This window comes from Geomonas sp. (genome assembly GCF_056994735.1).
The window spans coordinates 1-41,669 of record NZ_JBXKJL010000430.1; the positions used below are offsets into that span (position 1 = coordinate 1).

Annotated in this window: 29 protein-coding genes; all 29 read right to left on the reverse strand. The window is 62.0% G+C overall.

Annotation, left to right across the window (positions count from 1 at the left end; all coding sequences use genetic code 11):
* On the reverse strand, nt 1–1,088 hold a 1,088-nt coding region (aroC, locus tag AC11W3_RS18755; RefSeq protein WP_484093532.1), incomplete at its 3' end, for a chorismate synthase.
* 84 nt (nt 1,089–1,172) lie between these two features.
* On the reverse strand, nt 1,173–1,481 hold the full coding sequence (locus AC11W3_RS18760; protein WP_484088495.1) for a disulfide isomerase DsbC N-terminal domain-containing protein: 309 nt from the start codon (nt 1,479–1,481) through the stop codon (nt 1,173–1,175).
* Between the two features lie 38 nt (nt 1,482–1,519).
* Nucleotides 1,520–7,039 (reverse strand): beta strand repeat-containing protein, encoded by a 5,520-nt coding sequence (locus tag AC11W3_RS18765; RefSeq protein WP_484088494.1) that lies wholly within the window; start codon nt 7,037–7,039, stop codon nt 1,520–1,522.
* A 137-nt stretch (nt 7,040–7,176) separates the two neighbouring features.
* Nucleotides 7,177–7,800 carry a hypothetical protein gene (locus AC11W3_RS18770; protein ID WP_484088493.1) on the reverse strand — a complete coding sequence of 208 codons (624 nt, stop codon included), beginning with the start codon at nt 7,798–7,800 and terminating at the stop codon, nt 7,177–7,179.
* Between the two features lie 9 nt (nt 7,801–7,809).
* Nucleotides 7,810–10,728, reverse strand: coding sequence for a type IV pilus secretin PilQ (locus tag AC11W3_RS18775; RefSeq protein WP_484088492.1), 2,919 nt, complete (start codon nt 10,726–10,728; stop codon nt 7,810–7,812).
* A 12-nt stretch (nt 10,729–10,740) separates the two neighbouring features.
* A complete protein-coding gene (locus AC11W3_RS18780) occupies nt 10,741–11,283 on the reverse strand; it encodes a pilus assembly protein PilP (protein ID WP_484088491.1) in 543 nt (180 codons plus the stop codon).
* Nucleotides 11,264–11,863 (reverse strand): type IV pilus inner membrane component PilO, encoded by a 600-nt coding sequence (locus AC11W3_RS18785; protein ID WP_484088490.1) that lies wholly within the window; start codon nt 11,861–11,863, stop codon nt 11,264–11,266. The genes AC11W3_RS18780 and AC11W3_RS18785 overlap by 20 nt, the downstream gene beginning before the upstream one ends.
* 102 nt (nt 11,864–11,965) lie before the next feature.
* Nucleotides 11,966–12,514 (reverse strand): PilN domain-containing protein, encoded by a 549-nt coding sequence (locus AC11W3_RS18790; RefSeq protein WP_484088489.1) that lies wholly within the window; start codon nt 12,512–12,514, stop codon nt 11,966–11,968.
* Nucleotides 12,511–13,563, reverse strand: coding sequence for a type IV pilus biogenesis protein PilM (pilM, locus tag AC11W3_RS18795; protein ID WP_484093533.1), 1,053 nt, complete (start codon nt 13,561–13,563; stop codon nt 12,511–12,513). Before pilM ends, AC11W3_RS18790 begins: the two co-directional genes overlap by 4 nt.
* A gap of 16 nt (nt 13,564–13,579) precedes the next feature.
* Nucleotides 13,580–13,777 (reverse strand): helix-turn-helix transcriptional regulator, encoded by a 198-nt coding sequence (locus tag AC11W3_RS18800; protein ID WP_484092257.1) that lies wholly within the window; start codon nt 13,775–13,777, stop codon nt 13,580–13,582.
* Between the two features lie 395 nt (nt 13,778–14,172).
* The gene (locus tag AC11W3_RS18805; RefSeq protein ID WP_484092256.1) at nt 14,173–14,802 is read right to left on the reverse strand and encodes a pilus assembly PilX N-terminal domain-containing protein; all 630 of its coding nucleotides are present in this window, start codon (nt 14,800–14,802) and stop codon (nt 14,173–14,175) included.
* Nucleotides 14,803–14,818: 16 nt separating this feature from the next.
* A complete protein-coding gene (locus AC11W3_RS18810) occupies nt 14,819–16,051 on the reverse strand; it encodes a pilus assembly FimT family protein (protein ID WP_484092255.1) in 1,233 nt (410 codons plus the stop codon).
* 4 nt (nt 16,052–16,055) lie between these two features.
* Nucleotides 16,056–16,427 (reverse strand): type IV pilus modification PilV family protein, encoded by a 372-nt coding sequence (locus tag AC11W3_RS18815; protein WP_484092254.1) that lies wholly within the window; start codon nt 16,425–16,427, stop codon nt 16,056–16,058.
* Nucleotides 16,408–16,968 carry a pilus assembly FimT family protein gene (locus tag AC11W3_RS18820; protein WP_484092253.1) on the reverse strand — a complete coding sequence of 187 codons (561 nt, stop codon included), beginning with the start codon at nt 16,966–16,968 and terminating at the stop codon, nt 16,408–16,410. The genes AC11W3_RS18815 and AC11W3_RS18820 overlap by 20 nt, the downstream gene beginning before the upstream one ends.
* 298 nt (nt 16,969–17,266) lie before the next feature.
* Entirely contained in the window at nt 17,267–17,737 is a 471-nt protein-coding gene (locus tag AC11W3_RS18825; RefSeq protein WP_484092252.1) for a hypothetical protein, read from the reverse strand.
* Nucleotides 17,738–17,744: 7 nt separating this feature from the next.
* Nucleotides 17,745–18,428, reverse strand: a complete 684-nt coding sequence (locus AC11W3_RS18830) for a hypothetical protein (protein ID WP_484092251.1) — start codon at nt 18,426–18,428, stop codon at nt 17,745–17,747.
* Nucleotides 18,429–18,463: 35 nt separating this feature from the next.
* A complete protein-coding gene (locus tag AC11W3_RS18835; RefSeq protein WP_484092250.1) occupies nt 18,464–19,780 on the reverse strand; it encodes a prepilin-type N-terminal cleavage/methylation domain-containing protein in 1,317 nt (438 codons plus the stop codon).
* Nucleotides 19,781–19,827: 47 nt separating this feature from the next.
* Nucleotides 19,828–20,226 (reverse strand): type IV pilus modification PilV family protein, encoded by a 399-nt coding sequence (locus AC11W3_RS18840; RefSeq protein ID WP_484092249.1) that lies wholly within the window; start codon nt 20,224–20,226, stop codon nt 19,828–19,830.
* Entirely contained in the window at nt 20,213–20,749 is a 537-nt protein-coding gene (locus tag AC11W3_RS18845) for a pilus assembly FimT family protein (RefSeq protein WP_484092248.1), read from the reverse strand. Before AC11W3_RS18845 ends, AC11W3_RS18840 begins: the two co-directional genes overlap by 14 nt.
* Nucleotide 20,750: 1 nt before the next feature.
* Complete coding sequence (locus AC11W3_RS18850; RefSeq protein ID WP_484093534.1) at nt 20,751–28,208, reverse strand: hypothetical protein; 7,458 nt, start codon at nt 28,206–28,208, stop codon at nt 20,751–20,753.
* A 25-nt stretch (nt 28,209–28,233) separates the two neighbouring features.
* Nucleotides 28,234–28,986 carry a DsbC family protein gene (locus tag AC11W3_RS18855; RefSeq protein ID WP_484092246.1) on the reverse strand — a complete coding sequence of 251 codons (753 nt, stop codon included), beginning with the start codon at nt 28,984–28,986 and terminating at the stop codon, nt 28,234–28,236.
* A 27-nt stretch (nt 28,987–29,013) separates the two neighbouring features.
* Entirely contained in the window at nt 29,014–29,778 is a 765-nt protein-coding gene (locus AC11W3_RS18860) for a DsbC family protein (protein WP_484093535.1), read from the reverse strand.
* 212 nt (nt 29,779–29,990) lie between these two features.
* Complete coding sequence (locus tag AC11W3_RS18865; protein WP_484092260.1) at nt 29,991–30,767, reverse strand: prepilin peptidase; 777 nt, start codon at nt 30,765–30,767, stop codon at nt 29,991–29,993.
* 442 nt (nt 30,768–31,209) lie between these two features.
* Nucleotides 31,210–33,873, reverse strand: a complete 2,664-nt coding sequence (locus AC11W3_RS18870; RefSeq protein WP_484093536.1) for a valine--tRNA ligase — start codon at nt 33,871–33,873, stop codon at nt 31,210–31,212.
* A 185-nt stretch (nt 33,874–34,058) separates the two neighbouring features.
* The gene (locus AC11W3_RS18875; protein WP_484093537.1) at nt 34,059–35,333 is read right to left on the reverse strand and encodes a response regulator; all 1,275 of its coding nucleotides are present in this window, start codon (nt 35,331–35,333) and stop codon (nt 34,059–34,061) included.
* Nucleotides 35,334–35,541: 208 nt separating this feature from the next.
* On the reverse strand, nt 35,542–36,684 hold the full coding sequence (locus tag AC11W3_RS18880; protein WP_484092242.1) for a serine hydrolase domain-containing protein: 1,143 nt from the start codon (nt 36,682–36,684) through the stop codon (nt 35,542–35,544).
* 134 nt (nt 36,685–36,818) lie between these two features.
* Nucleotides 36,819–37,226 carry a DUF2914 domain-containing protein gene (locus AC11W3_RS18885; protein WP_484092241.1) on the reverse strand — a complete coding sequence of 136 codons (408 nt, stop codon included), beginning with the start codon at nt 37,224–37,226 and terminating at the stop codon, nt 36,819–36,821.
* 152 nt (nt 37,227–37,378) lie between these two features.
* Nucleotides 37,379–38,560, reverse strand: a complete 1,182-nt coding sequence (gene argJ / locus AC11W3_RS18890; protein WP_484092240.1) for a bifunctional glutamate N-acetyltransferase/amino-acid acetyltransferase ArgJ — start codon at nt 38,558–38,560, stop codon at nt 37,379–37,381.
* Between the two features lie 146 nt (nt 38,561–38,706).
* A complete protein-coding gene (secA, locus tag AC11W3_RS18895) occupies nt 38,707–41,574 on the reverse strand; it encodes a preprotein translocase subunit SecA (protein WP_484093538.1) in 2,868 nt (955 codons plus the stop codon).
* Nucleotides 41,575–41,669: the final 95 nt, after the last annotated feature.

Here is a 41,669-nt window from a genome sequence, read left to right on the forward strand (position 1 = left end):
ACCTCGATGGCGACTACCGCCTCGGCCACCACGGAGGCGGCCGGAACGGCGCAGACGTCGGAGCGCTCCACGGTAGCCTTGTAGGCTTCCTTGGTGACGATATCGACCGACTGCAGGGGCTGGTAGAGAGTCGGGATCGGCTTCATGGCCCCGGAGATCACGATCTCCTCGCCGTTGGTTATCCCACCTTCCAGCCCGCCTGCGTTGTTGCTCTTCCGGTAGAAGCCACTCTTTTCACCTGCGGCGATGCGGTCGGCATCGAAGAAGATCTCGTCGTGGATCTGGGAGCCGGGCCTTCTGGCGGTCTCGTAACCGGCGCCGACCTCGACGCCCTTGAAGGCTTGGATGCTCATCACTGCACAGGCGAGTCGGGCGTCGAGGCGCCGGTCCCACTGCACGTGGCTCCCCAGCCCTGCCGGCAGGCCGCTCACCCGCACCTCCACCACGCCACCGAGCGTATCGCCGTCAGCCTTGGCGCGATCGATGGCAGCGATCATCTCGACTTCTGCCTCGGCGTCATAGGTGTAGACCGGGGAGGCGGCGATGACGTGCTGCAGCTCCTCTACTCCCAGCTCGGGACGCCTGGCCTTCACGCCCCCCAGTTCCAGCACGCAACCGGTGACGGCGATGCCGAAGCGGGAAAGGAAGGCTTTGGCGACCCCGCCGACGGCGACCCGAACGGCGGTCTCGCGGGCGCTGGAGCGCTCCAGGATGTTCCTCACGTCGCGCTGGTTGTACTTGATGGCGCCGGGAAGATCGGCATGACCGGGACGCGCACGGGTCACGTGGATGCTCTCGTCGCGGTACTCCTCGTAGGGGGACATCCGCTTTTCCCAGTTGACCCAGTCCGAGTTCTCCACCACCAGCGTGATGGGAGAGCCCATGGTCTCCCCCCAGCGCACGCCGGAGAGGATCCGCACCCGGTCGGTCTCGATCTGCATCCTGCCGCCCCGGCCGTATCCGCCTTGCCTGCGGGCCAGATCGTCATTGATTGCTTCTTCGCTGAGATTGAGACCGGAAGGTATACCCTCCACGATCGCCGTCAGCTGCGGGCCGTGTGATTCGCCCGCGGTAAGATACCTCAACATGCCTATTCTCCTACAAGAAAGCCAGGCGTCCCCTGGCTTCCTCTCGACTATTACAGGATTTGCGTTGCAGTCAACCTGTCAGGGTTACTGTTTCGGAAGGAACTTCTTCTGAGTCTCGGCAGTGAGATTGATCTTCTTGTCCAGGGACATGAGACTCCCCGAGAAGACATACTGGGCCTTCTTGTCGACATAGACCACGATCGGCTGCTTGTTTACCCGCAGCACTACCTCATAAAGGCCAGGTACGTCCTTCAGCTCGGAGACCTGCTCCACATCGAAGTTCACCGGCACGATCCTCTTGACTGATTCCTTCACCTGTTCCTTGGTAGGGGCACTGGAACAGGCAACTAACGATAAAGATACTACTGTCACTGCGAGAAGCTTCTTGAACATCTGTTACTCCATGTTGTTAACGTCAGCCTTCCCTGCGCCTAGCGCAGGGTGTGGGAACGGGAAGAGACGCGGATTCCCTTGAGACTGCGGAAAAAGGCGATAAGGGCCAGCAGCGGCAGCGCCAGCAGGCTCAGCGGATACTTGACCGCGAAGATCAGCGGAGTGAGCGCCCAGCGGGTCAGCAGCCTCAGGAACTCGTGCTCCCTGATGAAGTCTGCGACAGGCGGACTGTAGTGATAGTAGAACTTGACGAAGGCGGTACCCGGGCGGCTCTGGAGGAGCACGTTGTCCCTGAAGTGCCTGAGCACCATGACCTGCGGGTCGAGATAGCTGCCGTAGGCGGCGGTGGCGATGAAGCAGCCGCTCTTGCCACCGGAGGAGGGTACCGGGGTGTTCGTGGTCGTGCCGCCGGTGCTGCCGCCTGTGGTGGTGGTTTTGGTCGCGACCACGATCGGATCCTGGATGCTTCCCGCCGTGGGATCGGAATCCATGGTGTCGTTGTCGGTCATGGAGAAGGTGACCTTATTTCCAACTGTTTTCACCGGGGTGATCTCGGTCCAGACGTTATTGGTCACCCGGTAGAAGACCGCGTCAGTCGGGAGGGTGACGAAGTCGACGTTCACGTCCACCGTCCCTGCGGGCTGAACCTGGTCGAGCCGCACGGAGATGGCCTGCGAGATGGTGACGTCGGCCGGCTTGGTAGAGGTCAGCACCGCCGAGGTCGGGCTCAGCGTGTAGGAGGATATGGCGCTGTTCAGGGTGGTGCCGGCGCTCCCCGGGGCGATCGAGGCGAGCGCGGTGGCACCGGTACCGGCGAGGTTGAGGCTCGCGGTCTCGCCGCTCTGGAACTTGACGGTAAATGTCCCGGAGTAGGCCTTGGCCTGCGGCGGCAGGAAGGAGATCGACACCAGCAGTGTCGAGCCGCCGTTAATGGTGTAGTTGGGGTTCACGATGCCGCTAAAGGACGCATCGGTGAAGCTTGAACCGCTTATTACCATCGGGGAGTTGCCGGCGTTTTTGATCAGCACGTTCTTGGTGACAGTGACGTATCCCCCGGCCAGGACGTTTCCGAAGTCCTGCGAGGTGATCTCGACAGGAGTCTGGGCATTGTCGGTAAAGACGATGGTTCCGGCGTTCGAGGTGTTGCTGCCTACGGTGGAGTTGAAGTGCTGGGTGGCGCTCCTCCCGGTCGGCGTCCCCTGGAGGTCTTCCACGACCTTGAGGTCGAAGGTGTAGGGGCCGGCCGTGGTCGGTGTCCCGGCTATGGTCCCCACGACAGTGTCGAGACCAAGCCCTTTCGGCAGGGCTCCGCCGATGAGGCTCCAGGTGTAGTTGTAGGTACTCGGGTCGCCGCTGTTCTTAAGCGTCACGTCTACCGGAGTTCCGACGGTGAGGACTCCCAGCGTCGTGGTGGTTATCGACAGCGCCGACGCGGTCGCCACCTTGATCGAGAGGTCCTGTGTGGTCTTGGCCCCGACCGCATCGACCACCTGAATGGTGAAGCCATAGCTCTGGGCGGCGCCGGTCGGAATGCCGCTGATGGTCCCGGTCAGCGAGTCGAGCAGGAGGCCGGGGGGAAGCCCGGTGCTGCTCGTTATGCTCCAGGTATAGGGACCTGTCCCGCCTGACATGGAGAGCTGCTGCAAGTACAGGTTGTAGGTGGAGGCGTCGGGGAGAGTGCTGGTCAGGATCGCCACTGCCGGGCTGATGGTCACGGCATAGGACTTGGTCGCCTTGGAGGCGTTGCTGTCCGTGGCCGCTATGGTGAAGGTGTAGGAGCCGGCGGCAGTCGGTGTACCGGTAATTTTTCCGGTAGCGGCATCGAGGGTCAGGCCGGGGATGGGGCTGGTGGTGCCGGCGCCGGAACCCGCGGAGATGGACCAGGTGACACTCGGTTTACCGCCGCTGAACGCCAGTTGCTGGCTATAGCCGGCCGTTCCCTGGGTCCAGTTGGACAGGGCCGTGGTGGTGATGCTGAGCGGGTTCACCACCGTGATGGTGTACGTCTTGGCCTTCACGGCCCCGGAAGTGTCGCTGACCTGCAGCGAGAAGGAGTAGGTGCCGGTCGTGGTGGGAGTTCCGCTCACCAGCCCGGTGTAAGGATTGAGGCCCAGACCTCCCGGCAGCCCCCCGGCGGTGATGGCCCAGGAGTACGGCGATTTGCCGCCGGTGGCTTGGAACTGGTAGCTGTAGCCGGTCCCGGTGGTGGCGTCCACAGGGCTGCCGGTTCCGGTGGTGGGGTTCGAAATATCGAGCGCTGCATTGATCTGGATACTGAGGACCTTGGTGGTCGAGGCGCCGGTGGTGTCGGTGACCTTGACCGTGAAACCGAAGGGTCCGGTGTCGGGAGAGACTGCGGTGGAGAACCCGGAGATGGTGCCGGTGCTGGAGTCGAGGTTCAGCCCCGGCGGCAGCGTCCCGGTCACTGACCAGGTGTAGGAGGGCGTCCCGCCCAGCATGGAGAGCGGCTGTGAGTAGTTGCTGCCGACCACGCTGGAGGGGAGGCTCGAAGTCGTTATGGTCATTGCCGGGTTGATCACCAGCGAGAAGGTCTTGGTGGCGACGAAGGTCTTGCCGGTACCGGAGTCGGTGTAGGTCGCGGAAACGGTGAGCGAGTTGGTGCCTGCCAAAAACGGGCCCTGGCTGGTAGTGCTCTCATCCGTGATAACACCTGTCGAGGTAACCTGCAGTCCCTGCGGTGCGGAGCCAACGACGGCCCAGGAGACGCCCGAGGAGAGGGGGGTTCCATCCGCCCCGGCGGCGGTAAGCTGCTGGCTGTAGCCGCGCTGCAGCTGGGTCCAGGGCTTAAGCGACGTCGTGGTGATGCTGATCGAGGTGACGTTGATGGTGAACTGCTTGGTCGCCTTGGTCCCGGCGCCGTCCGTCACAGAAACCCAGAAGGAGTAGGAAGGGAGGGCCGAGGAGTTGACCGTTCCGCTGATTTTGCCGGTAGCCGGGTCGAGGGAGAGTCCCGGCGGGAGGACGCCGGAGGTGACAGACCAGGAACCGTAGGGGACCACGCCGCCGTTGGCGCTCAGGGTGGCGCCGGGGTAGACGGCGCCTGCCGCTGCGTCGGGGAGCGTGGTATTGGCGATGGAGAGCGGCAGCGTGCCGACGCCGGCTCCGGAGAGGTAGACCACCGATTTCCCGCCGTCGGAGTTGAAGACCATCTGGTAGCCCTTGGTCGGGTCCGAGAAGGAACCTGCGCCGGTCGGTGCGAAACGGACCGTCATGTCGGCGCTGGTCCCGGGGGCGACCGTGTACGGCTTCGGCGTGGTGAAGGAATACGGCGAGGTCGGGTCGGAGATCGAGCTGATGGTCAAAAGCGAGTTACCGTCGTTGCGGATCTTGAAGGAGATGTCCTTGTACGGGGTGCTGCTGGTGACGTCGACATTGCCGAAGTCGATGGAACCGCTGTATATCGGGTTGCCGGAAGTATCGGTGATGACCAGCTGCGGCAGGGTGGAGAACTCGAGGAGCTGGCCGTAGATGTCGGCGTTATTGTTGAGCCTGCCGTCCTTCCAGACCACCAGGAACTTCCTGAAGTAGACGTCGCCGAAGGCGATGGCCGGGGCGATCTGGTTGGCGGAATTGACGGTGATGATGGTGTTGCCGCCGGACAACTGACCCTGCGGGTCGATGAACTGACCGTAGATGTCCATGTTGGAGATGTTCGCGGTCTGGTTGCGGGCATCCTCCCAGGCCACCAGGAACCTCTGGTTCACGTTGTCGAAGGCGGCGACCGGGGAGCTCTGATCGCCTGCGACAGTGGAGACGTTGATCTGGCTGCCGTACTTCTGGAAGCTGGTCACGTCCAGGAGCTGGGCGTAGATGTCCTTGCCGGTGGTACCGGCATTGACGTTGTCCTCCCACGCGATCAGGAGCCTGTTCGTGTTCGGATCGACAGCCAGCGACGGAGAGGTGGCCTCTGACCCGAAGGTGTAATCGTTGACCAGCCCGAGTCCGGTATCGCGGCGGAGCTTGATCTTGGTATTGGCATCCGCGTCGCGGGTCGCAAAGAGGGAGGAGTAGCGGCAGGCCGAGGAGCCGGAGATCTTGCTGTAGTTCACGGTCATGGTCACGGTCTGGTTGATGCCGCCCCAGGCCAGGTAGGTCTCGCCGCTGCTGGCGTTGAAGGCCAGCTTCGGTTTGGATTCGGAGGTCTGCACGCTCCAGTCGCTGATAATGGCGCCACCGGTGTCCTTCAGGCCCGTCATGTTGACGATGCCTGAGAAGGATTTCTTCCTTCCGAGGCCACCGGTGGAGGGGTCGATGTCGACGGTCCTTATGATGTTATCATCGGCGTTCGGGTGCGGGACATAGTTGACCATGATGTAGTTGCTGCAGCCGGTCCCTTGCAGCTGCAAGGTGTGATTGGTATCAAGGTCACTGGTATCCATCCACCCCACCACGAATTTCTGGGTGACGGGGTTGTAGAGTACGTCAGGATCGATCTGGCCGGTATGGGCCGTGATGCCGTAGCGGAGCCCGCCTCCGGAATAACCGATGATCGGGCTGGTCAGGGTGAGGGTAGTCGCGTTCACCACTGACGCGATCTGGTAGTAGCTGCCCATGACCTCGATCATGTCGCCTGGCAACGCACCGGACGCGGTGAAATCGGTGCCGGTACCGGTCACGACATTCGACGGGGTAGCGGACCCATAGGAGAGATAGGAAAGACCGGCCACGGATACGGGGAGGCTATTGACCAGGGGGAAGATATAGGAAGAGGTCAAGGTTAGATGGGTGTTGTCCTGGACCGAATCGACTGCGTACTGGACGGAGTCGATAAAGAAGACCTGCCCCGCCGCGACCCCGCTGGTCAGGAAGCTGGTGCCGGAGCCGACCACGATGGTCGGTGCGCTTGTGGAGACTGAGACCGTGCCGTTGTAGACCGCGGGGGTGTAGTCGCCTGTGACCGAGACCGTTCCGGGCAAGCTGGCCGCCACGTGCTCGGTGATGGGAAAGTTGCTGGGGGTCGCGGAGGCCCCTCCGCTCTTGGTCAGATAGGAGCCGTCAGCGGCCAGGAACTGCCCGTAGATCTGGCTGTAGCCGTTGCGGGAGTCGGTCCAGACCACCAGGTACTTGCTTTTGGTCGGGTCGGTGGTGTTCGGGAAGAAGGCGACCTTGGGCTGGCGCTGGTCGAGGTGCTGCCCCGTGGTATAGGTGGTGTCGGAGATCTGGAAGTCGGTCTTGACGAAAGTTGTCTGCGTCCCGGTCTTGGCCGTCGTCGTCGTGGTGTTGTCGAAGCGCGGCTTGCCGTCGACGTAGGTGTTCTTCCCTTGGACTATGTTGCCGAAGATGGAGGTATGGCCGTCAGTGGGCCTGGAGTCGGTCCACACGGTCAGGTACCGGTGGTTGATGGTATCGTAGGCAACAGCGGGCTGCGACTGGTCGTTGGTGTCGCTGGTCAGCTGCAGGTCCTGATCGAGCACCTTGGCGGCCGTCCTCTTCGCCGTCGTTGCGCCGCTCTTTCCGTCACGCTGTCCGGAGCAACTGAAAAGCACGGCCAGGGCCAGCAGTAGCATGATCCAGCTTATCTTCCTTTGAAAATTCATCTGACACCCCTCCAGTTCAGTCTCAATCCAATGCAAATCAATCAAATAACTGCCAAGGCTGTTGCTACAAAGACTGCCCCGGAGCTGTGGCTCCCGGGCAGTCCGGAAAAGCTGGTCCCACAGAAGAAGTGGCCGTGCTAGATGAGGTCTGTGAAGTTGACCAGCAGGAAACCGGGAGCGGTAATGGTGGCGACCCGGTTGGTGTTGACCTCAAGCGCCTCGAACGAGACCGTTGCGCGATAGCTCAGGATAGCATTGGTGCACGAGGTGGTGAGGCCGATTTCGTTGGCGATGAAGGCCTTCAGCTCTCTGGTGAGGAATGTGACCGACACCGCGGTGCTTCCCGGGGTAATCAGCTGCCCCGCCGAGGGGTTCTGGGTCTGGAAGTTGACGGGGAGCGCCGGCGTGTCGCTGTTGGCCGGGGTCAGTACCACGGTGATCTTGTCGATGATCAGGTTCGACGCGGTGGTCGGGTTGGTCTGCCCGGTGTTCGGCGTGCTGTAGGGGGTGCTGGTTATGGTGTAGGCCACGTCGTCGGGCTTAATGGTCGGAGTAGCACCCGCCTCGCAGGCGGTGAGGGCTGTGCCGGTGGAACTGGTCCAGCTCGAAACGAGGTCCGCATCGAATGGCCCGGTGGGTGCGCTGGCCGTGGCTTGGACGGTGGCGAACTCACCGGTTCCGCCCGCTTTGGAACCGCAGGAGGTGAGCGCAGCGAGGACCAGGGCAAAGAGAACAAACCTGGCGAGCAACTTTTTCAGCATACTATCTCCTTAAATAACGACCTTCGGCGTGATGAAGATCAGCAATTCGGTTTTGGTCTTCGACTTGTTGTTGGACTTGAACAGCCAGCCCAGGAGCGGTATGTCGGAAAGGAACGGAATGCCGCTGTCGGACTCGGTGTCGCTGTCCACGTAAATCCCGCCGATGACCGTGGTCTCGCCGTTGCCCACAACGAGCTCGGTGGTCGCTTCCTTCTTGTTGATCGGCGGGGGAGATCCGGTACCGGGGGAGTTGTTGCTGGCCTTGATCTTCATGCTGACCGCCCCGTCCGCGGTGATGTGCGGGGTGACCTCCAGGGTCAGGGCCGCCTCGACGAACTCGGTCTTGGTCCCCTCGGCGGAGGTGGTCTGGTACGGAATCGACTGCCCCTGGGAGATCTTGGCAGCCTTGTTGTTCAGGGTCACCACCTTCGGAGTGGAGATGATCTTGATCTGGCCGATGGTGGCCGAGGCCGCCAGGCGCATGTCGAGCTGGACGTTGCTGCTCAGCTTGCCGAAGGACATGCCGAGGCCCATGCCGCCGGAACCGGTGGCCCCGGGGCCGGCGCTGGAGACCACGCCGCCGAAGGTGGAGTCGACCGTGTTGATGCCGGCAAACGAGGCGGAGCCGTCCTTGTAGTGCAGGCCCCACTGGACACCGAGGTCGCGGGAGAAGGTGGAGGTGGCCTCCACGATGCGGGCCTCGATCATCACCTGTCTCTCAGGGGCGTCCAGCGTCCTCAGGAGCTGCTTCATGTCGTCCAGCGCGGGCTGCACGTCCTTGACGATGACCCTGCTGGTCCTCTCGTCGCGGGTGATGGTCCCGCGCTCGCTCTTCAGGGCGGCGAACTGGGTGGCCACGTCGGAGACCGAGGCGTAGTTGACCTCGAAGACCGCGGTGCGAAGTTCCATGCTGCGCTCCGCCGCCCTCTTGGCCGCCTGCTCCTCCTCGGCCTGGGTCTGGATCTTGGCGCGCGGCTTGATCTGGACGATGTTACCCTCGCGAGTCATCCCCAGCCCCTTGGAGTCAAGGATCACGTCGAGTGCCTGGTCCCAGGGGACGTTGACCAGCTTCAAACTGATGGTCCCGGTCACGTCGTCGGAGATCAGGAAGTTCAGGTTGCTCACCTCGGCGATCAGCTGGAAGATCTTCCTGATGTCGGCATCGGAGAATTCCAGCGTCACCCTTCTCCCCTTGTAGACCTTCTTCGCCGGGCGGCTGAGCGCGTCGCCGGTGCGGGGCATCTCGGTCATCTCTTCGGTCTTCACCGGCTTGGCCAGCTCTTCGGCCACCTTCTGTGCCGGGGTCGGCGCCGGGGCCGCCGCGGGCGCCTTGCTCACCAGGACCGGGGCGGACGGGAGCTTGGGAGCGGCGATCGGGCCGGGATTGACCACGTCAAGCACCACCAGGTCGCCCCTGCGGCTCATGGTGAAGGGCTGGTTGCCGCGCACCCTCACCAGCACCTTGGCCACCGGTGCACCTTTCACCTTGACCTGGTAGGGGGTCACCGAGACCACCGGGGAGCCGAACTTGGAGGTGTCGAGCACGCGCTGCAGTCGCTTGGGAACCTGGCAGTTCCTGACCGACAGCGAGATCCCCTGCGGCCCCTTGCTCGGCTGGGAAGGTTCGCAGGTGCCGTAGAGCTTCATGGTGATGCGGGATACCCCGTCGACCACGTTGAAATCGATCGCCTCCAGCGAGCCCTTGGTCCTCGGTGCGGGCGGCACCTCGGCAACCACCGCGGCAGGCTGCGGGACGGCAGGGATGGCCGCGGCCGGAGCAGCGGGCGGTGCCGGAACTGCCGCCTCCTCTGCGGCGGCCGGCGGTGCCGGGACGGCGGCAGGCTCGGCAGCCTTGGCGACCGGTGCGGCCGGCGCCGGGGCCTCAGGTGCGGTCGGGGCGGCGGGAGAGATTCCCGCCGTGGGGCGACGCAGTCCTGCCGATGCCTGGACCGGCGCCTTGGCGGCGCCTTCCCTCGTGAGCCGGATCTTCAAACCCAGATCGGTCTTGACCACCTCGTACGGCGGGAGTTTCCCGCCTTCGGAATCGAGCACCACCCTGAGCTTGTCCGGCGTGGTGCCCACCCGGGCGTTGGCCACGCCGAAGGCGCCGATCGGATAGACCTTCTTGTCGAGGGCGCTCTTCGTGCCGAAGATGTCCAGCACGATGCGGTCGGGCTTGGTGAGCTTGAAGGAGTTGAAGGTCTGCACCACCCCGCCCTCGATGGAGAGCTCCACCCCGTCGGAGGCGGTCAGCACGCCGTTGAGCCTGGGGGAGGTGATGGCCGCATCCTTGTGGCCTGCCGCCTTGGCCGCGGCGGGCGCCGCCGGAGCAGGCTGGCTGTTATGTTCGACTGCCGGGGCGGCGACAAGGGCACTGGCCTCCGGCTGGGATACCGCGGGTTTGGCCGGCTCGGGAGCCAGATTTTTCTCCTCGATCCTGGTCTCGGCCAGCGGCACCTCCGTGGTCTCGGGCTGCTTGGCCTCCGGCGCCACGGTGATGATCAGCTTGCTGCGGTCAGAGGGATCGGTGGCCACGGCGAAATCGGCATCCCTGGTGAGGGAGATCTCCACCCTGGTGAGGACACCGCCTCCGATCGGCTGACGCAGCAGGTCGATACGGCGGATGTTGCCCCTGTTGACCTCGATCGGGCTGGCCACCGCGCCGGGCTCGGTCTGCGAGATGTCGACCACGATCTTGGCTGGCTCCCCGGCCTTGTAGGAGGTGTAGGTAAGGGGCTTGTCGCTGGAGACATCGATACGGGTGGCATCGGCGGAGACGGTGACGGAACGCAGAGTGGCAAAGGCCGAGGCCTCGGTGTGGGCAGGCTCGTTTACCGCAGACATCCGTTTGACGCAGCCGCTGGAGGCTGTCAGCAAAGCGATGAGTGCCATTGCATGACAAAGCATTCTGCAGGGGTACATTCTCATCTATAACGCTCCTTACCTTTTCTTGGCCAGGGTAAGCACGGTCGTTCTCTGCTTCATCCTGCCGCTCCCTTCCTTGAATCTCTCCACGACCTCGACGCTCGAAGCGGTGATCTTCACGATCCGGCCGTTGAGGTTACCTATCTGCATCCCCACCTGGACCACGTAGCCCTTCCCGTTGGGATCGACCACCAGGGCCCTGTTCTCGTTCATGCCGGCGATGATCCCCACCACCTTGAACTTGCTGACCTCGAAGCTCTGGAGAGGGATGCCCTCCCTGGCAGGGACGCCGGCCCCCTGCGCCGTGGCGGCGGGCGGCGGCGGGGCGGCCGGGGCGTACGGCTTGAACGGATCGTTACGCTTGCTGAAATCCAGCTTCCCGCCGGGCTGCGCCACGCTGGAGAGCTGCTTTTGCACCGGCGGCGTGGCGGGCTTCGCCGGCTGTGCAGGCTTCTTCGCCTCGGGGGGAGGAGGGGGCGCCTCCTTCTTCGAGCACCCGGCCACAGCCGCTCCCACGAGCAGGAGGGCGATCAATCTGCTATTTAGGTTTCTTCTCATTCTTGATCTCGGATTTGTCGAGGAAGCGGAAGGTGGTGGCCAGGCAAGTAACCTTGAGCACCGTGCGCCCGTTGACGTTTTTGATGTCGGCCACGCTCACGTTGTTGATGTTGACGATCCTGGGAAGACTGCCGACGGCGGTGAAGAAGTCGGCCACGTTGTAGAAGGTTCCGGAGACGGCGATGTCGACCGGTACCTCCGCATAGAAATCCTTGATCACCTCGGGCTTGGGCCGGAAGAGCAGGAAGTCGAGACCGGCGCTTTTGCCTGCGGAGGAGATGCTGGTCAGGAGCGAGGGGATCTCCTTCTGGTTGGGGAGTTCCGTCAGGGCGTGGTCGAGATCGAGTTTCAGCTGCTCGTATTCGGCCTTGAAGCGCGGGAGGTTGTTGGCGATGCGCTTGCTCTCGTCAATCTGCCTGTGCAGGTCCTCGAGCTGGGTCTGCAACCCATTGAGCTCGTTCATGCGCGGCCGGTAAAGCGAGTAGAAGATGGCGGCACCTTCAACGATCAGCACCAGCATGAGCAGGGCTACCTTCTGCTTGGTGGGAAGCTTCAGTATTTTTTCTACTTGAGGGTCCATGCTCCGGCCTTACTTTCGGTTAGATTGTGATTCGCGGCGTTTCCATTCACCATTCACCATTCACCATTCACCATTCACCATTCACCATTCACCATTCACGCTCTAAGGCTTCTGCTCCTTGATCTGGAACCCCAGGTCGAAGCGCTTTGCCTTCACCCCGCCGCTGTCAGTCTGTTCGGAGACCAGAAGTTCCACGTTGGAGAAGGAACCGGTGGCCTGCAGGTTCTTCATGAAAAGGGCGATCAGCTCCTCGGTCAGGGCGTAGCCCGACACCGAGACGCCGGTGCCGCTCTCGCTGTACTTGGTCAGCCAGACCTTTTCCGGCACCGAGTCCGAGAGGGCGGCGAGCCTTGCCGCGGGGCCGGTCTTGCCGCGCCGCAGCTTGTCCAGGACGTCGAGCTTCTTCTTCACGTCGGCCTGCAGCTTCTTGATGTTGTCGATGGTCCCGATCTTGGTCTTGAGCGCCTTCAGGTCACCTTCAGCCGTCTGGATCTGGGTCTTGGTGGAGCTGATCTGGGCCAGCACCATGCCGTAGAGGCTGAGACCGACGATCAGCACGCCGACCACCGAGATGACGGTGATGGAGAGCTGCTGCCGGACCGTTTCCTTTTTCTTCGATGCCCTAACCGGGAGGAGGTTTATCTTGATCATTTATCGCCAAACCTCCTCGTGGCCAGCCCGACCGCGATCGCCAGCATGGGCGAGATCTCCTCGAGATGGTGCGGGTCGATCTCCTTCTCGGTCACCGCCACCTTAAGGAAGGGGTTCAATATCTCGACCGGCAGCGACAGCCTCTGCTGCACGGAGTCGACCAGCATCGGAGTCTTGGCCGCGCCGCCGCTCAGGTAGACCTTGGCGATCCGTCCCTCGCCCGCGGTCGAGTTGTAGAAGTCGAGCGAGCGACGCATCTCCAGGGCTATGGTTTCGTTCACCCGCTGCAGGATGTCGGTCAACCGCTCGTCCCCGGAGGTGGCGGCGCCGAGCTTCTTCTCCTCGGCGCTTTCGCTGTTCAGGCCGAACTGCTTCTGGATCTCCTCGGTGTAAAGGTTCCCGCCCATCTGGACGTCGCGGGTGAAGAGCGAGACGCCGTCGCGGACCACGTTCAGGTTCATGATGCTGGCGCCGATGTTGACCAGGGCCACCACCTCGCTGGCCCCGGGGCTGTAGTTGGTCTCGAAGGCGTTTTGCACCGCGAAGGAGTCGACGTCGACCACCACCAGCTTCAGGCCGGCCTCCGCGAAGACGGCCAGGTAGTCGTTGATGATGTCCTTCTTGCTCGCCACCAGCAGCACGTTCATCTTGGAGGGGTCCTGCTCGTCGGGCGACAGTATCTGGAAGTCGACGTTCACGTCGTTTATGTCGAAGGGGATGTACTGCTCGGCCTCCCAGTGGATCTGGTCTTCCAGTTCCTCCACCGGCATGACCGGGAGTGAGATCTTTCTGATGATGACGGCGTTGCCGGAAATGGAACAGGCGGCTTCCTTGGCCTTTATCTGGAGGGTAGCCAGCAGGTTCTTGACAGTCTCCACGATGGAAGAGCTGTCCATGAGAGTGTTGTCGACGATGGCCTCGGCCGGAAGGGGGAGCATCCCGACTTTCAGGAGCTGGTATCCCCCCTTCTGCTCACGAAGCTGGACTAGCTTCACAGAGCTCGATCCAATGTCGACACCGATTATCTCCTTCTTCTTGTTGAAAAGCATGGGCTTGGTCCTGTGCTTAGTCCTGAAAAACTTTGGCCTTCTCGGAGAGCGAGAACCCCAGGGCAAGAAGGATCTTGCGCTTGGTCTCCATCCTGCAGTCCTCGCCGCGCTCGATACGGTCTATGGTGATGGGCGAAACACCGGCCATTCGCGCCAGCTCGGCTTTGCTCATCAGACGCTCTTCACGCAATTTTTTGACACTGTTCATGATCATAAGGGACCCGCTCGACGGTCTGCACGAATTTTAACAAACATTTGCAGCAATTCAGGCAAAATGTCAAGCTATTATTGTAAATTATATATAATTACAGGTCACTATGATGCAAAAAGTGCCGACAGGCAACGAATCCGTGCCGCGGAGGGGACCGACGAGGCCGACGGGGCACTGAGAAAGAAGCGGACGGAACAGGCACAGCCCTCCCCTTTTGCCCCTCAAAGCCAGTCCTGATCATCTTTGCCAGAAGTAGGAATTGTGACGCTGTACTACGAGCAGCCATTCTGGCGCTGTGGAACCTCACAAGGTTTTCAGTGTAACAGCGGAGAGATTTTTTGCTATTGGTGACCACAATTTTTTAAGAGTCTAATAGCCGTGCGATAATGCACGGTCTCTCAGTAAGCATAGAGCACTGACAGCCGTGCCTTCTCCTGAGCCTCCCGTTCATCATCCGTCACCCTCACCCCCTGCACTGTCATGCTGTACAGGTTCGGGATGTGTCTGGGGTGGATGACCTGGTCCCTTCCGGCCACGGCATTGCCGACTTCCAGGTAGTCGAGCCCGCTCCTGTCGGTGTTCCCCGGTATGGTATCGACAATCTTGGTCGATACCTGGAAAGCGCCGGTTCCGGGACGGAGACTCTTCAGCCGAAAGATGGCATCCGGCGCATCAGCAGGGTCGGCCGAGGCTTGCCGGGCGGTGCAGGAGGTCCACTCCGCCGTGGACAGGAAGATCTTCTGGCGCAGGCAGTTGTACTGCGGCAGGAAGAGGTCGATGTCCTTGAACTTGTCCTGCAGCTGTGCCTGGGGTATCGACTCGAACACCCTGGGGAGTATTTCGTAGCTGAAGATGTCAAGGCCGCCGTGGGCCGCGGCCAGGGAGTTGTGATAACGCCTCTGGCTGGAGGATATCTTGTCCCCCGCCATAACCGAATAGAGAACGGCGGAGGCGATCACCAGGCACAGCACGCTCAGCATCAGTGCCGTCACCAGTGCCGCTCCCTTCTCATTGCCGAGGACGCGCATGGCATTCCCCCTGCTGTCACAGGTTCTTGGGCTCAACTACTATGATAAAGACCTTCCAGTGGTAGTTACGCCAGTCACTGCCGAACTTCGATGCCATGGCTGACTCGCTCCACTCGCTGCCGTAAAGCGTGCCGCCGATCTTCTCTCCCACGCGAAGCGGCATTTGCTCCGAAGGGTAAAGATAGCCAGGGTCCTTCTTTCCCTGCTGGGCCAGGATGTAGACCCGTACCTCCTTCAGTTGTTTCCGGATCTCCTCCGCCGCTGCAGAGGAAGAGGAGATAATCCCGATATGCTGATCGTCCATATTCAGGTCATTCAGATGGTAATCTATTTTGCCGTCGAGATTGGTGTCGGCCAGGAAGACCACCTGCATGTCCGCCACGCAGTTGAGGATCGGGTAAGGCGGAGGAGGGTTGCCGCCATTCTGGCTCATGACGTACTTGTACAGTATCCCCGTGTTGTCGGCGCAGATCGGATTGGTCTTGCTGCTGTCCGCGGGACGGCTTAGGTAGTAGTCGGCCCTGTTGTAGGGAAAGGCCAGCGGCTGGTCATTGCCGCCGCTGTCCTTTTTGGCCGGTGCCACGCCGTACACCAGACGGGTCTCCTCCCCGGACTTGGGCTGGAAGTTTTCAGCCACACGGTCGTTCAGCACCAGGGTGAAGGCGCTGCTCCCCGGGCCGTCGGTGACCAACTCGCGGGTGACGGCGCCGGAAACCAGGTAGGTGCTCCTCAGCACGATGGCCCGGTCGTTTTCACCGAGCTTCAACTCCTGCTCCGACTTGCTCGGCTTCAGCTCCGCGCCCCCCGGACTGTAGGCGAGGTAACTCCAGCTCCGGCAGGTCTGGTTCATGGCAAGGGGGGTCCCTTTGAGGACGAGGTAGTCCGAGCCGTTGTAGCCGACGTTGTCGCCGGTGACGATGGCCCTCGGAGCCACGGGGGGCTCGTCTCTGTAGAGGGTGGCTTCGGTGCCGGGGAAGCCCGCCACCATGGTTCCCGGGGTGGGCTCGGTGTAGGCTCCCATCCCGGGCACCGACCAGGGGAGCCCGAAGCCGGCAAGCCCCAAGTCCAGGCGCAGCAATTCCAGGCCGATCAAGCCGCCGATGTCGGTCTCCGCCGATTTCAGTAGCTGGCCCGAGCCGGTGACCATCCTGCTGAAAGAGCCGGCTATCAGGGTCATCACGATCGAAAAGATCAGCATGACAACGACCAGCTCGATCATGGTGTAGCCTCGGTCATCCCGTCGACGCATCACCTTAAAGTCTCCTGAAAGCGTAGATGTCATGGGTGGTGGTAACGTTTCTGAAGACCCACTGCACGGCCACCCTCAGCCTCTCGGCATCCCCTCCCGCGGGCAGGGTTTCACGCGTAACCAGGTACCTCCTCTCGATCCCCGACACCACCCGGGTGGCGGTGGTCAGGGGCTTGAACGAAGAGGTCTCGCGGCGTATGGCGTTCATCTGCTCTTCGGCCAGCAGCACCGCCTCGGCTCGCAGGGTATTGGCGCTTTTACGCTGGTAGGCCACCTGCATCGATTGCAAAAGCCCCAGCAGCCCGACGGTCATCACCAGCAGCGCCATCATCAGCTCGACCAGGGTGAAGCCTCTGTTACCGGATGGTGATACCATCGGAGTCGCACTCCTTTCCGGGATTCCTCTTGCCGATGCTCGCCCGCGTAACGTTGACGATTATGCTGTCGACCGCGGCATTGTTGCCGCTATCAGCGAGGCAGATCGAGCACTGCACCTTGGCCAGCCCGTTGGGTTCGAAGGTGACGGCACGCCCTTTTTCGTCGTCTCCGTTGGCGTTGCACGATACGGGAAAGCGCAGCTCGGTGCGGTTGACCGGCGCCACGCCATTGGTGTTGTCAGCCGCCGAAGAATAGACCTCGAACCGCGTGGGATAGATCTTGACCCTGGTCTCTCTCCTCTGGAAGACCGCGTTGGATCGCGCCCTCGATATTTCGGTGAAGATCATCCTGGTCTGGGCTTCGCTGCGGTACCGATTGAAGTACTGTGGGAAATTGAGGGTGGCGTAGGCAAGGAGGATGGACATTATGCCTATGACTGCAACCATCTCGACCAGAGAGTATCCCCGCTCCTGCATGTCCACTTCCCTTTCAGCCTGATCCTGAGCCTTTGCTCTCTGCCGGATTTCAGGACGCGCCATTTTAGAATGATCTCCCATGCAGGTAGTCGAGCCGGCTACCTAAGATTATCATTATCGCGGCTAATATAAAGCTTGCTGCCACGGTTTCTGTCACTGGCGGCAAAGGCGGTTTTCAAGACTCTCAGTACGGGTGTGAGATGAGATTGTGGTAGATGGAGAATGAGCAGGAGGGGATATACGGAAGGCTCCACTGGCTACTGTCACAGCTTTTCATGCGGAGGCGACCAGTGATGTGATGGGGTCATACGGGAGTCACGGGACACCGGCCCGTGACGGACAGTGCCGGGTGGAGGGAGATTCAGCGGGAACCGCTGTAGGAACGGTACCGGGCGTCTGTATTGATCCTTCTCTGCACTTCCGGGAAGGGGAGCGGAGTGGCGAGGGGGTGGCTCTGGGACGAGTTACCGACGCCGCCGCCGGACCCCTGGCCGCTGCCGGGAACAAAGGAAAAGCGACTGCTCCCGCGCGGGGATCCGCTGCGAACCGGGGCCGTAACCGGCTGCACCGGCTGCGGGGTCGGCACCGGCTGAACCGCCGCCGGCACGGGAACCGCCTCTTGCGCCTGGGGAAGCCCCGGCTGCCCCATTGCCCCCATCTGCCCGATCTCCACGGTCAGGTCTCCGCCACCGGCGGGTTTATCCTCCCGGAGCATGAAGAAGGCCGCCACGCAGAGATGCAGCAACAGCGAGCAGAAAAGGAGCAGGCGCAGCATGTGGTCAGAGGCTGCGCCGCAGTGGCAAGGATTGTGGTAATAGGTCGGCATCGCCACGAGAGGCTCAATAGGCGTAGAGCAGCGACAGGTTGGCCTTTTCGGTCGCGTTGGTGCTGCGCTCGGCCTGCACCTCCACCCTGAAGACGTAAGGGATATGCTGGGGGGTGATGTTGTTCTGGCTCTCCGCCACCCCCGCCCCCATCAGGCTGACACCGCTGATGTCTGAGTTGCCGGGGGTGGTGTCGACGATCTTGGAGTAGACCTTGAAGGGGGTCGAGCCGAGGGCGCCGGGGACGGTGAAGACCATGTCGGGGAGGTCCTTCGGCCGCAAGGAATCGGCGGTCACCCCCGAGCCCGGACTGGGGCAGTCGCTCCACGGTGGAGGACCGTTCAGTTTGGCCCTCAGGCAGGCGGCCGACACGGTGGCGTTTGCATACCCGGGGGCGATGGCGAGGTCGCCGATTCCCGGGAAGCCGGCCTGGATATCCTGGATTGCCTGGACGGGGCCGGAGATGAGGGCGTCACTCTTCATCAGAATCTTCGGTATCATGTCCTTGAGGACCATGTCGCTGCCGCCGTAGGAAGCCTGCATGGCGGTCTTGTAGCTCTTGATCACCCCGCCTTGCTTGGTCGAGAGGGTCATCAGGTAGAGAGCGGTAGAGACCACCACCAGGGAAAGAAGGGTCAGCATCAGGGAGGTCACCAGCGCGACCCCTTCTTCGTTTTTGAGGATTTTTACCAACTTCATCGCTTTCTCGCTTCCGGCCGTCCGGTGTGGCAGCCCTACTGGTTCGAGGTCAGGTTTTTCGGTCGTATCGCAAGCTTGTAAACATTCCAGCGATAGTTGCGCTTGTCGGCCGGCACCGCGAAGTTGGCGACGCTCGCCCCCAGCGGCGTCATCCCCTCTTCATCCGAGTACATCTTGACGGTGCCGGGACTGGTGTAGGAGGGGTCCTTCTTGCCGTTTTGCACCAGCAGGTAGATCTTGACCACCTTGAGCTTGGTCCTGATCTGCGCGGCGTCATTGAGCACCTTGTTGCTCATGTATGTCGAGTCAGGCGCGGGGGAACCGGTGCTGCTGAGGTTACCTCCGGCGGCGTTGGTCCAGGTGTCTACCATCCCCGATCCGGTCTTATTGGCGTCGAGTACGAAGGAACCGGTGGAATCGAAGAAGTTCCAACCGAGCACCACGTGCATCGAGGCCACGCAGTCGAGGAGCGGCTGGTACGCGACGTTGCTGCCCGTGGCATGCTGCACCACACCGCGGTAGAGGATGCCGGTTCCGGGGGCGCAGTAGTTCGGCATCATCCCGGTCCCCCCGGGAACGGCCACGAAGTAGTCGACCCGGTTGAAAGGCATGACAGGGGTGGTCCCGCCCCCGGTGATACCGTATATGTAAACGGTATCCTGCGGCGTCACCGCGCTGAAGGCCGCGGGGAGCCCCGTGGTTGCATAACTCGTCCAGTAATGACCGGTGGCGGGGTCCTTCAGGAGGTCGTAGCCGCCGTCGGAGACGGAGGTGGAACGGTCGAGCGCGATGACGACGTCACCGGGGGAGAGGTTCGGGGCGGTCGACTGGGTATTGGCGATGTTCCCGGCAGCCCAGATCTTGGGCGTCTTGGGAGGCAGGGAGGTGTAGCTTGCGTAGGTCCACCTCTGCGCTGCCGGGTGGCTCCCCAGGGAGGAGCCCTTCAATGCCAGGTAATCGCTCCCCGGCAAAAAGGTGTAGGTGATGTTGCCGCTGTCCATATCCGTCACTCCAGCCGGCATCAGTTTCCCCAGTATAGCCCGCGGGATGCGCGCCCCGATGGAAGCATCGTTGAGATCGCTGGCCGGGGCGTCGGCCGCCTCGGTGTAGGTCGGGGCTCCGCTTATGTTGTAGGAGGTGGGCAGCCCGAAACCTGCCGAGCTGATGTCGTGCCTGAGCACCTCGAGCCCCACGTTACCCTCGATGTTGCTCTCCTCCCGCTTCATGAATCCGGAGGAGTATTTGAGCAGGGTGCTGAAGGAGCTCCCTACCATCATGACGATGATGGAGAAGATGGCCATGACCATGACCATCTCGATCAGCGTGAAACCCTTCTTGCAGCTAAACCTCATATCCAAAGGCTCCCTCTCCGGGACGGCTGCTCCGCCGTCCGGTTCCTCTATTTCGATACCACCGTCGCCAGGTTGTGGCTGTACTTGGTGCCTTTATACTTCCAGCTCACCGTTATCTGCACGTTGGTCGAGTTGTCCGAGGCGTAGACGTGGGTGCGGACCGAGGAGTAGCTCGCGTAGGCGAACCCGCCGTTCAGGGGACGACGCATCGTTCCCGATCTGGTCCAGGAGCTGGCCTGGCTTACCGAGAGGTTGGCGAAAGGCTGGTTGAGCTCATGGGCCATGAGCTCGTCGCCGTAGGAGATCCCATCCCTCCGCAGATCGTTTCTCATGCTGTAGTTGATGGTGGCGTAGACCGCCTGGAAGAGCCCCAGAAGCCCAATCGTCAGGATCATGACCGCAACCATCAGTTCGGCCATAGTGAAACCGTCTTCATTGGAGAACACAGTCTACCCCCTGTATGAGTCCCACGTTGGTCTTCCCCGTCCGCACCGCCACCGCGTTTACCGCCGGGCCGGAGACTCCCGGCGCCACTGCGATGTACATGGGGGCCGAGCCGTTGGCCAGGCAGCCGCGCGCGTCGATGGAGAGGGGGGTGCCGCTGAAGGCGCTGTAGGACCCGGAGTTGAACTGCTGGATGGGGAAGGCGACCTGCTTCGAGCTGATCGTGTGCCCCGGGTCGGATTCGCTGCTGTAGCTTACGAAGGTGTAGCTCTGGGGGTTGAGCACGATGGTGCAGTTCCTCTTTGTCGTCATGGCCTGCACCCTCAGGGTGTCGAAGTCTCCCTGCATCTCCTTCACCTCTGACTCTATATGGTACTTCTGGCTCATGGCGCTGAAGTTGAGGGTGGCAAGGGCCAGCAGCACCGAGATGATGCCGATCACCCCCATCATCTCGACCAGGTTGAAGCCGTCTTCGCCGGCCAGGCCCCGAAGGAGCCCGGCCCTATTTCGATGCTCGTTGAACAACTTATTTCTCCTGTACGTGCAAGAGCTTCTTGGTCGGCGCCGGCCGGTTCAGGCCGACCATCCCCGAGCCTGTCGGCGGAACCCCCTGGATCGCCGTCGAGAGCCGGCGCAGGTTGTAGGCCTTGTTGGTCGGATCGCTGAAGGCGGTCTCCAGGTTGATCTGCTGCAGCTCTCCCGTCGAGACCTGAAGCAGGATGCTCCCTTTCATGGTCGCCGTCAAGGGGGTAGCCCCCGTGTCGTACTTGAAGGCCCAGATGTAGGTGTTGCCGCCGACCCCGCAGGGGTCCAGCGAGGGGAGGAGCGTGCTGAAGTAGACCGTCCCGTTGGTGTTGGCGTTGGGGTTGGTGATCACCCGTTCGGCATTGTAGTTGTTGCCGCCGCGGCTCTCCGAGGAGGCCAGGTTGACGTACCACCCCGTCTTGTCGTTGGCCAGGGTCGAGGCCGGCGCGGTGGAGGCGTCGCCCGTCTGGTCCTGCAGGTTCCCGAGAGAGACGGACGAGGTGCAGGCCGGGTCGAAGGAGTTGGTGTAGCCGAGCGGGGTGTAGTTAGGGCTCCCGGTGTTGGGCGAATAGCAGGGATCCGTCACCCCGTAGATCTTGAAAGGATCGGACGGGCTCGGCATATCGTTCTTGTAGAAGTAGCGGCCGGTGCCGAAGTACAGCCAGAGCTTGCCTACCGCGCCGGTGCCGGAGGTCCCCCACCTGGCCTTGGTATCTTGCAGCTTGGCCACCGAGGTGGTCACCGGGCCGATTCCGCTCACCAGCGTCGATACCGTCCAGTTGTTCGGATCAGGGTCCCCCTCGGGGTGGAGAGCGGTTTTCGTCAGCAGGCGCAGCACCCCACCGTTGGTCCAGGCGGTGGGGGCGGTCGTGGAGTTGCCCTGGGTGTAGCCTATGTACACCGCATCGTCGGTGTAGTTGCGGTCGGTGTCGATCACGGCGGTGTTAAGCGAGCCGGCGAAGGCGTAGGGCTCCGTGCGTATCTTGCGGACCAGGGCGCCGGTCGCGACGTCGACCACGTAGAGCCAGAGGTACTGGTCCGACTTGCCGTAGAAGGTGTGGGTCGAGGTCTCGATCGGGCCGGTGGGGCCGGACCCGAAGATGGCGAACCACTTGCCGTTCTTGTTGGCGGGGCCGATGCGGACGATGGCGGGCCCGCTCAGCGAGTAGCCGAGTTCTCCGTTGGCGTTGAATTCCCACAGGAGCTTGACCGCCGCCGGATTACTGGGGTCGGGGAGAATGGCCGGATTGGTGACGTCGAGCGCGAAGTAGGAGGAGTAGCCGATGTTATTGACCGGCGTCTTCACGCAGGTGCCGGTAGCCACGTTGTCGGTGCAGGTGGTCGTGCCTGCGTTGCGGGTGGCGCCGCCCAGCCCCATCCCACCTATCAGCACCGTCCGCCAGCTGGTCTTGTCCATGTCCAGGTTTCCGGAGGCGTCCACGGTAGTCATCTTCTGGCACTGATCGTAGGTGGCCGCGCTGCAGCCGGGGTAGAAGGTGTCGTTGTTGGTGGACGAGCGCGCGATGCTCATGTCGGTCAGGGTCACAGTGTTGTCCACGTAGTAGAGGTGGGTGTAGTTCGGGTCACCCAGGTACTTCAGATACGGCAGCGCGTTCATCGGGATGTAGGCCCACTCTTCCTTCCCCAACTGGCTCCCCGCGTCGGCCGTGGCGTTGTAGGGGTACCTCATCTGGGCCTTCTTGAAGTTGTCGATGACGCCGCCGGTGGTCTGAGGCGTGACGTCCAGGATGCCCAGCCGGAAGGCGTGCAGCATCCCGTCATTGCCCCCCACGAAGGTCATGCCCCGCCGCTTGTAGTTGTTCGACCCGATGAAGGACGCATAGGATCCGTCGCCGTAGCCTGTGGGGGGTGCGAGGGAGTAGGTGTTGAGGGGCACGTTCGAGTCGAGTTTCGGGGTGGAACTGACGATGTCCCCCAGTTTCCAGACATTGGCCACGTTGACGCCGTTTACGGGGATGTGAACGGTGCGCGAGCGCCAGGTGGTCCCCGGCACGTCGATTCCGGAGATGTAGTCGACCAGGGTATTGGTGTTGTCATGGAGCGCCTGGGTAGTGCTCCCGCTCACCTGCAGGTATCGCTGGGCCGTGGTGTTGCTGTTGAAACCGTCGGCATCCACGCTGCTGAAGCGCTGCAGTGTTCCGGTGACCGGGGAGCCGTCCGCGGGGGGGTCGGCGACCAGGGTATAGATCTTGCGCGGATCGGCACCCAGATCCCGCTCCCAGAGCATGCGCCCCGCCCGCCAGATACTGTTGACGTTGTCGAGGGTCGTGGTATCGAGCGCCACCATCCTCTTGCCGTCGCCGTCCATGTCACGATACCGGGTGACCGTGGCCTGGTTCTGCGAGTAGCCGAACCTGAGCACGTAGTCGGCTCTCAGGTCGAGGATCCAATCCCTGACGGTCGGGGGGGAGGTCGCGATCGTGTCCTCCCTGACCGTGCTGTTCCCCAGGTAGGGATCGAGGTAGTACCAGAAGTTCTGCAGCTCGCCCAGCCAGGTCGCCACGTCCTCGTGAGTGGTATCCGACTCGGTGTAGCTGAAGACCTTCTTCGGGAAGAACACCGCCTGCAGCAGGTTGGCCCCGCTCCCCTGGCTGTTGTTGAGGATGGAGGCCGCGGTCCCGGAAGCGGACGAGGTGGCGATCTTCTTGAACGCCCTGCGCAGTTGGTCCACCATGGTCGGGTAGGTGGTGGCGTAGTAGAGCGGGGTTTGGCCGCCGCTGCCGTTGGCTGCGGTCGTGCTCATGAGGGTGTAGGGATCGCAGCCGTCGGTGGACAGGGCATTGGGGCCGCTGTAAGCGACGTAGGTGGTGATGAACTGGTTGTTGATGCCGTGGTTCGCGGGCTGCGTCAGGTCCCTGATGTTCCGGCTGTAGCCCAGGGAGGCCAGTGCCGCCACGTTCTTGCTCCCCATGTAGTTCGGGCAGCTTCCGGCAAAGCCCGCACCTGTCGGGTTCAGGGTGGAGTTTCCGGCCAGGCTGCTGACGTGCGGATTCTGGTCGGCGGTGGAGGCGCCGTCGGTGATGATCAGGATGTTGTTGAGGTAGCAGCTTGCCGACGGCGGCGGCCTGGTGGCGTCGAAGTCGCCGGTCTGGATCCGTGTCGGCTTGGTGTCCATGCTGCTCGTGTCGGTGTTGTTGATGTAGTAGGCCATGGCGTCGTAGAAGGTCTCGGCGAACGGGGTCCACGAAGTCGCCTTCATGTCGTCCAGAACCTTGATCAGACCCGAGGTATGGTCCCCGACCGGGTCGCCTATGTACGCGCTGACCTTGCCGCCATCGGTCTTGGTGACCAGCTGGCACGACTGCCCGGAGGGGCAGTCGGAGTTGAGGTAGCAGCTGACCGGGTTAGCCGAGGCGATGGAGCCGGAGCAGGCCTTGGCGCAGGGGATGGGGCTCGTGGTGTTGTAGGTGCCATCGTTGCATTCGGTCCCGGAACCGTCGGTGTTGAAGTTGATAAGCCCGAAGCCGATGTAGTCCTTGAACTCCTGTATCAGCCCGCTGGGCGGGGTCGGCTGGTATACCTTGACCAGGTAGTCGGCCACTGCGGTCCCGAGGGCGTTGGTCCCCGCATCGATTATGAAGGAAGGGACCGTGCTGGCGGTCTGCGAGGTGAGCGTGCCGCTGGGATCGGCGACCTGGTTCTGCTGCATCTGGGAACAGAAGTCTCTGACCATGTTGTCTTCACAGGTACTGTCCCACCTGTTCGTGGAGAAGTTGTAGCAAAGGCCCAGGTAGCCGGTATCCCTGCCGTTGATCAGCGCGTGGGGCATGACGCTGGAGCAGACGGAGTCCCCGGCGTCATCGTTACGGATCAGCGCCGGGCTGTTGGCTGAGAGGGGGCCCCAGTTGGTCTGCCAGTCCTGGATGCAGTCGTTCTCCACGGTGTTCATGTTCTGGCCGTTGTAGGTCCCGTTGATCACGAAGTAGCAGACGTGAGTCATGTGGATGTAGGCGTTGGCCTTGAGGTTGACGCCGCTGCCGGTCAGGCAGTCCGTGGTGTTCCCCTGGGTGGTCCCCATCCGGTCCATGTTGGTCCAGTTGTCGATGGCGGCCTGACACGCGCCGAGCTTGTAGGGGGCGTCGTAGATGTCGATCCTGGTGGTGCCGTTTTGCACCGCCGGGTTGACGTAGTCGGGGTCCGAGGTGGTGGGGCCGCGGATGACGAAGGTGATCCCGGCGAGGTCCTCGGAGCCGGCGCTGGCCTGGGTGTTGGAGACCATCTTCACAAATCGCTTGCCCATGCAGCCGCGGGACTCCGCCACCATGGTGGTAGTGGCGGTATCGTACTTGCCTCCGGTCAGGATCAACTTCTGCAGGTCGAGCTTCGAGGTGGCCAGGTAATTGAGGAACTTGCCGCTGGCGATGAAGCCGTCGACCACGGAGCCGTCGGAGAGGGTGACGGTCGACATGGTCCTGCTCCCCGGCACACCCGCTCCCATCTGGACGCAGAAGAACGAGGTGCGGAAGGTGCAGCTGGCAGGCATCGAGGTTCCGACCGGGAGCGGCTCGAAGCGGTCGGTGGTCTTGTTGTAGCTGTAGTAGGCGGCGTTGTTGAAGTAGCCGTAATAGTTGGTGGTGGTGTCGTTGTACAGGTTGTCGTAGCACTTTCCGGTGGAGTCGTACTGCAGGTCGTACTGGCTCGCCGAGTTGTCGATCATCAGCATCAGGTTGGGGAGCACCGGGGCCTGCACGAAGGGCGGGACGATCGAGTAGTTGCCCAGCTGGAAGACGTCCTGGGTGAAGGTCGCCTGCAAAGTGCTGTTGGACCGCACGTTGGTGAAGGTGTAGCCGGTGATCACCCCCTGGGACTGCAGGCCGCTCCCGGTGTTGACGGAGACGTCCGTAATGGTCGCGGGGGGGGTCGGCGTTATGGTGAAGGGGGGGCTGTTGTTGCCGCAGACCACGCTGGCGGAAGTGGGAGAGATGGTGCCGGTGGCGATGCTCCCCGAGGGAGTGCTGAGCATCTGGGTGGAGATGACGTAGAAGGGAGTGAAGGCCCCGGCGACGGTGGCGTCGCTGTGAATGGCGGGCGTCGTATAGGTGTAGGCGCTGAACTGCGGGGTGGCGAGCTGGCTCGAGCCTCCCAGCGTTATGCCGTTGAGCACGAAGCCGCTGTTGGGCGAAAAGGTGATGGAAACGCTCTTGCCGTTGACCACGTTGATGGTCTGGCTGGTCGCCCCGGGGGCCGAGCTGCCGATGAAGCCGCCGCCGCTGGTCTGTCCGCACCCGCTGGTCGAGGCGCTGACGCTGACCTGGTAGGCCGTGTCGTAGTTGACCGAGAGGGTGTGGCCAGCGGTGCCGACGCTGGCGACGGTGTAGGTGCAGCTGGTGGCGTTGGAGGTTCCCGCCGAGGTGAAGTCGCCGCCGGGGCACTGCACGCTGCTGGTGACCACGCTGCCGTCGTAGGAGACCGAACTGATTCCCTTTCCTGCAGGCGGGATGAAATAGAAGGTCTGGGTAGAGTTGGTCGCCACACTGGCGGAGGGCACGGCGCTTGAGCCGTTGTAGGCTCCGATCTTGATGTCGCCTCCCCCTACCGTCGAGCCGCTGATCACTACGTTGCCGGCCAGGACGAAGTTGGCGGTCAGGGCCTGGTTGCTGGTCCCCATGCCGAACTGGTAGGAGGTCCCCGAGCAGGAGTAGCCCCCGGGATTGAGGGGTGTGGAGCTGCCGGCAGGGCTGACCGAGACCCCCAGCAGGGCGTAGCCGACCGCGGGAGTCATGGCATAGTAGGCCGTCGTGTTCTGCCCCCAGGTGTTGGTGCCGTTGCAGCTGGTGATGGTCCCGCCGGCGGGCGAAACCGCACCGTTCGTCTGCACCGTCGGTGTGACCGTCTTGGCCGTGGCGAAGTAGGCCGTCAGGGCCTGGGCGCTGACCCCCACGTTAAAGGTAAAGGGGCTGGCGCAGGTGTATCCCGTGGGCGGAGGTGTCACCGACGAGTTGTAAGGTCCTCCGGTCGGGCCCGCAGAGATGGTCGACAGGACATAGCCGCTGGCCGGTGTGATGGCATAGGTGGCCGTGGCATTGTCGGTCCAGACGTCGCTGCCGTTGTTGTTGCAGCTGGAGATTGTCCCCCCGCCGGAATTGGCCGGGGCGTCGAGGGTGCCATCGGTGTAGGTGGTCTTGGTGACGGAGTCCCCGTGAACGTAGGTTACCGTCAGGGTCTGGTTGGAGGAGTTTAGCGGAAAGATGAGACCGCCGCAGGTGGCGCCGGTCGGCCCGCTGAGATTGGTGGAAAAGCTCCCCGGGTTGACGGCCACCGCGCTGACCACGTATCCGTTGGGCGGGATGATGGAGTACGAGGCATTGCCAAGGCTCAGCCAGGTATTGGTGCAGCCAGAGCCGCAGCAGGCCACGGTGCCGGTGCCTCCGACCTGGTTGACCGTGACGGAGTTGAGCCCCTGGGTGTAGGCGGCGGTCACGGTGCAGGCGCCGGTGATGTTCCCGGTGGTGTAGGTGCTCCCCGAGAGGGTGCCGCTGCCGCAGCCGTTAGTGCCGGAGAAGGTGACATTGTAACCGGCGACCGGGGCGACCGTGAAGCTGGTCGTGGTGTTGTAGACGACGCCAGTTTTGGAGGAGGGGGAGATGCTTGCACCGGCGGGGTATCCCGCCGCCAGGGTGGAGGTGACCGTGAAGGTCTGGATCGCCGTGCTGGCTGTCACCGTACAGGCCGAAGTGACGGCCCCCGTGGTAAAGGTCCCGGTGCCGCTGTTCCAGGTGCCGCCGCAGCCGGAGACCCCGGTAATGTTGTAGCCGGCGGCGGGGACGACCGCGAAAGAGGTATTCGATCCGTAATTGACCGTGGCCGAGGCGGGGCTGAAGGTCACGTTGCTGCCGGCCGTGGTGACGGCGCTGGTCTTGATGATGGTCGACGCGGTTACCGTGCAGTTACCGGTTACCGCCCCCGTCGTGTAGGTGTTGGTTGAGCCGTTCCAGGAGCCGCCGCAGCCGGAAACCGAACTGATGTTGTACCCGGTTGCCGGGGTAACGGACAACGCGGTCGACGACCCGCTGGCTATGGTGGTGGTGGCCGGGTTGAAGGTGACGTTGGTGCCGGAGGTGCTGATATTGACAGCAACCGCGAAGGTCGCGACGACGGTGTTGTTGTACGGGGCAGTCGTGTCGTTGTTGATGAGGGTGTAGGTGTAGGTGGTCGCTCCGCCGCTGACGGCGGTGGTATGGGAGCTGTTGAGGATGTTTACGTTGTTCTGGGTGAGCGCGGTCAGTATGTACCCGGAGTTGGCGGTTACAGAGCAGGTCACACTCTGGTTCCCGCCGTAGCTGGCGTCCCCGGTGATGCTGCCGCCGCCTGGAGCCGATGAGGCAGAGGTGCTGTAGAAGAAGTTGTACCAGGAAGCTTCTGCACTTCCTACCGTGACCGCGCAAAGGAGCAGGGCCAAAAAAAGCATCTGGAAAATTGGCTTCGACGTGGGCTTCATAGCTGGGTATGCCTCTCTTTCCTCATTACAAGCTGCTGTCCAGAAGACTCCTTAACTGCGTCGCACTCTTGACTCCCGTCACCAGCAGTCCGTCCGGGAAAACCATGGAAGGCGTGGCGCCGATGCCAAGACTGTCGGCCAGCCTGATACTATCGTCAACCGGCTCCGCCGGGTCCGCGGGACCAGGGAGCGGGAGTTCCTCGCCGGCGAAGGCCCGGTCCAGCATCTTCACCGATTTCCCGCCCAGGATCACCCTCGCCTTGTCGTAGGCCTTCGGATGCGACTTCAACGGGAACATCTTCACGTAGATCGCGAGCTCCGGCTCCATGTAGGTCAGCTTCTCCAGCTCCCAGTGGAGCTGGGCGCAGAACGGGCAATCGGGGTCGGTGAAGACGAAAAGCCTCTTCTTCCCTTTCGGGTTTCCCAGCACGATGGAGCCGGCCGTGGGGAGCGAGGCGACGTCGATCTTCGTTTCCCGCGGAGGACGAGCCGAGTGCCCCCCGACCAGGGTCTTGCTGGCGATGTCGAAGACGGGGCCGGGCACCAGGTGCTTTTTCTCATGATCGAGATAGGCGACCGAGCGCTCCCCGGACCTCTCCATGACCAGCTCCCACATCCCGCTTATCGGCGCCTCCCTTACTTCCTTTACCTCGATGCCCAGACCGGTCAGCAGGGTATTGGCCTCGGAGACGGTAAGCTTGTCGGGAAGATCGGCGCCCAGCGCCAGGGCCGGGACCGCCACCAGTACGAGCAGTATGTTAGCTAAAGTCCGCGTCATGAAATTCCTTGCCGTGACCTGTCAGTCCTACTTCAGCAGACGCTGCACGTCTCGCGCCTCACGGAAGCCCGGGACGATCTTGCCGTCCGGCAGCACCAGGGTGGGAGTCGCATTGATCCCCACCGACTCGGCGAAGCGGATAACGTCATCAACAGGCTTCTTCGCGTCGCGTACTCCCGGCGACGGGAGGGGCTTGCCGGAATAGGAGTCCTCCAGCAGCTTGAGCGATCCCTGGCCCAGGATGACCCGCGACTTGTCGTAGGCGTGCGGATGCATCTTCAGGGGGAAGAGCTTGATGTATATGGCCAGGTCCGGTTCCATGGCCACCAGCTTCTGCAACTCCGTGTGCATCTTCGAGCAGTACGGGCACTCCGGATCGGTGAAGACGAAGAGGCGTTTTTTTCCCTTCGGGTTGCCCATCACCAGCGCGTGGTCCGTGGTCAGGGCGGCCGGGTCGAGGTGCTCCGCAGCCTTGGGCGCAGAGGGCGCGCCGACCACCTGGCGGGAGGCGATGTCGTAGATCTGGCCGCCCATCAGGTGTTTCTTCCCGTAGTCGAGGTAAGCGGTGGCGGTCTTCCCTTCCCTCTCCAGCGTCACCTCGTACAGCCCGCGGACCGCGGCTGGTTTCACCGTCTTCACGGTGCCGAGATCCTTCAAGAGGCCGTTGGCTTCCTGCACGGTGATGGCGTGGCACGAGGCACAGTCCCCGCCGCACCCTTCGGACATGGCAAAGGCGGGAGCCGCAAAGACGACCAGCCCCACCGCAATAATGAAACCTTTTATAGCTGACATTGCTTCCTCTACACTCTTTGTGTTGTGATTCCCGCGGGATGAGTTGCGACCGCTAAACCGCCCCCTGCCGCGGCTGGGGCAAAGTTAATGAGGGATAATACCATAGCGGCCGTCAAAAAAACCACGTCTTTTTTTGCCGGAGGCTTGCCAGCCCCTTGAAGGCATCACCTTTGTGGGCTCCCCGCTCTCCTTGAGGGAGGGGGCGGGCTGCCTCATCTCCCGATGTTCAGATACCACCAGATGATCTGGCGTCCATAGAATATGTAGATCACCGCCGCGCTCGCCAGGAAGGGGCCGAACGGGATGGCGAAGGTGGAGTCCTTCTTCTGGGCCATCATCACCGAGACCCCGATGACAGAGCCGATCAGCGACGACGCGAAGATAATGAACAGGACCGCCTTCCAGCCGAAGAAGGCTCCCATCATGGCGAGAAGCTTGATGTCCCCTCCCCCCATGCCGTCCTTCTTGGTGACCAGGTGGTAGCCGTAGGCCACCAGCAACAGGCTTCCGCCGCCGGCAAGGATGCCGACCAGCGAGTTGAGCCAGCCGTGATTGGGAACGAAAAAGGAGACCACGAAGCCGACCACGATACCGGGAAGGGTGATCGAGTCGGGGATGATCTGGTGCTCCAGGTCGATGAAGGTGATGACGACCAGGGCGCAGCATAAGATGAAGAGGACGGCGAAGCTTAAGCCGAGGCCGAATTTGAGGAAGAGCCCCAGGGCCAGGAGAGCGTTAAGAAGTTCCACGGCGGGGTACTGGATGGAGATGGGCTCCCCGCAGCGGCGGCAGCGCCCCCGCAGGAGAAGGTAGCTCAGGATGGGGATGTTGTCGTACCAGCGGATTTTGTAGTCGCACTTCGTGCAGTGGGATGGTGGGGAGACGACAGATTCCCCCCTGGGCATGCGGCAGATACAGACGTTCAGGAAGGAGCCGACTACCGCGCCGATGGCAAAGGCGAAAAAGCCAAAGATGATGACAGGTGAGATCAAACGAGCCTCCAAGCTATGCAGCACCAAAGTGCCTTCGGCAGTATAGCGAAACGGGAAAAAATTTCATAGAGATATTTTCCAATGAGAGACGGTCCCATCGAGACAACCGGACAGCCAGCAATTACGAGTTACACCAAAGAAGGAGCGTCCCCTCTCTCCCCGTGAGAGGATCGGGCTTGCGCGCAGAGCCCTTCGTGCTGAGCCTGTCGAAGGTTCGCGCCCGTGAGGGCGCTCCTACGCAAACCGCTCCAGAGTTTATAAGAGCCTTTCGTGCTGAGTTTGTCGAAGGTTCGCGCCCGGGAGGGCGCTCCTACAGACGTTACAGGAGCCGTTCGGTTTTCCCGGGCCAATGGTTTTGAAGCTTTACAAAAAAGCCGCTGCCCCGGGGTCCCGGAAGCAGCGGCATATGAAATTTAAAGATCATGAAGGGGTGCGGTTCCTAGCGGAGGCGCTGAATCTTGACCAGGCTCTCTTCCAGCACCGTCTTCTTGTTCTCGAACTCGGCGATCTTCTCGCGCTCCTTCTCGACCACGTCCGCCGGCGCCCGCTCCACGAAGCTCGGGTTCTGCAGCTTCTTGGAAAGGAAGTCGATGTCCTTGTCGATCTTGGCGATCTCCTTGTTGAGCCGCTTTTCCTCTTCCTCGACGTTGACCAGGCCGCGCAGCGGAACGAGGATCTCCACGTCCCCCGCCACCTGCAGCGATACCTCCGCCGGCCGCTCGACACCCTGCCCGATGGCCAGGTCGGAAAGCCGGGCTAGGCTCATGATGTAGGCCTCGTTCTTCTTCAGGAGGGCCAGGCTCTCCTGGGACTTGCAGTCCAGCAGGGCCGCGATCTGCTTGCTGGGCGGCACCTCCATCTCGCCGCGGATGTTCCTGATCCCCTTGATGACGTCCATGACCAGCTCCATCTCGGTCGCCGCGCTGCCGAATCCCGACCACTCCTCGCGGGGCTTCGGATAGGCTGCCAGCATGACCGACTCGCCATCGCCGACCTTGGGCAGGGCCTGCCAGATCTCCTCGGTGATGAAGGGCATGAAGGGGTGCAGCAGGCGCAGCAGGTTCTCCAGAACCAGCCAGAGCACGTACTTCGCCGTGGCCTGCCGCTCGCTGTCACCCTTGTAGAGGTCGTCCTTGACCAGCTCGATGTACCAGTCGCAGAACTCGCTCCAGGTGAAACGGTAGAGATCACCGGCGGCCTCGTTGAACTTGAAGGAGGTGAGAGCCTCGTCGACGGAAACCGCCGCTTCGTTGAGACGGAAGAGGATCCACTTGTCCGCGTTGGAGAGCTTCAGTTTCGAGGCATCGACCGCGTTGGGATCGAAACCTTCCAGGTTCATCATGGCGAACCGGGAGGCGTTCCAGATCTTGTTGGCGAAATTGCGGTAGCCGGCGATCCGTTCCTCGGCGAGCTTCACGTCCCTCCCCTGTGCCGCGAAGGCGGCCAGCGTGAAGCGGAAGGCGTCGGTGCCGTAGGCGTCGATCACGGTGAGGGGGTCGATCACGTTCCCCTTGGACTTGCTCATCTTCTGCCCCTGGGCGTCGCGCACCAGGGCGTGGATGTAGACGTCCTTGAAGGGGACGTCGCCCATGAAGTGCAGCCCCATCATCATCATGCGGGCCACCCAGAAGAAGAGGATGTCGAAGCCGGTGACCAGCGTGGAGGTCGGGTAGAAGGCCGCCAGTTCGGGGGTCTTGTCGGGCCAGCCCAGGGTCGAGAAGGGCCAAAGGGCCGAGGAGAACCAGGTGTCGAGGACGTCGGTCTCCTGGCGGATCTCGTCTGAGCCGCACTTCTCGCACTTGGTCGGATCTTCCTTGGCCACGGTGATGCCGCCGCAATGGTCGCAGAACCAGGCCGGAATCCGGTGTCCCCACCAGATCTGGCGCGAGATGCACCAATCCCTGATGTTTTCCATCCAGTCGTAGTAGGTATTCTCCCACTGCTGGGGCACTATTTTGGTGCGGCCGTCCTTCACCGCGGCGAGCGCCGGCTCCGCCAAGGGACCTACCTTCACGTACCACTGCAGGGAGAGGTACGGCTCGACCACGGTCTTGCAGCGGTAGCAGCCGCCGACCGACAGCGCGTGGTCCTGGATCTTCTCCAGCAGCCCGGCGGCCTCGAGATCGGCCACCACCTGTTTCCTGGCGGTGAAACGGTCCATTCCCTCGTACTGCTTCCCTGCGGCGTTAACCACGCCCGACTCGTCGAAGACGTTGATCCTGTCCAGGTTGTGGCGCAGGCCGACCTCGAAGTCGTTGAAGTCGTGGGCCGGGGTGATCTTGACCACGCCGGTGCCGAACTCGAGGTCGACATAGTCGTCGGCGACGATGGGGATCTCCCGGTTGACCAGCGGGAGCATCACCTTCTTGCCGACCAGGTGGGTGTAGCGCTCGTCGTTCGGGTTGACGGCGACCGCCGTATCGCCCAGCATCGTTTCCGGGCGGGTGGTAGCCACGATCAGCACCTCGTCGCTCCCCACCACCGGGTAGCGCAGGTGCCACATGTTCCCCGCCTTCTCCTCGTGCTCGACCTCGATGTCCGAGAGCGCGGTATGGCAGCGTGGGCACCAGTTGATCAGGCGGTTATCGCGGTAGATCAGCCCCTCCTCGTAGAGGCGGACGAAAACCTCGCGCACGGCCTTGGAAAGCCCCGCGTCCATGGTGAAGCGCTCGCGCTCCCAGTCGCAGGAGGCGCCGAGCCTCTTCAGCTGGCCGATGATCTGGCCGCCGGACTCGCCCTTCCACTGCCAGACCCGCTCGATGAAGCCGTCGCGGCCGAGTTCGAAGCGGTCCTTCCCCTCGCTGGCCAGTTGGCGCTCCACCACGTTCTGGGTGGCGATCCCCGCATGGTCGGTGCCGGGCATCCAGAGGACGTTGTAGCCGCTCATCCGCTTCCAGCGGCACAGGATGTCCTGCAGGGTATTGTTCAGCGCGTGCCCCATGTGGAGCACCCCGGTGATGTTTGGGGGGGGGATGACTATGCTGTAGGACGGTTTGTCGGAGGGGACGGTGGCGTGGAAGTAACCCTTCTCTTCCCACACCTGGTACCATTTCTGCTCAACACTCTGGGGCTCGTAAACCTTTTCCAGTTCTTTCTTTGCCATCTAATCAACCTCTTATGAATTTCAATGTCGTCAGACTCAGTTTTAATTCAAATCCCCCCCAGCCCCCCTTTTTCAAAGGGGGGAGCAGGGGAGGGGGTATGCAGCATTAAAAAAGGGGATCGTGAAATCCCCTTTCCTTGTCTCGCATTAGGATATTACATCCTGAAGGGGAAGCGCAATCCCGTCTACCCCCGGACGCCGTCCTTCAGCTTCTTGATCTCTTCCTTGATCAGCACTTCGGCCAGATCGGGCACCACTTCCCACACGATCCGCTCGATCACTTCCCTCGATATCTTAGAGAGGGCTGCTATCAGATCCGCCTCGCTCAAAGCGGCTGCCGCAGGCTGGGCGGGCGCGGCGGAGACCTCGGGAGCGAAGGCGGGTGCCGCTTGCTGCTCGAAAGGAGTGGGCGCGGCGAATTCAAGAGGAACCGCCTGGGGTTCCACGGACGGAATCGGTTGGGCCGGCGCGGCCTGGGGGGCAGCTTCCACGGGAGCCGGTTCAAGCACGTCCTCCTCGAATGAGAAGGGCTCATATTCCGGCAACTGAAGGGCCTCCTGCTCCAGTGCCGTTGCCGGCTCTGAAGTCAACTCGAACGGTTCCTCTTCGAAGGAGAAGAGTTCGTCGGCGGAAGGCTGCGCCTCCGGCTCCGCGACCAGTTCGAGCGGCGGTCCTGTCTCCTCGACCTCGTCCCCCTCTTCCTCGAAGGTGAACAATTCCTCGGCCTCGTACTCGCCCTCAGGTTCGATTACCCCGAACCCCTCAGGGGCTGCCGTCGGTGCCTCCGCCTGCTCTTCCAGTTCGAAGGCCCCCCACAGGTCGTCCTCGTAGGTCGCCTCCAGGATCTCCTCTTGTGGCGCGGCGGGCGGGGCCTGGGGAGGAGCGAAGGAGGGCGCGGCCGGAGCCGGCTCGGCGAAGGCTTCGTCAAAGGAAGGGGTCGCAGCCGGCTCAGCCGGAGCCGGTTTTCCCGGAGCGGGCTCGGCAAAGGAGGTCATGGTGTCAAGCGAAGTGAGGTCGCCCCAGACGTCCTCCGCGGCCGAGGCGGCAGGCTGAGGCGCAGCGGCAGGTGCGGGGGCACCTTTCCTGCTCTTGCCAACCTCCAGCAGTTCCTTGACCTTTTCGATCAGCTGCTGCGATTCGAAGGGCTTGGTGATGGTGGCGTCGGCGCCGCAGCTGCGGGCCTTATCCTCGTCGAGGGGTTCGAAGGCGCCGATCAGGAGCAGCAGCGGGATCGAGCCCAGCTTCGGGTCGCGGCGGATCTCCGTGCATACCTCGTAGCCAGTCTTTCCCGGCATCAGCGCATCCACCAGCATCAGGTCAGGCTGGATCTCGCGGGCCTTGTCGAGGGCGGCATTGCCGTTGTCGACGACGGTCAGCTCGAACTCCTCGTTGGCAAAGATGATCGCCACGACCTTCTGGATGGTGATGCTGTCATCGGCCAGGATCAGTCTATTGCCCATCTATCCCCCCTCTACTAGAACCCTGCTCGGCAGGCTTTTGTGCTGTGCTAAGACTCCCAGTGAGAAAGGAGCTGGAAGATCGTTGTCTATGGCTGGAAAAAAAGGGTGTCATTTGCCGACACGGAATGCGGCCTGATAGAGAAAAAAACGGTAAAAAAAGCTAGCATAAAGGTCAAAGGGTGTCAAGGTTTTTGCCCCTTCTGATTAATCACTCATCATTGAGATGCGCCATCTCCCGCAGATCCAGTGGAACGGAGAACAGCCGTGAAGCCAAGGTGGAAAGCTCCCCTCTCAACTTGTTGAATTCGTGCACATTCTTGTATTCCAGGCGCGCGGTCAACAGGATCACGAAGGTATCCGACACCGGATCGATCCAGATGGACGACCCCGAATAGCCGGTATGCCCGAAGGAGACCTTGGAGAAGCCGGCCCCGCGGGGTGACGAATACGGAGAGGAGATGTCCCAGCCAAGGCCACGGACGACACCGCCGCCGCGGGAGAAATAGGGGGCGGTCATCTGGTCCACGGTCCTTTCCGCGAGCACTCTTTTCCCGTCCAGCTTCCCCTCCCACAGCATCATCCGGCAGAACTTCGCAAGGTCGCCGGCGGTGGAGAAAAGGCCTGCGTGCCCCGCCACCCCGCCCAGTTGCCGGGCCAGCGTGTCCTGCACCTCCCCCTGCAGAAGGCGCTCATCGCAGATGGTGATCGCGCAGCGCTCCTTGTTGGCGGGCCGGAAGGCTGTATCGGACATGCCGAGGGGACGGTAGAAGGAAGCCTGGGCGTAGAGGTCGATGCCGGCGCCGGTGGCCCTCCTGACCAGCTCGGCAAGGAGGATGAAGTTGAGATCGGCGTACCGGAACCGATGCCCCACCTCCCCTTTCAGCCGCTGCGACGCCGCTCCCTGGATGGCGCTTCTGAGGGGGTCGTCGCTGGAGAGGGAAATGTCGTCAAGGCCGGAGGTATGGGTTAGGAGGTTCAGAACCAGGATGGAGTCCTTGCCGTGACCGGTAAACTCCGGGAACCACTTCACCACGGGGTCGAGCAGGGAAAGCCTTCCCTCCTCGGCGAGTTTCAGTATCGATGGGGTGGTGGCGATGACTTTGGTGAGGGAGGCGACGTCGAAGATGGTGTCGACCGTCATGGGGCGGGCGTCCGGCAGCGGGGAGATCCGGCCGTATGCCCGTTCGAAGAGGATTTTATCGTGGCTGCCGATGAGGACGACACCACCGGCAATGAGGTTGCGGCTGATGGCGTCGTTAACCAGGGCATCGATCTTGGCAGTGTCGGCTGCGAAAGAGGTGGATGACAGCAGGAGAACGACTGCACAGACAAGGCTTGTGAGGATGGTCATGGCTGACCACGACCGAAGGTTTTGCATAATGCTCTACTCTAGGCCTTCTTCATTCGGTACTGTTCGCGATACTGTCGAGGAATAATGTGCATGATTGTGGCGAAGACGCCATTCACCATTCACCATTCACGCCTCTAGTTCATCTTGAAGCTGACGGACTTCAACACTTCACCTTCGCTGTCCTGGACCTCGCAGCGCCACTGGCCTGACTGTCCCTTCTCGACTTCCTTTCTGCTGTAGGTGCGCCAGTGGGAGCCTTTGACCGGCATCTCGTCCTCGAGCACCACCTCATCGTTGTGGTACCAGATGTGTTTGATGGTGGTGTCTGTACCTTTGGGAGCCAAGATCCTGGTGAAGCAGTAGAGAGCCTTGACCGAGGAAGAGGAGATGCGCCAGACCGAATCGATGGGGTTTCCCTTGACGATCTTGGTGGTCACCGCCATCTCAGTGATTTTAAGGTCGCTAGCCTCACAAGGGGCCCAACCGGCCAGCCCGAGGAACAGCGCGGCAATAGCCGCGGCAAAAAGCCTCGTGAAAGTCATCATGCCTCCAACGAAATGAAAAATCAGACAAAGGTTAAGGTTTGAGATCGAGGTTAACCTTCTGATCAGCGACTGCAACAGATACTATCTCATTACCGCTTTACCGCTTTCGGTTCAAGTGCCGGTACATTCACCATTCACCATTCACGCCTTTAAGTTCGGTAGTCGGCATTGATCTTGACGTAGTCATAGGAGAGGTCACTGGTGTAGACAGCGGCCTCGCCCTGGCCCAGATGGAGGTCAATGTTCACCATGAACTCCTTCTTCTTCAGGACCTCCGTTCCGGCTGCCTCGGCGTTGCCACCGGTGAAGACGCCGGCGGAGACCATCACCACGTCGTCAAAACGGATCTCGACCAGGTCGGGATTCACGCTGGCGCCGGAATAGCCCACGGCGCAGATGATCCTGCCCCAGTTCGCGTCCTGTCCGAAGAAAGCCGTCTTCACCAGCAGGGAGTTGGCGACGGCGAGCGCGGCTTTCTTGGCGTCGGCGTTGCTTTCGGCCCCCTTCACCCTGATCTCGACGAACTTGGTGGCACCCTCGCCGTCCTGCACGATCTTCTTGGCCAGGGACAGCAGGACATCGTGCAGCAGAGAGAGGAAGTCGGCAGCCTCAGGGGTCCCGGCCTTGATGACCGGGTTCCCGGCGGCGCCGTTAGCCATGATGAGGGCGGTGTCGTTGGTGGAGGTATCCCCGTCTATCGTGATGGCGTTGAAGGACCCGTCAACCGCTTCGGCAAAGGCCTTCTGCAGCAAGGCCGCATCGACCGCCGCGTCGGTAACGAGGAAAGAGAGCATGGTGGCCATGTTGGGCTGGATCATCCCCGCGCCCTTGGCGATCCCCTCGATGCTGTACGGTTTCCCACCGGCCTCACCGCGGCGCCGCTCCAGCTTGGCGAAGGTGTCGGTGGTCATGATGGCATCGGCGACGTCTTCCAGGGTACCGACGGCCAGCCCATCGACCAGCGGCTGGATGGCCTTCCGGAAGCGATCCATGGGGAGCGCCTGCCCGATCACTCCGGTGGAGGCGATCAGCAGGTCCTCGTCCGGGAGCCCCAACGATTCAGCAGCGCGCCTGGCGCACTCGAGGGCATCCGACATCCCCTGCTCGCCGGTGCAGGCATTGGCGTTGCCGCTGTTGACGATCAGGCCGCGGCAGCTGCCGTTTTTCACCCGCTGGCGCGAAATCAGCACCGGTGCCGCCTGCACCTTGTTGGTGGTGAAGACCGCGGCCACCTTGGCCGGGGTATCGGAGAAAATAAGGGCCAGGTCAAGCCGTCCCGGCTTCTTTATAGCCGCCTCCACAGCGGAGAAGCGAAAACCTTTCAGAGTCATCTGTAACCTCTAGATTAGGAAGAAGGTTGAGATTAAGAGAGGACGGGGTAACAACCTGTCAACTCTACCACAATCGCGGCTCGCCATCCTGTTCGGCCAGTTGAACCCAGCCGGGTCAGTCTTAATCTCGATCTCGACCTGCTTGTCTATTTGCCGCAGCACTTCTTGTACTTCTTGCCGCTGCCGCAGGGACAGGGCTCGTTTCTGCCGATGCTCTTGCCGCTCTTGGCCGGTGCCTGCGCAGCCGGCTCGTCGCCCAGGTTGAAGGTCATTCGCTGGGGCGCGGCCTGCGGCTCCTCGAACTGCTCCATGTCCTCCTCGCGGGCCACCTGCACCCAGGAGATCTTCTCTACCACTTCCTCCCTGGTGCGGGCCATCATGTCCATGAAGAGCTGGTAGGCTTCCTTCTTGTACTCCTGCTTAGGATCCTTCTGGCCGTAGCCTCGCAGGCCGATCCCTTCCTTCAGGTGGTCGATGGAGAGGAGGTGGTCCTTCCACTGGGTGTCGATCACCTGCAGCATGATGTACTTGATCAGGTAATCCATGTATTCTTCGCCGATGTCCGCGAGCTTCTGGGTGAAGCGCTGGCGCGCCTCGGCGCGGAGGTAGTCGTCGAAGTTGGTCGGCGTCAGCCTCTCGATGGTCTCAGTCGAGAGGTCCAGCTGGTAGCCGAAGACCTTGAAGACGGTGTCGGTGAGCCCCTGCCAGTCCCACTCGCGCGCCGCCACCTTGTCGATGGCGTAGGCCGCGACGATATCCCCCACGGTTTCGTCGACCATGCCGAGGAAGCTCTCCCGGATCTCGTTTCCGGCCAGGATCTCCTTACGCTGGGTGTAGATAACCTCGCGCTGCTTGTTCATTACGTCATCGTACTCGATCAGGTGCTTGCGGATCTCGAAGTTGTGCGCCTCGACCTTCTTCTGGGCGTTTTCGATGGCCCGGGTGATGAGGCCGTGCGTGATGGCCTCGCCCTCCTCGATTCCCAGCTTGTCCATGATCATGGAGACTCGCTCGGAACCGAAGATGCGCAGCAGGTCGTCCTCCAGCGAGAGGTAGAACCTCGAGGAGCCCGGGTCACCCTGGCGGCCGGAACGACCGCGCAGCTGGTTGTCGATACGGCGGGATTCGTGGCGCTCGGTGCCCAGGATGTGGAGGCCGCCAAGTCCGACCACCTCGTCGTGCTCGGCCAGGCAGACCGGCTTGTACCTATCCACCAGGGCGTCGAACTGCTTCTGGTACTCGGCCAGGACCAGCGCCTCCACCTCCTCGAAGTCGAACTCGTCGTGATTCCTGACGTAGTCGCCGACCACCTTGTCGAGGCCGCTGAAATCCCGCTCGACCATCTGCAGGAGTTCCTCCTCGGAGTCATCGTTGTCGGTGGCCTTCTCGAAGGCTTCCATGAAAGCCTGGGTCTTCGATTCCGGGGTGCCCTTGAAATCCTGGCGGCCCAGGCCGTCGGGATTGCCACCGAGAAGGATGTCGGTACCGCGGCCGGCCATGTTGGTGGCGATGGTGACCATCCCCTTGCGGCCCGCCTGGGCGACGATCTCGGCCTCGCGGTCATGCTGCTTGGCGTTCAGGACGAAGTGCGGGATCCCCTGGCGTTTGAGGAGTTCGGAGAGCTGCTCGGACTTTTCGATGGAGATGGTGCCGACCAGCACCGGCTGCCCCTTGGCGTGCAGCTCCTTGATCTCCTCGATGACCGCGTTGAACTTCTCGCGCTCGGTCTTGTAGATGACGTCCGGGAAGTCCGGGCGCAAAAGCGGACGGTTGGTCGGGATGACCACCACGTCGAGCTTGTAGATCTTGTGGAACTCTTCCGCCTCGGTGTCGGCGGTACCGGTCATGCCGGAGAGCTTCTCGTACATGCGGAAGTAGTTCTGGAAGGTGATGGTGGCCAGGGTCTGGTTCTCGTTCTCGATCTTGGCCCCTTCCTTGGCCTCGATGGCCTGGTGCAGGCCGTCGGACCAGCGGCGCCCCGGCATGAGACGGCCGGTGAACTCGTCGACGATGATGACCTCGTCGTCACGGACCACGTAATCGACGTCCCGCTTGAAGAGGGCGTGGGCGCGCAGGGCCTGCTGGGTGTGGTGCAGGATCTCCATGTTGCGGGGATCGTAGAGGTTTTCCACCTTGAGGAGCTTCTCCACCTTGAGCACCCCCTCCTCGGTGAGGGTCGCCTGCTTGGACTTCTCGTCCACGGTGTAGTCGCCGGTGTAGGTCTTACGTTTCCCGGAAAGGGTATTGGCTTCGACCTCGATGACCTCGCCCTTGTTGAGGAGCGGAATGATGCGGTCGATGATGTAGTATTTGTCGGTCGAGTCCTCGGTGGGGCCGGAGATGATGAGCGGAGTCCTGGCCTCGTCGATCAGGATCGAGTCGACCTCGTCGACGACCGCGAAGTTGAAGGGACGCTGCACGTAATCGGCGAGGTCGAACTTCATGTTGTCGCGCAGGTAGTCGAACCCGAACTCGTTGTTGGTGCCGTAGGTGATGTCGGCGGCATAGGCTTCCCGGCGCTCGTTGTCGTCCAGGCCGTGCACGATGACGCCCACGGAGAGGCCGAGGAATTTATGAATGCGTCCCATCCAGTCGGAGTCGCGCTTGGCGAGGTAGTCGTTGACGGTAACAACGTGTACGCCCTTGCCGCTGATGCCGTTGAGGTACGACGGGAGGGTCGCCACCAGGGTCTTGCCTTCGCCCGTCTTCATCTCGGCGATCTTGCCGGAATGGAGGACCATGCCGCCGATCAACTGGACATCGAAGTGGCGCATGCCGAGGACCCTTTTACCCGCCTCGCGGCAGACGGCGAAGGCCTCCGGAAGGATGGCGTCGAGGCTTTCGCCGCGGCCGTAGCGCTCCTTGAATTCGGCGGTCTTCCCTCTGAGGGCGTCGTCGGAAAGGTTGACCATCCCGCTTTCCAACTGATTTATGCGTTCTACGACGGGCCACATGCGCTTCAGTTCCCGCTCGTTCTTACTCCCGACAAACTTCTTTATTAGCGCTCCAAACATCTATTGAATCTCCTTGGATCTGGATAAAGGGATGTAAAAACAGTGTAAGGTACCATATAAGTGAGAAGGTCTCAACAGAAAAGGCGGCGCGGAAG

What these genes read in the sequence shown, in the direction of transcription:
- AC11W3_RS18760 (WP_484088495.1), bottom strand. Translation starts at nt 1,481, where the DNA reads ATGTTCAAGAAGCTTCTCGCAGTGACAGTAGTATCTTTATCGTTAGTT.
- AC11W3_RS18765 (WP_484088494.1), bottom strand. Translation starts at nt 7,039, where the DNA reads ATGAATTTTCAAAGGAAGATAAGCTGGATCATGCTACTGCTGGCCCTG.
- AC11W3_RS18770 (WP_484088493.1), bottom strand. Translation starts at nt 7,800, where the DNA reads ATGCTGAAAAAGTTGCTCGCCAGGTTTGTTCTCTTTGCCCTGGTCCTC.
- AC11W3_RS18775 (WP_484088492.1), bottom strand. Translation starts at nt 10,728, where the DNA reads ATGAGAATGTACCCCTGCAGAATGCTTTGTCATGCAATGGCACTCATC.
- AC11W3_RS18780 (WP_484088491.1), bottom strand. Translation starts at nt 11,283, where the DNA reads ATGAGAAGAAACCTAAATAGCAGATTGATCGCCCTCCTGCTCGTGGGA.
- AC11W3_RS18785 (WP_484088490.1), bottom strand. Translation starts at nt 11,863, where the DNA reads ATGGACCCTCAAGTAGAAAAAATACTGAAGCTTCCCACCAAGCAGAAG.
- AC11W3_RS18790 (WP_484088489.1), bottom strand. Translation starts at nt 12,514, where the DNA reads ATGATCAAGATAAACCTCCTCCCGGTTAGGGCATCGAAGAAAAAGGAA.
- pilM (WP_484093533.1), bottom strand. Translation starts at nt 13,563, where the DNA reads ATGCTTTTCAACAAGAAGAAGGAGATAATCGGTGTCGACATTGGATCG.
- AC11W3_RS18800 (WP_484092257.1), bottom strand. Translation starts at nt 13,777, where the DNA reads ATGATCATGAACAGTGTCAAAAAATTGCGTGAAGAGCGTCTGATGAGC.
- AC11W3_RS18805 (WP_484092256.1), bottom strand. Translation starts at nt 14,802, where the DNA reads ATGCGCGTCCTCGGCAATGAGAAGGGAGCGGCACTGGTGACGGCACTG.
- AC11W3_RS18810 (WP_484092255.1), bottom strand. Translation starts at nt 16,051, where the DNA reads ATGCGTCGACGGGATGACCGAGGCTACACCATGATCGAGCTGGTCGTT.
- AC11W3_RS18815 (WP_484092254.1), bottom strand. Translation starts at nt 16,427, where the DNA reads ATGGTATCACCATCCGGTAACAGAGGCTTCACCCTGGTCGAGCTGATG.
- AC11W3_RS18820 (WP_484092253.1), bottom strand. Translation starts at nt 16,968, where the DNA reads ATGGCGCGTCCTGAAATCCGGCAGAGAGCAAAGGCTCAGGATCAGGCT.
- AC11W3_RS18830 (WP_484092251.1), bottom strand. Translation starts at nt 18,428, where the DNA reads ATGAAGTTGGTAAAAATCCTCAAAAACGAAGAAGGGGTCGCGCTGGTG.
- AC11W3_RS18835 (WP_484092250.1), bottom strand. Translation starts at nt 19,780, where the DNA reads ATGAGGTTTAGCTGCAAGAAGGGTTTCACGCTGATCGAGATGGTCATG.
- AC11W3_RS18850 (WP_484093534.1), bottom strand. Translation starts at nt 28,208, where the DNA reads ATGAAGCCCACGTCGAAGCCAATTTTCCAGATGCTTTTTTTGGCCCTG.
- AC11W3_RS18855 (WP_484092246.1), bottom strand. Translation starts at nt 28,986, where the DNA reads ATGACGCGGACTTTAGCTAACATACTGCTCGTACTGGTGGCGGTCCCG.
- AC11W3_RS18860 (WP_484093535.1), bottom strand. Translation starts at nt 29,778, where the DNA reads ATGTCAGCTATAAAAGGTTTCATTATTGCGGTGGGGCTGGTCGTCTTT.
- AC11W3_RS18870 (WP_484093536.1), bottom strand. Translation starts at nt 33,873, where the DNA reads ATGGCAAAGAAAGAACTGGAAAAGGTTTACGAGCCCCAGAGTGTTGAG.
- AC11W3_RS18875 (WP_484093537.1), bottom strand. Translation starts at nt 35,333, where the DNA reads ATGGGCAATAGACTGATCCTGGCCGATGACAGCATCACCATCCAGAAG.
- AC11W3_RS18880 (WP_484092242.1), bottom strand. Translation starts at nt 36,684, where the DNA reads ATGACCATCCTCACAAGCCTTGTCTGTGCAGTCGTTCTCCTGCTGTCA.
- AC11W3_RS18885 (WP_484092241.1), bottom strand. Translation starts at nt 37,226, where the DNA reads ATGACTTTCACGAGGCTTTTTGCCGCGGCTATTGCCGCGCTGTTCCTC.
- argJ (WP_484092240.1), bottom strand. Translation starts at nt 38,560, where the DNA reads ATGACTCTGAAAGGTTTTCGCTTCTCCGCTGTGGAGGCGGCTATAAAG.
- secA (WP_484093538.1), bottom strand. Translation starts at nt 41,574, where the DNA reads ATGTTTGGAGCGCTAATAAAGAAGTTTGTCGGGAGTAAGAACGAGCGG.